This is a genomic window from Pseudomonas sp. S30_BP2TU TE3576, from assembly GCF_050436025.1.
Classification (GTDB): Bacteria; Pseudomonadota; Gammaproteobacteria; order Pseudomonadales; family Pseudomonadaceae; genus Aquipseudomonas.
Genome location: NZ_JBNDLK010000001.1, coordinates 3,170,001 through 3,225,928 on the forward strand (window position 1 = coordinate 3,170,001; position 55,928 = coordinate 3,225,928).

Consider the following 55,928-nt stretch of genomic DNA (forward strand, 5'->3'; position numbering starts at 1 on the left):
GCGAGCGATGTCCAGGGACTTGCCGCAGGAGTTGCGCTTCATCATCGAAGTGATTTCGACTGCCGCAGTGCCTTCATCCTTCATTCGACCCAGACGCAGGCAGCCTTGCAGCGCCATGGTGATTTCAGTCTGCATGTCGGCCAGTTTTTTCTGGATCAACTGAGTGGCGGCCAGTGGGCGACCGAACTGTTGACGATCCAGGGTGTACTGGCGAGCGGTGTGCCAGCAGAACTCAGCAGCACCCAACGCGCCCCAGGAGATGCCGTAACGTGCCGAGTTGAGGCAAGTGAAAGGACCTTTCAGGCCACGGACATCCGGAAAAATGTTCTCTTCCGGAACGAACACGTTGTCCATCACGATTTCACCGGTGATCGATGCCCGCAGGCCAACCTTGCCGTGAATCGCCGGAGCGCTCAGACCTTTCCAGCCTTTCTCCAGAACAAAGCCGCGGATGTCGCCGGCATCGTCCTTGCCCCAGACCACGAACACATCGGCGATCGGACTGTTGGTAATCCACATCTTGCTGCCCGTGAGGCTGTAGCCGCCTTCTACTTTGCGCGCACGAGTGATCATCGACCCCGGGTCGGAACCGTGGTTAGGCTCGGTCAGGCCGAAGCAGCCGATCCACTCGCCCGAGGCCAGTTTCGGCAGGTACTTCTGCTTCTGCGCTTCAGTACCGAATTCATTGATCGGCACCATCACCAGCGAGGACTGAACGCTCATCATCGAGCGATAGCCGGAGTCGATGCGCTCGACTTCACGGGCGATCAGACCATAGCTGACATAGTTCAGGCCGCTGCCGCCGTACTGCTCGGGGATGGTTGCCCCCAACAGGCCGACTTCGCCCATTTCGCGGAAGATCGCCGGGTCGGTCTTCTCATGACGGAAAGCTTCGAGAATGCGCGGCGCAAGGCTTTGCTGAGCGAATTGCGCAGCCGTGTCGCGAATCATGCGTTCTTCTTCAGTGAGCTGTTGATCCAGCAGCAGGGGATCGATCCAGTTGAAGCTAGCTTTACCGCCCATGAGTGTGTCCTCTCGAATCGGGTCAAATAACGTGGAGTGATCCTAGGCCCGGATCAGCCCTGCGGCAAACGAGGATTTCGCATACTGTTGTGCTATTTTCTCACTCCGAAACGTCGCAAAAGAGTCTTTATGCGATGTATTAGTGAGGTTGACGTACATGCGCAGAAAGATACCCAGCACCACCGTCCTGATCAGCTTTGAGGCAGCGGCACGCCACGAGAGCTTTACCAAGGCAGCCCAGGAACTTTCGCTGACCCAAGGGGCAATTTGCCGACAGATCGCCAGCCTGGAGGAGTTCCTCAGTGTGGAACTGTTCCGACGCTCGCGGCGCGGGGTCAAGCTGACGGAAGCCGGTCTCTCCTACAGCCGTCGAGTGGCCACTCAGCTCGACGCGGTTGAGCGCGACACCCTGTCCGTGATGGGCCAACAGGGCGCCAACGTGATCGAGCTGGCCGTCGTTCCGACCTTCGGCACCCAATGGCTGCTGCCGCGACTCAAGGACTTCCAGCAAAAGCACCCGGAAGTGACGGTCAATCTGACCAACCGCACGCGGCCGTTCCTGTTCGCCGACACTGATTTTGATGCCGCCATCTACTTCGGTGACGCGGATTGGTCGGGTACAGAATCCCACAGGCTAATGGGTGAAAATCCGATGCCCGTTTGCAGCCCCAACCTGCTCGGAAAAAAGACCAGTCTGACGCCCGGTGAAATCGCCGACTTACCTCTTCTGCAACAAACCACCCGCCCCTATGCCTGGCGTCAATGGTTCGACTCCCAACACCTGAATGTCCCGAGAGACATGACAGGTCCTCGCTACGAGCTATTCTCCATGCTCGCCCAAGCGGCCATGCACGACATGGGCATTGCCCTGATCCCGCCGTTCCTGATTCAACGAGAACTGAAGGAGAAACGCCTGGTGATTGCCAACCCGCAATCATTGTCCAGTATTAAGGCTTATTACCTGATGATTCCTGAGCGAAAGGTCGAATCCGCGTCTTTAAGGGCATTTCGTGATTGGCTGGTAAATCAGGCGCACAGCTACAGCCTAGAGGGATAAAGGCTTACCGACGTTACTTGACCTCGTAGTCAGCAAAAAATAAGCCCTACAGATATAAGTATTTGTCGCATACCAGCAAACTGTATCGAGAAGTCGTACAATCGTCCCACAAGCGCCTGACCACGCGGCTTTGCGCCACTATTTCGAAGCGATGCCACATCATTCATACGGCCGATGTGTAATTTCTTGAATTTCGGCCAGAATCCTTGAAAAGCACGGTCTGCAAGGGATTGAGCCAGTTGGTTGCGACATTCGGTCACGGGGTGACTTGTAGTTAATTTTCCGTCACCCGTCATAATCCCTTGAAGGGCACAAAGTTCGCCTGCAAAATGCCGCGCCCCGCCCTGATTTGGCGGGATCGTGCTGATCGGCCGCCCCAGCCGCACCATCCGCAGTGCATGGGTTTACTCAATAAGATCACGCAGGAGATTTGACGTGCACATTGGTGTTCCTCTCGAAACCCAGACCGGTGAAACACGGGTTGCTGCAACCCCGGAAACCATCAAGAAGCTGATCAGCCAGGGTCATAAGGTCACTGTACAAAGCGGCGCCGGTATTAATGCCAGCGTTGTCGACAGTGCCTATGCAGCGGCAGGCGCAAGCATTGGCAGCGCCAATGACGCGTTTGGTGCAGAGCTGATTTTGAAGGTGGTCGCCCCCAGCGACAGCGAGCTGACGCTGATTAAAAGCGGCACCGTTGTGGTGGGGATGCTCAACCCGTTCAGCAACGAAACCATCGCCAAGCTGGCCGAATGCGGCATTACCGCCTTTGCCCTGGAGGCAGCGCCTCGCACCTCCCGCGCCCAAAGCCTGGATGTGCTGTCCTCGCAAGCCAACATCGCCGGTTATAAAGCCGTGTTGCTGGCCGCGCACTACTATCCGCGCTTTATGCCGATGTTGATGACCGCTGCGGGCACTGTGAAAGCGGCGCGCGTGCTGATTCTCGGGGCCGGTGTGGCCGGTTTGCAGGCCATCGCCACGGCGAAACGTCTGGGTGCAGTGATCGAAGCGTCTGACGTGCGCCCGGCGGTGAAAGAGCAGATCGAATCCCTCGGCGCCAAGTTCGTCGACGTGCCCTACGAGACCGATGAAGAGCGCGAATGCGCCGTCGGTGTCGGTGGCTACGCCCGGCCAATGCCGGCGAGCTGGATGCAACGTCAGGCCGTGGCCGTGCACGAGCGCGCCAAGCAGGCTGACATCGTCATCACCACCGCGCTGATTCCGGGCCGCAAGGCACCGACGTTGTTGAGCGCGGAAACCGTGGCGCAGATGAAACCCGGTTCGGTGGTCATCGACCTTGCCGCAGCCCAGGGCGGCAACTGCCCGCTGACCGTGGCCGATCAGGTGGTCGTCGAGAATGGCGTGACCATTGTCGGCCCGACCAACCTGGCAGCCGCGGTGAGTGCCGATGCCTCGGCACTGTATGCCCGCAACCTGCTGGACTTCATGAAACTGTTGTTCGATAAAGAAGGACAACTGGTGATCAACCTTGAAGACGATATCGTCGCCGCGTGCCTGATGTGCCGCGACGGCCAGATCGTGCGCAAGAACGGCTGAGGATAAAAACAATGGAAGACATGCTGATCTCTCACGGTATCTACAACCTGATCATCTTCGTGCTGGCGATTTATGTCGGCTACCACGTGGTCTGGAACGTGACACCGGCCCTGCACACCCCCCTGATGGCCGTGACCAACGCCATCTCGGCCATCGTCATCGTCGGCGCCATGCTCGCTGCCGCCCTCACCGTGACCCCGCTGGGCAAGACCATGGGCACCCTGGCCGTGGCCCTGGCCGCGGTCAACGTGTTTGGTGGCTTTCTGGTGACCCGGCGCATGCTGGAAATGTTCAAGAAAAAAGCGGCTCCAGCAAAAGCGCCGGCCGCCAAGGCCGAAGCAGTCAAGGCTGAGGTGCAGCAAGCATGAGCATGAACCTGGTTACTTCCCTGTATTTGATCGCCTCGGTCTGCTTCATCCAGGCGCTCAAGGGCCTCTCGCATCCCACCACGTCGCGCCGCGGCAACCTGTTCGGCATGCTCGGCATGGGCCTGGCGATCCTCACCACGGTCGGCCTGATCTACAAACTCGGTGCCGAGCTGGCGCATGACGGTATCGTCTACGTGATCGTCGGCCTGCTGGTCGGCGGCACCGCCGGTTCGATCATGGCCAAACGCGTTGAAATGACCAAGATGCCCGAGTTGGTCGCCTTCATGCACAGCATGATCGGCCTGGCAGCGGTGTTCATCGCCGTGGCCGCCGTGGTCGAGCCGCAGTCGCTGGGTATTGTCCAGCAACTCGGAGACGCGATTCCGGCCGGTAACCGCCTGGAACTGTTCCTCGGTGCCGCCATCGGTGCGATCACCTTCTCCGGCTCGGTCATTGCGTTCGGCAAACTGGCTGGCAAGTACAAGTTCCGCCTGTTCCAGGGCGCACCGGTACAGTTTGGCGGTCAGCACAAGCTGAACCTGCTGCTGGGCCTGGCCACACTGGCGCTGGGCGTGACCTTCATGCTCACCGGCGACTACACCGCTTTCGGCGTGATGCTGGCGCTGGCCTTCGTGCTCGGCGTGCTGATCATCATCCCGATCGGTGGCGCCGACATGCCAGTGGTGGTGTCGATGCTCAACAGTTATTCCGGCTGGGCGGCAGCGGGTATCGGCTTCTCGCTGAACAACTCGATGCTGATCATCGCCGGTTCCCTGGTGGGTTCGTCCGGTGCGATCCTCTCGTACATCATGTGCAAGGCGATGAACCGCTCCTTCTTTAATGTACTGCTCGGCGGTTTCGGCAACACCGCGGATGCCGCCGGCCCGGCGGGCTCGAAAGAAGCCCGCCCGGTGAAATCCGGCTCGGCTGACGACGCGACCTTCCTGCTGACCAACGCCGACACCGTGATCATCGTTCCGGGCTACGGCCTGGCGGTAGCCCGGGCGCAGCATGCACTGAAGGAGTTGACCGAGAAGCTGACCCATCGCGGCGTGACCGTGAAGTACGCGATCCACCCGGTTGCCGGCCGGATGCCGGGGCACATGAACGTGTTGCTGGCCGAGGCCGAAGTGCCTTACGACCAGGTGTTCGAGATGGACGACATCAACTCCGAGTTCGGTCAGGCCGACGTGGTGCTGGTGCTGGGTGCCAACGACGTGGTCAACCCGGCCGCGAAGAACGATCCGAAATCGCCGATTGCCGGCATGCCGATCCTCGAAGCGTTCAAGGCCAAGACCATCATCGTCAACAAGCGCTCGATGGCCAGCGGCTATGCCGGCCTGGACAACGAACTGTTCTACCTGGACAAAACCATGATGGTGTTCGGCGACGCGAAGAAAGTCATCGAAGACATGGTCAAAGCCGTCGACTAACCCCCTGCGGTACACAGAACGCCCCGACTCGTCGGGGCGTTTTTGTTTGTGTAAATCGTCGGACAAACTATTCTTTTATTACCGATCCGGTAACGGTGTTTTGCTTCAAAGGCCCGGAATAGACGCCTCGATTGCGACCTTGGTAGCGGGACAGAAGCCGATGCAATTCACTAGACTGCACGTCCTGCTACCTGTTGCCCGAGATAACATTCCATGTACCGTGACCGTATTCGCCTGCCTTCGTTGTTGGACAAAGTGATGAGCGCTGCCGACGCTGCCGCTCTGATTGAGGACGGCATGACCGTCGGCATGAGCGGTTTCACTCGCGCTGGCGAAGCCAAGGCTGTCCCTCAGGCGCTGGCCGAGCGCGCCAAGGTCACACCGCTGAAGATCAGCCTGATGACCGGCGCGAGCCTGGGCAACGACCTCGACAAACAGTTGACCGAAGCCGGTGTGTTGTCGCGACGCATGCCATTTCAGGTCGACAGCACCCTGCGCAAGGCGATCAACGCCGGCGAGGTCATGTTCATTGACCAGCACTTGTCGGAAACCGTGGAGCAATTGCGCAACCAGCAATTGAAACTGCCGGACATTGCCGTGATTGAAGCGGTAGCGATCACCGAGCAAGGGCATATCGTGCCAACCACCTCGGTAGGCAACTCGGCCAGCTTCGCAATTTTTGCCAAGCATGTGATCGTTGAGATCAACATGGCGCACAACCCGAACCTCGAAGGTCTGCACGACATCTATATCCCGACCTATCGCCCAACCCGCACCCCGATTCCATTGGTCAAAGTCGACGACCGCATTGGCAGCACCGCCATCCCGATTCCAGCGGAAAAAATCGTCGCCATCGTGATCACCAATCAGGCCGACTCACCCTCCACGGTGCTGGCGCCAGACGCTGAGACCCAAGCCATTGCCGACCACCTGATCGACTTCTTCAAACAGGAAGTGGCCGCCGGACGCATGACCAACAAGCTTGGCCCGCTACAAGCTGGTATTGGCACCATCGCCAACTCGGTGATGTGTGGCCTGATCGACTCGCCGTTCGAAGACCTGACGATGTATTCCGAAGTACTTCAGGACTCGACCTTCGACCTGATCGACGCTGGCAAGCTGAGTTTTGCCTCGGGCAGTTCGATCACCCTGTCGAGCCGGCGCAATGCCGACGTCTTCGGTAATCTGGAGCGCTATAAGGACAAACTGGTCCTGCGCCCGCAGGAGATTTCCAACCACCCCGAAGTCGTGCGTCGCCTTGGCATCATCGGCATCAACACGGCGCTGGAGTTCGACATCTACGGCAACGTCAACTCCACTCACGTCTGCGGCACGCGGATGATGAACGGCATCGGCGGCTCCGGCGACTTTGCGCGCAATGCGCACCTTTCTGTATTCGTGACCAAGTCGATTGCCAAGGGCGGTGCGATCTCCAGCGTGGTGCCGATGGTCAGCCACGTTGACCATACCGAACATGACGTCGACATCCTCGTGACCGAAGTCGGCCTGGCGGACTTGCGAGGCCTCGCGCCCCGGGAGCGTGCCCGGGTCATCATCGACAAGTGCGTGCATCCGGATTACCGCCAGGCGCTGAATGATTACTTCACCACCGCATGCGCCATCGGCGGGCACACCCCGCACATCCTGCGTGACGCCCTCAGCTGGCACATCAACCTGGAAGAAACCGGGCAAATGCTGAAGAAGTAATTGGTACAGATAGCAGCTGACGCAAACACAGTTTCGTCAGCTTGCGCCTGCGTCCTCGCAATATTAAAAAAACTGTACTGCTGTACCGGTCATTTCCTACCGAAAACTCTTACCTTACTGGATCAAAACATCAAAAATGCACCACGACAGTGCGTATAGGTACAGTTGCCTCAATTTAGACCAGTACACCACCTATAAACAGTTAACTGAGCTCTCACAATACAGGTGAACTGTATCTACAGAGACTAGGCAAACAAGAGGATCATGGGCACCAGTTAAACCACTACCTAATCCCGCCATAAGCGGAAGGATGACCACCATGGAACGTACACTCAGTTCCGATCTGTTCTTTGAAGACACCGCTGCAAAAACCCAGGCTTCCCTGCCTCTGCGCGTTATCGCCAACCTGATGCTGTGGCAGCGCCGCATCACCAGCCGCCATCAACTGGCTCGTCTGGATTCGCGTCTGCTGGCTGACGCCGGGATTAGCGAAGCACAACGCTACGAAGAGCTGAGCAAGCCGTTCTGGCGCTAAGTTAGCGTCGCTGGCTCTGACCTTAAGGTCCACCGCCAGCAACCCGAATTGAAAAAACAAAACCCGTCGTGGGAAACCACGACGGGTTTTGTCGTTTTGGCCGATCAAATCTGGTCTTACAGTAGGGAAACCTGAATACAAGTACAGTTTGTAAAAATCATAAACTGAACCAGTACAATATTGCCGCAGTGTGCCTGTAGCGGATATTCGCCCGGTGTCAGCATGGAGCTCTCCACCTATCTGGACAGGGACCGTGCAATGAATAACTTACAAGATGTTTCCGCTCCATCAGTTCAATCGAGACCTTGCCTGCATTGGCTTCGGGAGCTGTTGAAAGGGCTCTTTGCTGGCCTGGAAAGGGCGAGAACACGACGTTTACTGGCTCAGCTCGATGATCGTCAGCTATCGGATTTGGGTATCAGCCATACCGACCGCCACAATGAATTGGATAAACCGTTCTGGCGCTGACTTCCCGCTTGCATAGTCGGGGCTGTTCGAACTGATGCACACAGGCCTAATATCGAACCAGAACGTGGCGAACGCCGAGTGCCTAGCGTCTGACTTTGCAGACACTGCGCCATTTTTCAACTGGTTTACCCAAAGGAGTTACCTATGTCCCGTCTTCGCCTGCTCAGCGCTGCGGCCCTGATTGCCGTGGCTGCAAATGCCCAAGCCAGCAGTTTCATCGTGACCACGGATGCTGTCGTCAATGCGCTCAAAGCTACGTCCGATGCGACCTCTGACGTCACCTCTTCATTTAAAGATGACAAGGTCGTACTCGCGGCCCGTGACGACGCTGCCAGCTTTGTCGCCAGCGAAGGTTCCATCCGCGGCGTAAAACTGGAAAGCGCACTCGATCACATTCGCCACCAGGCGCCACAGTTGAGCGCAACAGACGCACAACTGGCGCAAGCGATCCTGACGATCTAAACGACAGTGCAGACATTGGGACACGCCGAACGTGTCCCAATGTTTTGGCACTGGCTCTAGAACGGGCCTTGCGCTAGCCTTGGGACTCACACTCAACTGTCGAGTCTCATGCGTTTCCCTTCAAATCTCTTGATCGCTCCAGTCTTTCTTGCCCTTGGTTGCTGCGCATCAGCCCACGCTTATGACGCCTTCAACCTGTCCACCCAAGACATTGTCGCCAGCGGTTACGCCACAAGTTTGGTGACCTCCGCCCCCTTCGACCATAAACTGCTGCTCGCTGCCCATGATGACGCCGCGGCATTCATTGCCAGTGACGGCCAACTGAGAGGCGCACGACTGGAGTCGGCCCTGCGGTATCTGCGCCGAACCCAGGCAAAACTTCATGCCAGCGACCTTGAACTGGCACAAGCAATTCTCGTCCAATAGTTATCCCTGTTTTTCTGGAGTCGTTCCATGCGTAACCCGCTGATTGCTGCCACCTTAGGCCTGCTGCTGTTGGCCGATGTGTCCCAGGCACATACTCTGGTTGCCACCAGTAACATGCTGATCCGTGCGACCCAACGCACTCTCGATTTCACCTCCGACACCACCACGTCCATTCGCGATTCGAAAATCGTGCGCGAAGCCCAGGACGATGCCGCCAGTTTCGTTGCCAGCAATGGCGACATCCGTGGCGCTCACCTGGAATCCGCTTTCGACTTACTGCGCACCCGCGTGCCTGAAGCTCGCGACGCCAGCGATCAGGCTCTCGCCGAAGCCATCCTCGCACTGTGATGCGCCCGGGTGCCTGGCTACTGGCCGTAGCTCTGTTGCTGCTTGGCAACACGGCCCACGCAGGTCTTCAACTCAAGCTCAAGACCGAAGGCCTGAGCCCCGTGCAACAGCAAGCCAGCCAGGTTCTGCTCGATGAGGCCATGCAGGCACTGCCGCCACGCTTTATCGAGCAACTCGATCGACGCATCGACGTCGGCTGGACCGATGACATGCCGAGCAACGCCTATGGCCAGGCGTCACGGGTGTCCGAGCTCGATCTGAACCGCAACCTGCTGGCTGGTCTCACCGATGGCAGCGCCGCGACCAGGAAAACCCATCGCCCCCATGGCACTGTGCGCCGGGAAATGCTGGCCACGGTGTTGCACGAACTGACTCACATCTATGATCGCTCACGCCTGTGGCCGGATGCCGAGCGCAAGCTGATTCAGCGCTGTACCCAGCGCAACAACAGCTCTGGGCTGGTTGGCATTCCCGACCAATGCCGGGGCCAGTCCGGTCGGCGCTTTACCCTCAGTGACGACCCGCGCCTGCTCGACCTCGCCGGCTGGCAGCAATACGTTGGCCGTCGCGGCGAACGCGAACAGCACAATCGCCAGATTGCCCGCAGTCCGGACATCTACGAGACCAGCAGTCCAAAGGAATTCGTCGCGGTCAACATGGAGTATTTCCTCCTCGATCCGACCTACGCCTGCCGCCGTCCCGCGCTGTATCGCTACTACGAGGAACATTTCGGCTGGGCACCCGCCGCCAAAGACACCTGCAGCAAGACCGTCGCTTTCCTCAATGCCGGCAACGACTTCGCCAAGACACCTTTGGGCCAGGTCGATCCGGAGCGGGTCTATGCCGTTGACTATCTGCTGGCCGAAGCCAACCAGAACTTGTTCAGCCGTTGGGGGCACAGCATGTTGCGCCTGGTGATCTGCGCGCCGGGTCGACCACGCGGACCGGATTGTCGACTGGACCTGGACCAGCATCTGGTGCTGTCGTACCGCGCCTTCGTTGGCGACGTACAACTGTCGAGCTGGGATGGCCTGGTTGGTAAATACCCGTCGCGGCTGTTCATCCTGCCGCTGTCCCAGGTCATCGACGAATACACCAAGACCGAATTGCGCAGCCTGGCCTCCGTCCCCCTGAACCTGTCGCGCAACGAGATCGAAGATGTAGTGGAACGTGCCGCCGAGATGCACTGGAGCTACGACGGCAACTACTTCTTCCTGTCAAACAACTGCGCGGTGGAAGAACTGAAATTACTGCGCGGCGGCACCAATAACCCGCAACTGGTTGGACTCGACAACATCATGCCCAACGGTTTGCTGGAAGTGCTGAAGGGCCGCGGACTGGCGGACACCAGTGTGCTGGACGATCCGCGAGAAGCCCTGCGTCTGGGTTATCGTTTCGATTCCTTCCGCGATCGCTATCAGGCCATGTTTGAAGTACTGAAAAAGCACTTGCCGATCAAACAGGAAACCGTCGAAGACTGGCTCGACTTGAAAGCCGAGGAGCGTCGGCAATGGTTCGCGCAGGCTGACTTGCGCACCAGCGCCGCGTTGCTTCTGCTGGAGCAGGCGAGTTTCCGTAGGCAATTGTTGTTGGCCCAGGATGAAGTGAAGCAGCGTTATCTGGGCGCCCGGGAACTGAAGAATGGCGGGATGGACAAGGCCAACGCGACACTCAAGGACATTCTTGCCAACAGTGGTTTCCTCAGCCGTCCGGCGGAACTGCTGGGCACCAGCGGTTATGGCTTGCCGCAACCGAGCGAGTGGGAGCATCTGAAATCGGAAAGCAGCCAGCGCCAGAAGCAGCTCCTGGCGCTGTCCGGGGACCTGGACAAGGAAGTGAGAGCGTTGCTTGAACCGGGTCGTGCCGCCGAAATGGCCGCCAATGAAACCAACGTGAAGCAGATTGGTGAGCACCTGCGCAAACTGCACAAGGCATCAGGCGGAATAGAGTTGCCTTGATACCGCAACCTGTGGGAGCGAGCTTGCTCGCGATGAGGGCTGCACATCCAGCATCGATGTCGGCTGAAACACCGCATCGCGAGCAAGCTCGCTCCCACAAGGGTTTCAGGGTTCAGCACAGTCCCGTATAGCCGCCATGGTTATCGCCACCGAGGCTGGCAATCAGGCGTTTTGACATTTTCATCAGGTCTTTCCTCACAACACACGCAGCAAAAAGGGCTTCAGAACGTAGTCCTGAAGCCCTCGGTCTTGCTGTTTAGTCTGTGCCCTGAGGCTCTAATTCCTCTGTATCGGCACTTTACCTTCAGTTGACGCGGGCTTTACGCACGCCGTCCGCCAGCGCCGAGCACAAGCTCAATACGCCGTCGACGGCCTGATCCGCGGTTGCCGCATTGGCGATCTGGTCGATCAACGCCGAGCCCACCACCACGCCGTCAGCCAGACGCGCGATGGACGCCGCCTGTTCCGGAGTCCGGATACCGAAACCGATGCTGATCGGCAGGTCGGTATGGCGGCGCAGACGGGCGACCGCTTCTTCGACGTGTTCCAGCGTGGCGGCACCGGCGCCGGTCACACCGGCCACCGACACGTAGTAGACGAATCCGGAGCTGCCGTTGAGAACGGTCGGCAGGCGTACATCGTCGGTGGTCGGCGTGGTCAGGCGAATGAAGTCCAGGCCCGCGGCCTGCGCCGGGTCGCACAGCTCGCCGTTATGCTCCGGCGGCAGGTCGACCACGATCAGGCCATCAACGCCGGCCTCTTTGGCTTCGGCAATGAAGCGCGGTACACCGTACATGTGGATCGGGTTGAAGTACCCCATCAGCACCAGCGGCGTTTCGTTGTTGTCCTTACGGAACTCGCGAACCATTTGCAGGGTTTTCGCCAGATTCTGTTTGGCACCCAACGCACGGATGTTGGCGAGCTGGATGGCCGGGCCGTCAGCCATCGGGTCGGTGAAGGGCATGCCCAGCTCGATCACGTCGGCGCCAGCCGCCGGCAAGCCCTTGAGGATTGCCAGGGACGTGTCATAGCCCGGATCGCCCGCAGTCACGAAGGTCACCAGGGCGGCGCGGTTCTGTTCCTTGAGTTCGGCAAAACGCGTTTGCAGGCGGCTCATCAGTGTTTCTCCTGCTTGGATGGCTCGTGTTGAGAGTGTTCCATGTGGTGCATCACGGTTTGCATGTCTTTGTCGCCACGGCCGGACAGGTTGACCACCATCAGGTGATCCTTTGGCAGGCTCGGTGCACGCTTGAACACTTCGGCCAGGGCATGGGCGCTTTCCAGGGCCGGGATGATCCCTTCCAGACGGCAGCACTGGTGGAATGCGGCGAGGGCTTCGTCGTCAGTCACCGAGGTGTACTGGACACGGCCAATGTCGTGCAACCAGGCGTGTTCCGGGCCAATGCCCGGGTAATCGAGGCCGGCAGAGATCGAGTGGGCGTCGATAATCTGGCCATCGTCGTCCTGCAGCAGGAAGGTGCGGTTGCCGTGCAGGACGCCAGGCACACCACCATTCAGGCTGGCTGCGTGCTTGCCGGTCTCGATGCCGTAACCGGCGGCTTCAACGCCGATGATCTCGACGCTCTTGTCGTCGAGGAACGGGTGGAACAGGCCCATGGCGTTGGAACCACCGCCAATGCACGCCACCAGGCTGTCCGGCAGGCGACCTTCCTGGGCTTGCAGTTGCTCGCGGGTTTCCTTGCCGATCACGGCCTGGAAGTCGCGGACCATCGCCGGGTAAGGGTGCGGACCGGCCACGGTGCCGATCAGGTAGAACGTGCTGTCGACGTTGGTTACCCAGTCACGCAGGGCTTCGTTCATCGCGTCTTTCAGCGTGCCGGTGCCGGCCACTACCGGGATCACTTCGGCGCCCAGCAGCTTCATGCGGAACACGTTGGCCTGCTGACGCTCAATGTCAGTGGTGCCCATGTAAATCACGCAATCGAGACCGAAACGCGCAGCGACGGTGGCCGTGGCCACACCGTGCATGCCGGCACCGGTCTCGGCGATGATGCGCTTCTTGCCCATGCGCCGCGCCAGCAGGATCTGGCCGATGCAGTTGTTGATTTTGTGCGCGCCGGTGTGGTTCAGCTCTTCGCGCTTGAGGTAGATCTTCGCACCGCCACAGAACTCGGTCAGACGCTCGGCGAAATACAGTGGGCTTGGACGTCCGACGTAGTCGCGCTGGAAGTAGGCCAGTTCTTCCTTGAATGCAGGATCTTCCTTGGCCAACTCATATTCACGGGCCAGGTCGAGGATCAACGGCATCAGGGTTTCGGCAACGTAGCGACCACCGAACGCGCCAAACAGGCCGTTGGCATCAGGGCCGTTGCGCAGATTAGTCTGGGTCATTTGGCGCTCCAGTTGAATGCGTAAAGAGACAGTGGGCTTCACTCTACCCCTGACGTCCCGGCCTGAAAACCGATAAGATCGCCGCAACCTGTCAGGAAAACTCACATATCCCATGAGCCATGACCTTCCTCCGCTGAACGCACTTCGCGCCTTCGAAGCCACCGCCCGCTTGAACAGCGTCAGCCAGGCGGCCGAACAGCTGCACGTGACCCATGGGGCCGTCAGCCGGCAATTGAAGGTCCTGGAAGAGCACTTGGGCGTGAGCCTGTTCATCAAGGACGGTCGCGGCCTGAAACTCACAGATGCCGGGTTGCGTCTGCGCGACGCCAGCAGCGAAGCCTTCGAACGTCTGCGCAGCGTTTGCGCCGAACTCACACAAAGCACAGCCGATGCCCCCTTCGTGCTCGGTTGCTCGGGAAGCCTGCTGGCGCGCTGGATTATCCCGCGCCTGGGGAGGCTCAATGCCGACCTGCCCGATTTGCGCCTGCACCTGTCGGCCGGAGAAGGCGATCTCGATCCGCGAAGACCGGGGCTGGATGCCTTGTTGTTATTTGCCGAGCCACCCTGGCCGGCGGACATGCAGGTTTTTGAACTGGCCAGCGAACGTATCGGCCCGGTCATGAGCCCTCGGTTCGTCGGCTATGAACGGCTCAGGGAAGCACCGGAAACTGCACTGCTGAACGAACCTTTGCTGCACACCACATCACGCCCGCAAGCCTGGCCGAGCTGGGCGCAACCACGCGGCCTCGACGCCAGGGCGTTGAGGTACGGCCAGGGATTTGAACATTTGTATTACTTGCTGGAGGCCGCCGTCGCGGGTCTGGGCGTGGCAATCGCCCCCGAGCCCCTGGTGGCGGAAGACTTGAAGGCCGGCCGCCTGGTTGCGCCATGGGGCTTCAGTGAAACCCCGGCACAACTGGCGTTGTGGCTACCCAAGCGCGCCGCGGACGGGCGCGCCCGGCAACTGGCGCAGTGGCTCAGGAACGAGCTGCGTCGAGCGGATTAATCACGCTTGCACAACAGATAAGCGGCCAGCAGGCCCAATGCGCCCACGGCGACACCGGCTGTTGTCCAGGGGTGTTCCTGTGCATAGTCCCGGGTGGCGATCCCGGTTTCGCGAGTTTTGACCTTGACCTCTTCATAGGCATCGGCAATCAGATGACGCGAGTGCTTCAAGGCATTCTCGGCGTTGCTTTTCAGGGTCTTGAGGGTTTTACGCGACTCGTCCGAGGCGTCGTCCTTCAGGCTTTCCAAAGACTTGAGCAGACTCTCGATCTCGGCTTCCATGCTTTGCAATGAGGCTTTGCGTAACGAGGTGTTGACCATGGTGACTCTCCTGCATTGGTGATGAGTGGCGTGTGTTGGTTGGGACTTCAGGGGTTCGAGAAAGTGCAGAAAATCTGAACTTCACCCACAGAACGGCCAACAGAAGAAATAGGAAAAATCACTGCTAGGCTGTAATTCACACGCCAAGGAGAACGCCATGTCTGACCATCACACCTACAAGAAAGTCGAGCTGGTCGGCTCGTCCACCAGCAGTATCGAAGATGCGATTAACAATGCGCTGGCCGAAGCCAGCAAAAGTATCAAGTACATGGAATGGTTTGAAGTAACCGAGACCCGTGGGCATATCAAGGACGGCAAGGCGGCGCACTTTCAGGTGACCCTGAAAGTCGGGTTCCGGATTGCCAGCAGCTGACTTTGCGCTAGTCTTCTGAACTTGCGCGCCGGCCGAATGCCATAGGGAATGGCAAAGCGCTACATGAGTGCGTCCGGCTGACGGCTGGTTACCCCTATGATCCGACCAGGGAATGCGACCGATGAAGAAGTTTATGTTGGCGGTAGGTTTGTTGAGCCTTGTGGGGACCGCATTGGCGGGTGGCAAGCCATGCGAAGAACTGAAAGCCGAAATCGCAGCGAAACTTGATGCCAAGGGCGTTTCCGGTTACTCGCTGGAAATTGTCGATAAAGGTGCCGCTGCCGGCGGAAAAGTTGTTGGTAAATGCGAGGCGGGCGCCAAAGTGATCGTCTATAAAAAATAGGCCGATTCCCGCCTGAATGAAAAAGCCGACGCGATGGCGTCGGCTTTTTTATGGGCATTGATCAATCGGCGTGCCCATTTTTTCTGCGGCCCTCCCCAAGGTCCCGGGAGGTTTGCGTGATTACGGATTAACGCTGTCTTTCAACGATTTACCTGGCTTGAACGCAACGGTGTTGCTGGCCTTGATTTTGACGGGCTCACCGGTTTGCGGGTTTTTGCCGGTGCGGGCACCGCGATGGCGTTGCAGGAAGGTACCAAAGCCTACCAGCGTCACGCTGTCTTTGCGGTGCAGGGCGCCGGTGATTTCTTCGAGAACGGCATTGAGGACGCGGTTGGCCTGCTCTTTGGTGAGGTCTGCTTTCTCAGCAATAGCTGCGGCGAGTTCTGGTTTACGCATATTAATGAAGCCCCTTTGACGGTTTGTTGTTGTTATGTCCGTGCTGCTCTCTGCGGAGCAGCGCCAAAAGCGCCGCAGATGCTCTACTCTGCGGCAGACGGGAGTGAGGATGGCACGCAGTGAGGCCCCGCGCCAGTATCGGCGCGGCCATTGTTAGGGCAAAAGGGGGGTGAATCCGACAGAACGACCGGTATTTATGCCAACAGAGCCGGAAGCTCTTTGTTCAGGGCCAGTTTTTCCATCACGGCCGCGCCAGTCAGGGCATAACCGAGCAGTTTGCCAGTGGCGTCACGGCATAAAACCTTGATGTCGGCGCCCTGCCCTTCGACCGTCCAAATGCCCTCTGCGCCCCGTGGCGGCGGGGACACCACCAATGGGCAGACCGGGGTTTTGACGGTGATCGGCATCGGGCCATAGGTAACGGCGGTCGGTTTGCCGGCAAGGGTTTGGGCCAGCGCTCGCGCACAGCTCATCAGGGGCATGACGTATAGCAGATTCAAGCCATCGACCTCGGCACAGTCGCCCAGGGCGTAGATGTTGGCGTGGGAGGTTTTCAGGTGCCGGTCGACCATGACGCCACGGTTGACCTGCAACCCGGCCGCTGCCGCGAGGTCGACGCGTGGGCGCAGGCCAATGGCCGATACCACCACGTCGCACGGGATTACCTGGCCATCGGACAGATGCGCTTCCAGACCATCGGCCACGCGTTGCAGGCGGTTGAGCACCGGCCCGAGGTGGAAGCGCGCGCCGAGGCTTTCAAGGCCAGCCTGCACGGCAGCCGCGGCCGCCGGGTGCAACAGGGTCGGCATGACTTGTTCGCACGGCGCAACCAGTTGCACTTCGAAGCCACCCAGGGTCAGGTCGTTGGCGAACTCGCAGCCGATCAGGCCGGCGCCGAGCAGCAGCACGCGGCGCTTGCCGGCCGCCGCCGCACGGAAGCGTGCGTAGTCTTCCAGATCGTTGATGGGGAATACGCAATCCGCCGCGTCGCCTTCAATGGGCACGCGCACGGTTTCGGCGCCCCAGGCCAGGATCAGGTCGCGGTAGATCACCGCCTCTTCACCAATCCACAGGCGCTTGTGGCCCGGGTCGATGCCGCTGATGCGCGTGTGGGTGCGTATTTCGGCCTTGAGTTGTTCGGCCATGGCGCCGGGTTCGGCCATGCTCAGGCCGTCGGCATCCTTGTTTTTACCGAATCCCGTGGAGAGCATCGGCTTGGAGTAGGAGCGCCCGTCATCGGCGGTAATCAGCAGCAACGGGGTTTCGCTGTCGAGTTTGCGAAACTCGCGGGCGACGTTATAGCCAGCAAGCCCGGTACCAACGATGACGACAGGTGCGTTCATTCCTTACTCCTCAGTTGTTCAGGCAGCGATTTCGATCATTTCAAAATCCATCTTGCCCACACCGCAGTCCGGGCACAGCCAGTCTTCCGGCACGTCTTCCCAACGGGTGCCCGGCGCAATGCCGTCGTCAGGCCAGCCGTCGGCTTCGTTGTAGATCAGGCCGCACACGATACATTGCCACTTTTTCATTCAGGTACTTCCTCAGGATTCAGGCGTTTTGCCGACGCGGACGGTCGATGTTTGAAGCGCTGCCGTCCGGCTCAGGGCGTTTTGTACTGATGGGGCCGGGTAGATGCAAGCCTGTTCGGCGCAACGGCAGGCCATTTCACTCAATATCGGTAGCTGACATGTTAAGCTCGCCGCCTCATTTGCTGCCAATAATGACTCATTGTGCAACACACAAAAGCCCCCTCCGCGCCGCCGCTCTGGCTCTCTCAAAGCCAACTGACGCCCCTCCCCGACACGTCTATCCTCGACTGGTTGTTCGATGATGGCTCGCTGACCAGGCGCCTTATTCATCTGACGAATGATGCCTTCAGCGTCACGCCGCTGTTCGAAGGCTGGCAGCCCTTGCGCGCCGACGAATGCGCAGCGCTGGACCTGACCGAAGGCAGTGAAGGTTGGGTACGCGAAGTGTACTTGCGCGGTCACGGTGAAGCCTTGGTGTTTGCCCGCAGTGTCGCCGCGCGCAGTGCGTTGCAGGGTGACGGCTTGCACATGGACGAATTGGGTAGCCGCTCGCTGGGGGAACTGCTGTTTTGCGATCAGGCCTTTGAGCGCCGGGCGATCGAGGTGTGTCATTACCCTCCGGCGTGGCTGCCGAGCGAGGTGCGGGCGCCGGAACTGTGGGGCCGTCGCTCGCGCTTTGATCGTGGTGCGTTGAGCGTACTGGTGGCCGAGATTTTCCTGCCGGCCCTGTGGAACGCTGCCCGCGTACAACCGGAGGACCGTTGATGTACCAAAGCCTGCTCAAGTCCTTGAACCGCTTGAACCCTCGGGCCTGGGATTTCATTCAGCTGACCCGCATGGATAAGCCGATCGGCATTTACCTGCTGCTCTGGCCAACGCTGTGGGCGCTGTGGATTGCCGGCAAGGGTTCGCCATCCTTGGCCAACATTGTGATTTTCGTCCTCGGCGTGGTGCTGACCCGCGCCGGTGGCTGCGTGATCAACGACTGGGCGGACCGCAAGGTTGATGGCCATGTGAAGCGTACCGAACAGCGGCCGCTGGTGAGCGGCAAGATCAGCTCCAAAGAAGCGCTGGTGTTCTTTGCATTGCTGATGGGCGTGAGTTTCCTGCTGGTGCTGTGCACCAACGCTGCGACCATTTGGCTGTCGCTGGGCGGCCTGGCGCTGGCGTTCAGCTACCCGTTCATGAAGCGTTACACCTATTACCCGCAAGTGGTGCTGGGCGCCGCATTTTCGTGGGGGATGCCGATGGCGTTCACCGCAGAAACCGGTGAATTGCCGGCAACCGCGTGGCTGCTGTGGATCGCCAACCTGATGTGGACAGTGGGCTACGACACCTATTACGCGATGACCGACCGCGATGATGACTTGAAGATCGGTGTGAAATCCACAGCGATTCTGTTTGGCGATGCGGACCGGGCGATCATCCTGACCCTGCAGGGACTGGCGTTGGGTTGCCTGCTGCTGGCGGGGTCGAAGTTCGACCTTGGCGGCTGGTTCCACCTCGGATTACTGGCGGCGGCGGGCTGCTTTGCGTGGGAGTTCTGGTACACCCGCAACAAGGACCGCATGCGCTGTTTCAAGGCGTTTTTGCACAATCACTGGGCGGGCTTGGCGATTTTCGTCGGGATTGTGCTGGATTATGCGTTGCGTTGACCGTTGAATAGATCGCAGCCCTGGGTAGCTCCTACCCGAAGGCTGCGATCTTTTTGCGGTGTTACATATGCTCGTGAACGACGTGCCAGACGTCTTTCTTCTTGTCACCCGTCATGTCTCCGGGTTTTTTGTCGTCCTCGTAGTAGTACAGCGGCTTGCCGTCGAAGGCCCATTGCATCTTGCCATCGTCACGTTTGATGACTGTCCATTTACCTTCGGCCTTGGCACCCGCTGGCGCCATCATTGGCGGCCAGTATTTGGCGCAGTCGCCGTTGCACATCGACTTGCCATCCTTGTCCTTGTCGTACGTGTACACAGTCATGCCCTTGTGATCGACCATCATGCCGTCTTTCATCATCGCCGGGTCGGCGGCAAAGGCCAGTGTCGGCAGCGTTAACGCAGCAGTGACCAGCAAAGCCTTCCAGGATTGAGCAATGTAGTTCATGGAAACCTTCCTTTTGTGGTTGTCAGGATTCGGAATTAGAGCTTAGCCCAGGATCCAGCCAATCGCCGGTCAACTAAAATACTGTCACACGACTGCAATAATTCCGTTATCTAATGCGGCGCAAGACAGTTAAATGACAAGAGGATTAAGGGCATGGTTGGCAGGAGCATTCTGATCGTCGACGACGAAGCGCCTATTCGCGAAATGATCGCCGTTGCGTTGGAAATGGCCGGCTATGACTGCCTGGAGGCTGAAAACTCCCAGCAGGCCCACGCCATTATCGTCGACCGCAAACCGGACCTGATCCTGCTCGACTGGATGCTGCCCGGCACGTCCGGCATCGAGTTGGCCCGTCGCCTCAAGCGTGATGAACTGACCGGGGACATCCCGATCATCATGCTCACCGCCAAGGGTGAAGAGGACAACAAGATCCAGGGTCTGGAAGTCGGCGCCGACGACTACATCACCAAGCCGTTTTCCCCACGTGAACTGGTGGCGCGCCTGAAGGCCGTGCTGCGTCGTGCCGGCCCGACCGATGGCGAAGCGCCGATCGAAGTCGGCGGCCTGTTGCTGGACCCGATCAGCCATCGCGTGACCATCGACGGCCGTCCCGCCGAGATGGGCCCGACCGAATACCGCCTGCTGCAATTCTTCATGACCCACCAGGAGCGTGCCTATACGCGTGGTCAGTTGCTGGATCAGGTCTGGGGCGGCAACGTCTATGTCGAAGAGCGTACCGTCGACGTGCACATTCGACGCCTGCGCAAAGCCCTCGGCGATGCTTACGAAAATCTGGTACAAACCGTGCGCGGCACCGGTTACCGCTTTTCTACCAAAGCCTGACCCGGACCTTTACCGCCCGACAAGCTGACAAGGACGCGCGTCAAGTGAACCAAAACTGGCATGGCACCCTGATTCGCCACATGCTGCTGCTGGTCACCGTCTGCCTGGTGATCGGCCTGATTACCGGCTACTACGGCTGGAGCCTTGCTGCAGGCCTGGGTCTTTACCTGGCCTGGACCCTCAAGCAGTTACTGCGCCTGCACGAGTGGCTGCGCCTGCACAAACCCGATGAAGCCCCACCCGACGGCTATGGCCTGTGGGGCGAAGTATTCGACAGCATCTACCACCTGCAACGCCGCGACCAACGGGTACGCGGGCGCCTGCAAGCAGTGATCGACCGGGTTCAGGAATCCACCGCCGCGCTGAAAGACGCGGTGATCATGCTCGACACCGACGGCAACCTGGAATGGTGGAACCGCGCCGCCGAAACCCTGCTGGGCCTCAAGACGCCACAGGACAGCGGCCAACCGGTAACCAACCTGGTGCGCCATCCGCGGTTCAAGGAATACTTCGAGCAAGACAGTTACGCCGAGCCGCTGGAAATTCCCTCGCCGACCAACGACCGTGTACGCATCCAGTTGTACATCACCCGTTACGGCAACAACGAACACTTGATGCTGGTGCGCGATGTGACGCGCATCCATCAGCTGGAGCAAATGCGCAAAGATTTCATTGCCAACGTTTCCCATGAACTGCGCACGCCATTGACGGTGATCTGCGGTTACCTGGAAACCTTGCTCGATAACGTCGACGAGGTGAACCCGCGCTGGAGCCGCGCCTTGCAGCAGATGCAGCAACAAGGCGGACGCATGCAGACCTTGCTCAACGACCTGCTGTTGCTGGCCAAGCTGGAAGCCACCGATTATCCGTCGGACAACCAGCCGGTGCCGATCGATTGCTTGCTGCAATCGATCAAGAGCGATGCCCAGCAACTGTCCGGCCAGAAGAACCAGTGCATTACCCTGGAAGCCGACCCGACGATTCTGCTCAAGGGCAGCGAAGCTGAGTTGCGCAGCGCGTTTTCCAACCTGGTGTTCAACGCGGTGAAATACACCCCGGCCGAAGGCAACATCCGCATTCGCTGGTGGGGTGATGACCAGGGCGCGCATCTGAGCGTGCAGGATTCCGGGATCGGCATCGATGCCAAACACCTGCCGCGCCTGACCGAACGCTTCTACCGCGTCGATTCCAGCCGCAACTCCAACACCGGTGGCACCGGTCTGGGGCTGGCGATCGTCAAACACGTTTTGTTACGACATCGGGCACGAATGGAAATCAGCAGTGTGCCGGGCCACGGCAGTACCTTTACTTGCCACTTTGCGCCGGCTCAAGTCACCAAATCCCGGGTTATCAGCACCACTGACTGATGCCGGTCAGCACATGCCACTAGGCAACCGCCATGTCAGCCGCTACATTGGCTGACTTGCGCCTGCCTTTCAGGTGCGGACTTTTCTTTCCTTTCGAATACACGGAACCCGCAAAACTCCATCATGGACCCTTCCCCTGGCTTGACCCTCGCTACAATTTTCGCCGACTTCGGCATGATTCTTTTTGCTCTGATCCTGGTTTTGCTCAACGGATTTTTCGTTGCGGCGGAATTTGCCATGGTCAAGTTGCGCTCGACCCGGGTCGAGGCCATCGCGGATAAAAACGGCTGGCGCGGGCACATCCTGCGCACCGTGCACAGTCAGCTCGATGCCTACCTGTCGGCCTGCCAATTGGGTATCACCCTCGCCTCCCTGGGCCTGGGTTGGGTCGGAGAACCTGCGTTCGCGCACCTCCTGGCACCCGTGCTGAGTGCCGTGGGCGTCGATTCCGCCGAAGTGGTCAAGGCGATTTCGTTCTTCACCGCCTTCTTCATCATTTCGTACCTGCACATCGTGGTCGGCGAACTGGCCCCAAAATCCTGGGCGATCCGCAAACCCGAATTGCTGTCGCTGTGGACCGCCGTGCCGCTGTACCTGTTCTACTGGGCCATGTACCCGGCCATCTATCTGCTCAACGCCAGCGCCAACCAGATCCTGCGCATCGCCGGCCAGGGCGAACCCGGCCCGCATCACGAGCATCACTACAGCCGTGAAGAACTGAAACTGATCCTGCACTCCAGCCGTGGCCAGGACCCGAGTGACCAAGGCATGCGTGTATTGGCCTCGGCGGTGGAAATGGGTGAACTGGAAGTGGTCGACTGGGCCAACTCCCGCGAAGACCTGGTGACCCTGGAGTTCAACGCACCACTCAAGCAGATCCTGGCGATGTTCCGTCGCCACAAGTTCAGCCGTTATCCGGTGTACGACAGCGAACGCCAGGAGTTCGTCGGCCTGCTGCACATCAAGGATCTGCTGCTGGAACTGGCGGCGCTCGACCACATTCCCGAGTCGTTCAACCTCGCCGAACTGACCCGCCCGCTGGAGCGCGTGTCGCGGCACATGCCGCTGTCGCAGTTGCTGGAACAGTTCCGCAAGGGTGGCTCGCACTTTGCCGTGGTCGAAGAGGCCGACGGCAACATCATCGGCTACCTGACCATGGAAGACGTGCTGGAAGTGCTGGTGGGCGATATCCAGGACGAACACCGCAAGGCCGAACGCGGGATCCTCGCGTATCAGCCGGGCAAGCTGCTGGTGCGGGGCGATACGCCGCTGTTCAAGGTTGAGCGACTGCTGGGCATCGACCTCGATCACGTCGAAGCCGAAACCCTTGCCGGGCTGGTCTACGAGAGCCTCAAGCGCGTTCCCGAAGAGGAAGAAGTGCTGGAAGTCGAAGGCCTGCGGATCATCATCAAGAAGATGAAAGGACCGAAGATTGTGCTGGCCAAGGTGTTGATGCTGGATTGATCTGTGGCTGACGGGCTTTTTGTGGCGAGGGGGCTTGCCCCCGTTGGGCTGCGAAGCGGCCCTGATTCCAGTCACCTCGATTATCCATATACCGCGCAATTGGGTTTACGACTGCTGCGCAGCCGAACGGGGGCAAGCCCCCTCGCCACAATTGATCGCCATCGCCTTCACTGCTTGCCCAACGCAAAGTTGGGCAGCGCGCTGACCGGCTGGTTGAACTGGTATGGAATCGACACCAGCCCCAACCCGGTATTGCGCTGCACCACGAAGTGCAAATGCGGACCGGTGCTGTTGCCGGTGTTGCCAGACAACGCCAATGCGCTGCCGACCTTTACCCGCTGACCCTCCCGAACGCAGACCGAGCCTTTCTTCAGGTGCAGGTAAACGCCCATGGTCCCGTCATCGTGCAGCACCCGCACGAAATTGCCGGATGCATCGGTACCGCGCCCACTCTGTCGGTTCTCGGTTTTCACCACCACCCCGCCCCGCGCTGCAATGATCGGCGTGCCTTCGGGCATCGCAATGTCGATGGCGTAGCGGCTCTTGGGCCCAAAGTGGCTGTAGGGGCCATTGGCGCCCTGACTGATCCGGAACGGCCCGCCACGCCAGGGCAATGGATACCGATAACCCACGACGGCGCCTGTGGGGTCGCCCAGGGAGTACTTGAACTTCGGGACATAGGCGAGCGGCCTTCCCCCTTTAGTCGCCGTGAGCTGTGCCAGACGAACACTGGTGCGTAGCGGTATCACGCGCCGAATCGTCTGCCCCGGCGCCCCGCTGGCGTTCTTCACCCCGGCGAAACTCAATTCGACCTCTACCGGTGCATACAGGTCATTGCGCACGTACACGCTGTGCACGCCGTTCTTCTTCATGATGATGAGGCGCACCTGACGCTCAAGGTGCTCGACCATGCCATCGCGAAAAACGAACACATGGGCGCCTTTACTGGGGCGGTCGCTGTAGGAAACCACGCCATTGGCGTCTTTGGACTTGTAGATGGTCATGGCCATGGCCGAGGTGGCGACCATGAACAGGCCACATAAAAACAGCAGGCGCGTGAACATGGGCAAGGATTCTGTCGAGTAAGGCCTGGGATTGAGCCTAGCAGCTGCAATGGACCCGGGTAGTCGACAGATGTTTCAAAATGGGCCGTTCAGAAGATTTTTGACAAGGCCAATGGCCCCTTCGCGAGCAAGCCCGCTCCCACATTGGAATGCATTTCAAATGTGGGAGCGGGCTTGCTCGCGAAGACGGACTGACAGGCGACGTTGTATCAAGCGCCAGGAATGAAGTGCTTCTGTGCCGTACCACGTGCAATCAGGCGCGAGATGTAATCGAGCTTCTGCGCATCCTGATCGACAAAGCGGAAGGTCAGTTGCAGCCAGTCGCTATCGGGCTTCGGTTCGTGGGCCACGACGGCATGCAGGTAGCCGTTGAGGCGGGCGACTTCGGCGTTGTCGCCCTGCTCCAGGTCAAGCACGGCGCTGTCGAGGATCTGCGGCAGGGTCTCGGTACGCTTGACCACCAACAGGGCCTCTTTGAGGCTCAAGGCCTTGATCACGCATTGCGCGATGCCGTTCGGCAAGCGCAACTGACCCTGGCCACGGCCACTGGCGGGTGCTGAGGAGGCCGCTGGAGCCTTGGCCGGCGGGCTGTTGAGCAGGCCGCGGGACGGAGCGGCAGCCGAAGCAGCGACAGAGGCGACCACGGCAGGCTTGCCGCCGGTCAATGCGCTCAGGGAGTCGTTACCGAATGCCGGACTCGTTTTGGTCGCAGCTACGTTGATCAAGGCGTCGAGTTTGCCAACCTTGTGCAGTGCCTGCTTGACCTTGGTGATCAGCTGCTCGTTGGTGAACGGCTTGCTGACGTATCCGGATACCCCGGCCTGGATCGCCTGGACAACGTTCTCCTTGTCGCCACGGCTGGTCACCATCACGAACGGCATGGCTTTGAGGTTGTCCTGCTCGCGGCACCAGGTCAGCAGTTCCAGGCCGGACATTTCCGGCATTTCCCAATCGCACAGGACCAGGTCGAATGCTTCCTTTACCAGCATGGCCTGGGCCTTTCTGCCATTGATTGCGTCTTCGATCCGCATGCCCGGGAAATAATTGCGCAGGCACTTTTTCACCAGGTCACGAATGAACGACGCGTCGTCCACGACCAACACACTGACCTTACTCATCCACCACCCCTTTAAAAAATCCCGGCCAGCATACCGCCTTGCTGATGGCATTTTGCCAAAAACCTTCAGTCACGCCGGACTTTTCGTTCGCGGGCGCTGCTTTTCGAATTCGTGTGCCGCAAACAAAAACGCCCGGCCAATAGGCCGGGCGCTTTACTTGGGCAACCTTACTTATCGTCAGTTTTGCCCGGAACATTAGCGGTTTCGCCACTGGTTCCCTCAACTTCTTCCTTCATGCGCTTGAGACCCAGGTGCCGCACGTCGGTGCCACGTACCAGGTAGATCACCAGCTCCGAGATATTGCGCGCGTGGTCGCCGATACGCTCCAGCGAACGCAGTACCCAGATAATGCTCAGAACCCGCGAAATAGAACGCGGGTCTTCCATCATGTAGGTGGCCAGCTCACGCAGGGCGGTCTTGTATTCGCGGTCGATGATCTTGTCGTACTGCGCCACCGACAAGGCGAGTTCGGCGTCGAAACGGGCAAAGGCGTCCAGTGCGTCACGGACCATGTTGCGCACCTGGTCGCCGATGTGGCGCACCTCGACATAACCGCGCGGCGCTTCGCCTTCTTCGCACAACTGGATGGCGCGACGGGCGATCTTGGTCGCTTCGTCACCGATGCGCTCCAGGTCGATCACCGATTTGGAAATGCTGATGATCAGGCGCAGGTCGGACGCTGCCGGTTGACGCCGGGCCAGAATGCGCAGGCATTCTTCGTCGATGTTGCGTTCCATCTGGTTGATCTGGTCGTCGATCTCGCGCACCTGCTGGGCCAGGCCGGAGTCGGCCTCGATCAGCGCGGTGACCGCGTCGTTGACCTGCTTCTCGACCAGCCCGCCCATGGCCAGGAGGTGGCTGCGCACTTCCTCCAGTTCGGCGTTGAACTGCTGGGAGATGTGGTGGGTAAGGCCTTCCTTAGAAATCATGTTGTCTGCTCCGCAAAAGCTGTGAGCTGCAAGCTACAAGCTGCAAGCTGATTTGTGTCGTTACTCGGATCGCTTCTACTTGCCGCTTGTAGCTTGACGCTGGCGGCTGTACGGCTAGCCGTACCGTCCCGTGATGTAGTCTTCGGTCTGCTTCTTCGCCGGATTGGTGAACAGCGTATCGGTGTCACCAAACTCGACCAGCTTGCCCATGTACATGAACGCGGTGTAGTCGGACACCCGCGCCGCCTGTTGCATGTTGTGGGTCACGATCACGATGGTGAACTTGGATTTCAGTTCGTAGATCAGCTCTTCGACTTTCAACGTGGAGATCGGGTCGAGTGCCGAGCACGGTTCGTCGAGCAGCAGCACTTCCGGTTCAACGGCGATGGTGCGTGCAATCACCAGACGCTGCTGCTGACCACCGGACAGGCCCAGTGCCGACTCGTGCAGACGGTCCTTGACCTCGTCCCACAATGCCGCGCCTTTCAAGGCCCACTCGACGGCTTCGTCGAGTACGCGTTTCTTGTTGATGCCCTGGATACGCAGGCCGTAAACCACGTTTTCATAAATGGTTTTCGGGAACGGGTTGGGCTTCTGGAACACCATGCCGACGCGACGACGCAGCTCCGCCACGTCTTCGCCCTTGCGGTAGATGTTGTTGCCGTACAGGTTGATCTCGCCTTCGACGCGGCAGCCATCCACCAGGTCGTTCATGCGGTTGAAGGTGCGCAGCAGCGTCGACTTGCCACAGCCGGACGGGCCGATGAAGGCGGTCACGCGCTGTTTCGGGATGTTCATGCTGACATCGTACAGCGCTTGTTTTTCGCCGTAGAACAGGCTCAGGCCCGGCACTTCGATGGCCACGGTTTCCTGCTCGAGGTTCAGGCTCTGTTTGTCGCGACCCAGCGCCGACATGTTGATGCCGTGGGTATGTGTTTCGTGCTGCATGGGAGGCTCCCTGTGCTAACAAATTCGGTTCGGAACGCTGCTTATTGCAGTTCCCATCAATATTCCGGTGGACGCGGTCCAGTGTGGGAGCGGGCTTGCTCGCGAAGAGGTCGGCACATTCAGCATCAATGTTGCCTGACCCACCGCTTTCGCGAGCAAGCCCGCTCCCACATTGGAAATCAGCTGTCCAAAGCTTTGTACTTCTCGCGCAGGTGGTTACGGATGTACACCGCCGACAGGTTCAGCGTCGCAATCACCAGCACCAGCAGCAGCGCCGTGGCATACACCAGCGGTCGTGCGGCTTCGACGTTCGGGCTCTGGAAGCCGACGTCATAGATGTGGAAGCCCAGGTGCATGATCTTCTGGTCCAGGTGCAGGTACGGGTAGTTGCCGTCCACCGGCAGCGACGGCGCCAGTTTCACCACACCCACCAGCATCAGCGGCGCCACTTCACCCGCGGCACGAGCCACGGCGAGGATCATGCCGGTCATCATCGCCGGGCTGGCCATCGGCAATACGATCTTCCACAAGGTTTCAGCCTTGGTCGCGCCGAGGGCTAACGAGCCTTCACGCACGGTGCGAGGAATCCGCGCCAGACCTTCTTCAGTGGCCACGATCACCACCGGCACTGCCAGCAGCGCCAGGGTCAGCGAAGCCCAGAGCAGGCCCGGTGTGCCGAAGGTCGGTGCCGGCAAGGCTTCCGGGAAGAACAGACGGTCGAGCGAACCACCCAGCACGTAGACGAAGAAGCCCAGGCCGAACACGCCGTAAACGATGGCCGGAACACCCGCCAGGTTATTCACCGCGATGCGGATCACCCGGGTCAGTGCGTTCTGTTTGGCGTATTCACGCAGGTACACCGCCGCCAGCACGCCGAACGGGGTCACGATCATCGCCATGATCAGGGTCATCATCACGGTGCCGAAGATGGCCGGGAAGATCCCACCCTCGGTGTTCGCTTCACGCGGGTCGTCGCTGAGGAATTCCCAGACCTTGCTGAAGTAGAAACCGATCTTGGTGGTCGTGCTCATGGCGTTCGGCTGGTAGGCGTGGACCACTTTGCCGATGCCGATTTCGATTTCCTTACCGTTCGCATCGCGGGCAGTCAGGCTGTCGCGGTTGAACTGCGCATGCAGGTCGCTCAGACGTGCTTCGACGTCCTGATAGCGAGCGTTGAGCTCGGCACGCTCGGATTCCATGTCCGCTTGTGCGGTGGCGTCGAGTTTGCCTTCCAGCTCCAGCTTGCGGCCGTGCAAGCGGATGCGCTCGAGACCGGCGTTGATCGCGCCGATGTCGGTTTTTTCCAGGTTCTTGAGCTGTGCAGCCAGCTTGTTCACGCGGTCGACACGGGCCTGCAACTCAGGCCATGCGGCTTCGCCTTCAGCAATGACCTTGCCGTCCTGTTTGACGTTGACCAGGTAACCGTAGAAGTTGCCCCACTCGCGACGCTCGATCGCCATCAACTCCGGCGGTGTCGTCTGGTTGGTCAGCCACTCGCCGACGATCCAGGTGAAGTCGTTGCCGTTCAGGTCACGGTTGCCGACCTTGATCAGCTCGCGGGTCATGAACTCCGGGCCTTGATCCGGCACCGGCAAGCCGGCGCTTTTCAAGCGTGCACGGGGCACTTCTTCCTTCTGTACCACTTCGCCGATGACCAGGTGCTGGCCCTGGCCCGGTACGTCGTAGCTGGCGTGGACCAGATCCGCCGGCCAGAAGTGACCCAGGCCGCGCACGGCAATCACTGCCAGCAGGCCAATGGTCATGATGACCGCGATGGACACCGCGCCACCGCTGATCCAGACGCCGGGGGCGCCGCTCTTGAACCATCCTTTCAGGGAGTTCTGTTTCACAGACTTCTACCTTTCTTAAAGCGACGAGTATTTCTTGCGCAGACGCTGACGAATCAGTTCTGCGAGGGTGTTCATGACGAAGGTGAACAACAGCAGCACCAGCGCCGAGAGGAACAGCACGCGGTAGTGGCTGCCGCCGACTTCCGATTCGGGCATTTCCACCGCAACGTTGGCCGCCAGGGTGCGCAGGCCTTCGAACAGGTTCATTTCCATGACCGGGGTGTTACCGGTGGCCATCAGCACGATCATGGTTTCACCGACCGCACGGCCCATGCCGATCATCAGTGCCGAGAAGATGCCCGGGCTCGCGGTGAGGATTACCACGCGGGTCATGGTCTGCCATGGCGTGGCACCGAGGGCCAGGGAGCCCAGGGTCAGGCCGCGAGGCACGCTGAACACGGCGTCTTCGGCGATGGAGTAGATGTTCGGGATGACCGCGAAGCCCATGGCCAGGCCAACCACCAGGGCGTTGCGCTGGTCGTAGGTGATGCCCAGGTCGTGGGAGATCCACATGCGCATGTCGCCGCCAAAGAACCAGTTCTCCATGAACGGGCTCATGTACAGCGACAGCCAGCCCACAAACAGGATCACCGGGATCAGCAGCGCACTTTCCCAACCATCCGGGACTTTCAGGCGGATCGACTCAGGCAGGCGGCTGAAGGTGAAACCGGCAACCAGGATGCCGATCGGCAGCAACATCAGCAGGCTGAAGATGCCCGGCAAGTGCCCTTCCACATACGGCGCGAGGAACAGGCCGGCGAAGAAACCGAGGATCACCGTCGGCATCGCTTCCATCAGCTCGATCACCGGCTTGACCTTGCGGCGCATGCCGGGAGCCATGAAGTACGCGGTGTAGATCGCCGCGGCAACGGCCAGTGGAGCGGCCAGCAGCATGGCGTAGAACGCGGCTTTCAGGGTACCGAAGGTCAGCGGCGACAGGCTCAGCTTGGGCTCGAAGTCGGTGTTGGCGGCGGTCGATTGCCAGACGTATTTAGGCTCGTCGTAGTTCTCGTACCAGACCTTGCTCCACAGCGCGCTCCACGACACTTCCGGGTGCGGGTTATCGAGCAGCAGCGGGTGCAACTTGCCGCCGGCTTCCACAATCACTCGGTTGGCTCGTGGCGACAGACCGAAAATGCCCTGGCCTTCAGCAACCGGCTCCACCAGCAAGGTGCGGTGGGCGGTGCTGTGGAACACGCCAAGCTTGCCGGAAGCGTCGAGGGCAACGAAGCCCTTGCGGCGTTCTTCGGCGGTGATTTCAACGATAGGCGTGGTGCCCATCTGGAAGGTGCGGATTTGCTTCAGGCGTTGTTCGCCATCGGGGTCGCGAGCCATGAACCACTGGGCCAGGCCACCTTTGGAGTCACCGATGATCAGCGAAATACCGCCTACAAGCTGAGTGCTGGCGGTGACTTGAGCTTCACCGTCTTCAAGCAGTTTGTAGCGACCGTTGAGGCTCTTGTCGCGCAGGCTGAATACGTCGGCCTGGGCACGCCCGTTGATCACGTACAACCACTGCTGACGCGGGTCGACGAAGATGTTCTTCACCGGCTCGTTCATCTGCGGCAGGTCGATGCGCTTCTGCTCGTTGGTGACTTCGCCGGTCATCATGTTCTCTTCGCTGGTCAGCGACAGAACATTGAGTTGCGAACCGGTGGCACCAACCAGCATCAGGGTCGAATCGTTGGCGTTGAGGCTGACGTGCTCCAGCGCACCGCCGGCTTCGTTCACCGCGATTGGCGCTTCGCCATACGGGTACTCGACGGCCGGGGTGATGGTTTTCTTGCCATCCGGGTAGCTGACTTTATAGGTGTGACGGAACACCAGGGCCTGGCCATTGGACAGACCCACCACTACCAATGGGTGACCTGGCTGGTCTTCACCGATGGAAGTCACGGTGGTGCCGGCCGGGATCGGCAAATCGACGCGCCGGAGTTCGGCGCCACTGTCGATGTCGAAGAACAATGCCTGGCCCTTGTCGGAAACCCGCATCGCAACCTGGTTCTGTTCTTCCAGAGAGATCATCAGCGGCTTGCCGGCGTCTTGCATCCAGGCTGGCGTGATGGCGTCCCTGGCGGTCAGGCTGGCACCCTGGAACAGGGGGGCGACGACATAGGCAAGGAAGAAGAAGATCAAGGTGATCGCGCCCAGTACAGCGAGGCCGCCAACGAGGACGTACCAGCGGGTCAGGCGATCTTTGAGCGCGCGAATGCGGCGCTTGCGTTGTAGCTCAGGCGTATTGAAGTCAATTCGCTTGGGGGGATTAGTAGTCATGTTGGAATTGGCCAGATCATTCATGCGCACACCCTAGCGATCCTGTATGACAGAAAGATGACAATGCAGTGACGCAACAAATCCGCCGCTGGCGGTAACCAGCAGTGGATAGAGAATTTGAGGTGTATGGGGGCGGCTCCTGCCGCCCCCATGTGAGTCCGAGGGGGTCACCTCGGACTCAATTTGTTACTTTTTTGCGACTTCAGCGCCGCCTTCCGCCAGACCCAGGTCAGCCAGAGCTTTGGCAGCTACTTTGGCCGGCAGTGGGATGTAACCGTCTTTCACTACAACTTCCTGGCCCTGTTTCGACAGAACCAGTTTCACGAACTCGGCTTCCAGCGGTGCCAGAGGCTTGTTCGGGGCTTTGTTCACGTATACGTACAGGAAGCGGGACAGCGGGTACTTGCCGTTCAGGGCGTTTTCTTCGGTGTCTTCGATGAACTCGGTGCTGCCTTTCTTCGACAGAGCAACAGTTTTCACGCTAGCGGTCTTGTAACCGATACCCGAGTAACCGATGCCGTTCAGCGAGGAGCTGATCGACTGCACGACCGAAGCCGAACCTGGTTGCTCGTTCACGTTAGGCTTGTAGTCGCCTTTGCACAGGGCTTCTTCCTTGAAGTAGCCGTAGGTGCCGGACACCGAGTTACGACCGAACAGTTGAACCGGCTTGTTGGCCAGGTCGCCGGTCACGCCTAGGTCGCCCCAGGTTTTGACTTCGGTTTTAGCGCCGCACAGACGAGTGGACGAGAAGATCGCGTCGACTTGTTCCATGGTCAGGTGCTGGATCGGGTTGTCCTTGTGGACGAATACAGCCAGGGCGTCCACGGCAACCGGGATAGCGGTTGGCTTGTAGCCGTACTTCTGCTCGAAGGCAGCCAGTTCGGTGTCCTTCATCTTGCGGCTCATCGGGCCCAGGTTGGAGGTGCCTTCAGTCAGCGCAGGTGGCGCAGTGGCGGAGCCAGCGGCCTGAATCTGGATGTTTACGTTCGGGTATTCTTTTTTGTAGTTCTCAGCCCAGAGGGTCATGAGGTTGGCCAGGGTGTCGGAACCAACGCTGGACAGGTTGCCCGACACACCAGTGGTCTTGGTGTAGCTCGGGATAGCAGGGTCAACAGCGGCAACCGCATTGGCAGTCGCAACGCCAGCAGCGACAAAAGTCATTGCCGCCATCAAACGCTTCAGTTTCATGCCTTACTCCTAGCAGATAGGGTGTGTTAAGTCGGGGCCAAGTATCAGCAGGCCGTGTGAACACTCTATGGCTGAAATATGACAATTGGATGAATGGCCAGTATTCAGTGTTTCCAGGTAATTCCGCGTTATCGTTCTTCGCGCTCCCACAGGGGACTGCGGTGAACACAGAACCAATGTGGGAGCGGGCTTGCTCGCGAAGGCGTCAGTACAGTCGATACAAAAGGTCGATCAACGCCCTTTTTTCCAGAGGTAGGCGCCCACCACAATTCCGACCCCACACAGCACCGCCACATAATAAGCAGGCCCCATTGGGCTTTCCTTGAGCAACAGGCTGACAATCATGGGTGTCAGGCCGCCGAAGATGGCGTAGGCCACGTTGTAGGAGAACGACAAGCCGCTGAAGCGCACCACAGGCGGGAAGGCCTTGACCATCACGTAGGGCACCGCGCCGATGGTGCCGACCAGCAGACCGGTCACCGCGTACATCGGAAACAGCCAGTCGGGATGATCGGCCAGGCTGTGATAGAAGGTCCAGGAGCTGGCCAGCAACGCGGTGCAGCCAAAGACGAAGACTCGCCCCGCGCCGAAGCGATCCGCCAGCGCGCCAGCGATGATGCAACCAAAGCTCAAGAAGACGATCGCCAGGCTGTTCGCCTGCAAGGACGTTGTTGGCGAGAAGTGGTAGACCGTCTGCAGCACGGTTGGCGTCATCAGGATCAACACCACGATGGCAGCGGACAACAACCAGGTCAGCAGCATCGAAATGGCGATTGCACCCCGGTGGTCACGCAGCACCGCCCGCAGCGGCACCTCTTCGGCCAGCGCCTTGCGTAGTTGCAGCTCGGCGAATACCGGGGTTTCGTGCAGCCAGCGACGCAGGTACACCGCGAACAGGCCAAACACGCCGCCGAGCAGGAACGGGATTCGCCAGGCGTAATCCGCCACTTCCACCGGGGTATAAATGCTGTTGATCGCTGTGGCGACCAGGGAGCCTAAAAGGATGCCCGCCGTCAGGCCGCTGGTCAGGGTGCCGCAGGCGTAGCCGACATGCCGCTGCGGCACGTGTTCGGAAACGAAGACCCACGCCCCCGGCACTTCACCGCCAATGGCCGCCCCCTGGATCACCCGCATCAACAGCAGCAGGATCGGTGCCCACATTCCAATCTGCGCATAGGTCGGCAACAACCCCATGATCAGCGTCGGCACCGCCATCATGAAGATGCTCAGGGTGAACATTTTCTTGCGGCCCAGCAGGTCGCCGAAGTGCGCCATCACGATGCCCCCCAGCGGCCGCGCGAGGTAGCCGGCGGCGAAGATGCCGAAGGTCTGCATCAGGCGTAGCCACTCGGGCATGTCCGCGGGGAAGAACAGCTTGCCCACCACCGTGGCGAAGAACACGAAGATGATGAAGTCGTAGAACTCCAGCGCGCCGCCCAGGGCAGACAGCGATAGCGTCTTGTAGTCGTTGCGGGTCAGCGGACGTGCGGGTTGGTCTGGCTGCGCGATGCTCGAGGGCGCTGTGGTCATGGCAAGGGCTTCTCTTATAGTCGGATCTGCAACCTCGACAACGCTGGCTGAGGTTTGGGCAGGTCCGGCACGATAGCAAATTGTTCGAAAAAGCACATAGAGGTGCGTTTTTGACAGTCAAAATGAGAACCGGACGGTCGTCGCGGAGTCTACCGACCGATATACTCGCAGTCTTGCTCCGGTTTTTGAGGGGTTGCTGTGCGAAAACGCCTCTCAGGTTCATAGGCGATTTCGCAGAGTTTCCCTTTAGGCGCCTTATGGAAAACGTGACGAACGTAGTATGTTCGGTGCTGAATCGTTTTTCCCGAAGACGGCTACCACCAGCAGTACCAACGAAGAGTCACGGGTCAGAGGCACCCCCGGCATGATAGAGCTCGAACAAGAAGATCCAATCCCGCAAGGCGACCTGGCCCTGCAAATCACCGCGCTCCCTCGCGAAACCAACGGCTTTGGCGATATTTTCGGCGGCTGGCTGGTGGCGCAGATGGATTTGGCAGGCACCGCGATGGCCAGCAAGGTCGCTGGCGGACGCGTTGCCACCGTTGCGATCGACCGCATGGCGTTTCTGGTTCCGGTGGCGGTGGGCGCTCAACTCTCCTTTTATACCCAGGCCCTGGAAATCGGCCGCAGCTCGATCAAGATGATGGTCGAGGTCTGGAGCGACGATCCATTGTCCAGCGAGTGGCGTAAAGTAACCGAAGCGGTCTTTGTGTTCGTTGCCATCGACGGCAGCGGCCGCACCCGCTCGGTTCCGCCACGCGCTCGCTGAAAGAACCTCTAAACCTGGTAGCCGTTTTGCGGTCGATAGTCGTCCACGTTACTGATCGAGAGCTGTCCCATGAGCACGCCCAATGTTGAAGCCGTAAAACTGGATGAACTGAATTGCTGGCGCATCCGCCACGGTCAGGCCGAATTACTGGTGGCCCAGCAAGGTGCGCACATCCTCAGTTATCAACTGGCCGGCCAACCGCCGCTGATCTGGCTCAACGACGAGGCCGTGTTCAAGACCGGCAAGAGCATCCGTGCCGGCGTGCCGGTGTGCTGGCCGTGGTTCGGCAACTTCGACCGCAACCCGAAAAGCGTGCAGGCGATGCGTGTCAGCGGTGAAGCACCGTCGGCTCACGGCTTCGTGCGAGCGATGGATTGGGAGCTGGGTGGCATCGAAGCCGAAGGCGAAAGCCTGAAGGTCGAATTCCTTCTGCCCTACCCCGACGGCGGCTTTCCCGGCTGGCCGCACCAGGTGGACTTGACGCTGACCATTCGCCTCGACGAGCAGCTGCACATCCAGCTGACCAGCCACAACCGGGGCACTGATACCGTCAGCATCAGCCAGGCGCTGCACAGTTACTTTGCGGTCAGCGATGTGCGTGACGTGCACGTCGAAGGCGTGGACGGCCTCAACTACATCGAAACCCTGGACAACTGGAAAACCGTGACCCAAAGCGGTGATCTGCGTTTTACCGGCGAGACCGATCGCATCTACCTCGACGCCCCGCCGCAGTTGAGCATCGTCGATCCAGCGTGGGAGCGACGCATTGTACTGAGCAGCAGCGGATCGCGTACGGCGGTGATCTGGAACCCGTGGATCGACCGCGCCGCCGCGTTCAGCGACATGGCCGACGACGGCTGGCAGCGCATGCTGTGCATCGAAACGGCGAACGTGATGGACGATGTGGTGAGCCTGAAACCAGGGGCGAGCCATACCCTGGGTGTCAGTATCGGCAGCAAACCGTTCTAAACAACACCACGAAAACAATGTGGGAGCGGGCTTGCTCGCGAAGGGGCCATAACATTCAACATCATCGTTGCCTGTTACACCGCCTTCGCGAGCAAGCCCGCTCCCACATTTGAATCGCTACAAGTCTGATTCTTTTACTACTCTGACTTTCTCCGCATCCAGCGCATATGCCGCATCAGCCAGGTCATTGCTGACCTTCTCGACTTTCAGCGTGCCAGTGACCCACAGCGGCGTGTAGATGTCGTTCAGCTTCAGGCCCTTTGGATAGCGCACCAGCACCAGCTGATTGGGCGGTGGCGGCGGTACGTGAATGCAGGCGCCCGGGTACGGCACCAGGAAGAACAACGTACTGCGGCCCTTGGCGTCGGACTCCAACGGCACTGGGTAACCGCCAATGCGGATGTTCTTGTCGTTCATCGACGCAACGGTCTTGGTCGAGTACATCACCGCCGGCAAGCCTTTGGCCTGCTTCATCCCACCCTTGTCGGTGAAAGTGCCATTGGCTTCGGGGGAGTTGTGGTCGATTTCGGGCATGGCCTCGAGGGCTTTCTGGTCCGACTTGGGCATCAATTCGAGCCAGTCGGTTTCCGGCAGTTCGCCGGCATGGGCAAGGCCCGAACCCAATAAAACAAGAGTCAATAAAAGACGGCGCATGAAGGTGCTCGGTAAAGGGAGGAACAGGAAACGCCGAGCATTCTAGCCCTCCCGACCGGTTTGGCGCAGAGGGCTTTGTCGCCTGGATCAGTTCTTTTTGAGCAGCCCGTAAATCACCAGCAACACAATGGCGCCCACCAGCGCACCGATGAAGCCTGCGCCCTGGCCGGCCTGATAGATGCCCAGGGCTTGACCGCCGTAAGTGGCCGCCAGCGAACCGCCAATACCGAGCAGGATTGTCATGATCCAGCCCATGCTGTCATCGCCCGGTTTCAAGAACCGCGCCAGCAGGCCGACGATCAAGCCGATAAAGATGGTTCCGATAATTCCCATGGCATTTCCCTCTGATTGATTGGCTATAGCCTAGCCAGACTTTGGCATCCTGCCATGAGAGAACGGCGGTCCCTGAATGGTTCCGCCGCTGCCACATGAAACTATTCGGCGATGAGCGCTTCGACCTTGAGGATCTGCGCAGCCAGCGTTTCGCGGTCTGCACAACGCAGGTTGGCGTGCCCGACCTTGCGGCCGACCTTGAATGCCTTGCCGTAGTGATGCAAATGGCAATCGGCGATGGCCAGGACTTTCTCGGTCTCAGGCACTTTACCGATGAAATTGAGCATCGCGTTTTCGCCGACCTTGGCGGTCGAACCCAGCGGCAGACCGGCAACGGCCCGCAGGTGGTTTTCGAATTGGCTGCACTCGGCGCCTTCGGTGGTCCAGTGCCCGGAGTTGTGCACGCGCGGGGCGATTTCGTTGGCCTTGAGGCCACCGTCGACTTCGAAGAATTCGAACGCCATCACGCCAACATAGTCCAGTTGCTTGAGTACGCGACTGGAGTAGTCTTCGGCCAACGCTTGCAGCGGGTGGTCGGTGCTGGCCACGGACAGCTTGAGGATGCCGCTGTCGTGGGTGTTGTGCACCAGCGGATAGAAGCGGGTTTCACCGTCGCGGGCACGCACGGCAATCAGCGAGACTTCACCGGTGAACGGCACGAAGCCTTCCAGCAGACAAGCCACGCTGCCCAGCTCGGCGAAGGTGCCGGCCACATCTTCAGGGGTGCGCAGGACTTTCTGACCCTTGCCGTCGTAACCCAGAGTACGGGTCTTCAGCACCGCCGGCAGACCGATGGAAGCCACGGCGGCATCCAGATCGGCCTGGGACTGGATGTCAGCGAACGCCGGGGTAGGAATCCCCAGGTCCTTGAACATGCTCTTTTCGAACCAGCGATCGCGGGCGATGCGCAGGGCTTCGGCGCTCGGGTAGACCGGGACGAATTGCGAGAGGAACGCGACGGTTTCCGCTGGAACGCTTTCAAACTCGAAAGTCACCAGATCGACTTCATCGGCCAGCTGACGCAGGTGATCCTGGTCGCCGTAATCGGCGCGCAGATGTTCGCCCAATGCAGCAGCACAAGCGTCCGGAGCCGGGTCCAGGAAAGCGAAGTTCATGCCCAGCGGAGTGCCCGCCAGCGCCAACATGCGACCCAACTGGCCGCCACCGATTACACCGATCTTCATCGTCAACAACCTCAGGCGATGCGTGGGTCTGGATTTTCCAGGACGCTGTCTGTCTGCTCAGCACGGAAGGTTTTCAGCACCGCGTGGAACTGCGGGTGCTTGGCGCCCAGGATACTCGCCGACAACAGCGCGGCGTTGATCGCGCCCGCCTTGCCGATGGCCAGGGTGGCAACCGGAATGCCCGCAGGCATCTGCACAATGGAGAGCAGCGAGTCGACGCCCGAAAGCATCGCGGACTGTACGGGTACGCCCAGCACTGGCAGGTGGGTCTTGGCTGCACACATGCCTGGCAAGTGGGCTGCGCCGCCGGCACCGGCGATGATCACCTCGATGCCTCGTGCCTCGGCCTCTTCGGCGTACTGGAACAGCAGGTCCGGGGTGCGGTGGGCAGAAACCACTTTCACCTCGTAGGGGATGCCGAGCTTTTCCAGCATATCGGCGGTGTGGCTAAGGGTGGACCAATCGGACTTGGAGCCCATGATCACGCCAACCAGTGCACTCATCGTCGTGCCTCTTCTCTCTGGGCGCCCGCAGGCGCATCAAAAAACAACAAGCCACGCAGGATGCGTGGCTTGATTGTACGAATTATGGCCAGTCGTAACCGGCCGAAGGCCGCGCAGTATACCGCAATACAGCGGATAAACAGCCCCTGTTGCGACCATCTGTCATCTGCCGCAAAGCCCCGATTTTATTGACTTGAAGGTCAATGGAATACACCTCGAATTTCCTGTGGGAGCGGGCTTGCTCGCGAAAGCGGTGGATCAATCAACATCGATGTTGAATGTACCGGCCTCTTCGCGAGCAAGCCCGCTCCCACATTGGGCTTTCATCGGTTTCAGGAACCGGTCATACCCTGTGCCGCACCGCCTTCCAGCTTGCGCCACAACAACCGCACGTTGGCCTTGCGTACCAGTGCGCAGCGATACAGGCGGATCTCCAGCGGCACATGCCATTGCGCACCGCCGCATACCACCAGTTCACCGCGTGCCAGCTCGGCGCGCACGCTGAGTTGGGGCACCCAGGCAATGCCCAGGCCTTCCAGGGCCATGCTTTTCAGGCTGTCGGCCATGGCGGTTTCGTAGATCGTGGTAAACCGCAGTTGACGCTGGCGCAACAAACCATTCACCGAGCGCCCGAGAAACGCACCGGCGCTGTACGCCAGCAGCGGTACGCTGCCTTCGCCTTCCAGATCGAACAGCGGTTTGCCGTCGGCGTCCGCCGCGCAGACCGGCAACATTTCGGTGTGGCCAAGGTGCAGTGACGGGAAAATTTCCGGGTCCATCTGCATCGCTGCGTCCGGGTCGTAGAACGCCAGCATCAGATCGCAGCCGCCTTCGCGCAAGGCATGTACCGCGTCGCCAACGTTGGTCGCCACCAGCCGCGTGGCGATGTTCAGGCCTTCATTGCGTAACTGCGCGATCCAGCGCGGAAAGAAACCCAGCGCCAGCGAGTGCGCGGCCGCGACCTGCATCACCTCGCCCTGCCCGCCTTCCAGGTGATGCAAATGGCGCAGCACTTCACCGAGCTGTTCGACCACGGTGCGTGCGGTGACCAGAAACAACTGCCCCGCCGCCGTCAGTTCAACCGGCGTGCGCGAGCGGTTGACCAGCGTCAACCCCAACGCCGCTTCAAGACTGCGGATCCGCCGACTGAAGGCTGGCTGGGTCACGAAGCGTCGTTCCGCCGCTTGGGAGAAGCTACGGGTGGCCGCCAGGGCACTGAAGTCCTCCAGCCATTTGCTTTCCAGATTCATCACGTCCTCCCGGACACGCACCAATTTAGGTCACACGCTTGCCGTCAACACGGCGTCACACGGGAATTATGCCGAATGTGCATAGGCTAGTGTTTAACAGCATTGGCCCAAAATTTTGCACAAGCCTAGCATTCACAGCGTTCCGGCACAGACCGGGTCCATATTGAGATGATTTCTATCATGTCCTCCGCTGCATCATTCCGCACAGAAAACGACCTGCTTGGCGCCCTCGAAGTACCGGCTCAAGCGTATTACGGTATCCAGACCCTGCGAGCGGTGAATAACTTCCGCCTTTCGGGCGTTCCGATTTCGCACTACCCGAAACTGGTTGTCGGTCTGGCCATGGTCAAACAGGCCGCTGCCGACGCCAACCGTGAGTTGGGTCACCTGAGCGAAGCCAAGCACGCTGCCATCAGCGAAGCCTGTGCACGTCTGATCCGCGGCGACTTCCACGAAGAGTTCGTGGTGGACATGATTCAAGGCGGCGCCGGCACTTCGACCAACATGAATGCCAACGAAGTGATCGCCAACATCGCACTGGAGGCCATGGGTCACCAGAAAGGCGAGTACCAGTACCTGCACCCGAACGACGACGTGAACATGGCGCAGTCGACCAACGACGCTTACCCGACGGCGATCCGCCTGGGTCTGCTGCTGGGTCACGACGCCCTGCTCGCCAGCCTCGACAGCCTGATTCAGGCGTTCGCGGCCAAGGGTGAAGAATTCAACCACGTCCTGAAGATGGGTCGTACCCAGCTGCAAGACGCTGTACCGATGACCTTGGGTCAAGAATTCCGTGCTTTCGCCACCACCATGGGCGAAGACCTGGCCCGTCTGAAGACGCTGGCCCCGGAACTGCTGACTGAAGTGAACCTGGGCGGCACCGCGATCGGCACCGGCATCAACGCCGACCCGCGCTATCAGGCCTTGGCTGTACAGCGCCTGGCCCTGATCAGCGGTCAGCCGCTGGTTCCGGCCGCCGACCTGATCGAAGCCACCTCCGACATGGGCGCCTTCGTGCTGTTCTCCGGCATGCTCAAGCGTACCGCGGTCAAGCTGTCGAAGATCTGCAACGACCTGCGCCTGCTCTCCAGCGGCCCACGCACCGGCATCAACGAAATCAACCTGCCGGCACGTCAGCCAGGCAGCTCGATCATGCCAGGCAAGGTCAACCCGGTTATTCCGGAAGCCGTTAACCAGGTGGCCTTCCAGGTCATCGGTAACGATCTGGCGCTGACCATGGCGGCCGAAGGCGGCCAGCTGCAACTGAACGTGATGGAACCGCTGATCGCTTTCAAGATCCTCGATTCGATCCGCCTGCTGCAACGCGCCATGGACATGCTGCGCGAGCACTGCATCGTCGGCATCACCGCCAACGAAGCACGCTGCCGTGAACTGGTCGAGCACTCGATCGGTCTGGTCACCGCACTGAACCCGTACATCGGCTACAAAAACGCCACCCGCATCGCCCGTATCGCCCTCGAAAGCGGCCGCGGCGTGCTGGAACTGGTGCGTGAAGAAGGTTTGCTCGACGAAGCCATGCTCGCCGACATCCTGCGCCCGGAAAACATGATTGCTCCGCGTCTGGTGCCTCTGAAGGCATAACCCGACACGTTACCTGTAGCACCGCTCACCAGGTCGAGGGACTAGACACCTCTCACCTTTTGAGGGCCTGGAGATCACTCTCCAGGCCCTTTTTTTTAACTGTTTGCCAATGAAAACCGTATGTCTGGGGACTGACCAATGTGGGAGCGGGCTTGTCCGCGAAGGCGGTGGCACATTCAACAATGATGTGTCTGATAGACCGCTTTCGCGAGCAAGCCCGCTCCCACCAAGAGCAGCTCCCACATAGCCTGACAGCAAAAATGTCAGGTGTTTCAAAGCCTTCGTTTCACCGCTTGCGCCACAACCGTGCAGACGGACGGCACTGTCATCGGTATAGTGCCGCCCCTCTTCGCGTGAGCGGTCGTCGGTAGCGAGGCCACAACCCATGCGAAACCCGAACTAATAACAAACCCGCGATATGAAACCGGGACGAACTTCGAACCGACCGTTGTGCCGCGCGCGCACCGGTGTAACTCGATGTGTCTATCCGGCCAGCATTTGCCTACACAAAAAACAGCGAGGAATAATCCATGCTCGAAGTCATTAACGACTTCCTCTCAGGGAAAGTACTGATCGTGCTCATTGTCGGGCTCGGTAGCTACTTCACGATCCGCTCGCGTTTCGTTCAATTGCGTCACTTCTTCCACATGTTCGCGGTGTTCCGTGACAGCCTGAAAAGCAGCGCCGGGCAACTCAGTTCGTTCCAGGCCCTGATGCTCAGCCTCGCCGGCCGCGTCGGTGCGGGCAACATTGCCGGTGTCGGCATTGCCGTGACCCTCGGCGGCCCCGGTGCCGTGTTCTGGATGTGGGTGACTGCATTGGTCGGCATGTCCAGCAGCTTCTTCGAATGTTCCCTCGGCCAGCTCTACAAGCGCTGCGATTCCGACGGCACCTACCGTGGCGGCCCGTCCTACTACATCCAGCACGGTTTGCAAAAACGCTGGTTGGGGATGCTCATGGCGTTCCTGTTGCTGGTGACCTTCGGGTTCGCCTTCAACGGCCTGCAAGCCCACGCCGTGACACACTCGCTGAACAACGCGTTCGGCCTCGACACCACTTATACCGGCATCGGTCTGGCCGTGCTGTTGGGCCTGGTGTTCATCGGCGGGATCAAGCGCATCGCCAAGGTAGCCGACCTGTTGGTGCCGGTGAAAACCCTGGTGTACATCGGCGTGACCATCTACGTGATCGTGCTGCAGTTCGACCAGGTGCCGGGCATGCTGATGACTATCGTCAAAAGCGCCTTCGGTCTGGACCAGGCCTTCGGCGGCCTGATTGGCAGCGCCATCGTCATGGGCGTGAAACGTGGCGTGTTCGCCAACGAAGCGGGCCTGGGCAGTGCGCCTAACGTGGCGGCGGTGGCGGCGGTCGAGCACCCGGTGGCGCAAGGCGTGGTTCAAGCGTTCAGCGTGTTCCTCGATACCTTCGTGATCTGCACCTGCACCGCGCTGCTGATCCTGCTCTCGGGCTTCTACACCCCTGGCTTCGAAGGCGACGGCATTGCCCTGACCCAGAACTCCCTGGCCGCCGTGGTCGGTGACTGGGGCCGGATGTTCATCTCCGTGGCCCTGGCGTTGTTCGTGTTCACCTCGATCCTCTACAACTACTACCTGGGCGAGAGCAACCTGCGCTTTTTGATCGGCGAAAACCGCAAGGCGCTGATGGGCTATCGCGCATTGGTACTGGTGCTGATTTTCTGGGGCGCCATCGAAAACCTCGGCACCGTATTTGCCTTCGCCGACATCACCATGACCATGCTCGCGTTCGTCAACCTGATCGCGCTGTTCCTGCTGTTCAAGGTCGGCATGCGCATCCTGCGCGACTATGATGACCAGCGCGCCGCTGGCATCAAGACCCCGGTGTTCGACTCCGCCAGGTTCCCGGACCTGGACCTGGATCGCCAGGCCTGGCCGGCCCATCCGCCAGCCGCTGTCGGCAAGACTGAAGTTGAGCCGCAGGGTGTACCCGCAGCGCAACGCTGATTGGTAAAAAGCGGGCGCACCCCTTGCGCCCGTCAGTTAGAGTGCAAAAACCTGTGGGAGCGGGCTTGCTCGCAAAGAGGGCGTGCCAGACAACATCACTGCTGACTGACCCGACGCTTTCGCGAGCAAGCCCGCTCCCACATGTCATCTCTTGCGGAGACCTCCAGATGATTTCCAATAACTACCCTGCCGCCCAGCACGTCATGGTGCTCTACACCGGTGGCACCATCGGCATGCAGGCCAGCGCCCACGGCCTGGCTCCGGCGTCCGGTTTCGAAGCGCGGATGCGTGACTACCTGCACAGCCAACCCGAACTGGTGGTGCCGCAGTGGCGCTTTCGCGAGATGTCACCGCTTATCGACAGCGCCAACATGACCCCTGCGTATTGGCAGCAGCTGCGTGAAGCGGTAGTCGACGCGGTGGATGTGCAGGGCTGCGACAGCGTGCTGATCCTGCACGGCACTGACACCCTGGCCTACAGCGCCGCCGCCATGAGTTTCCAGTTGCTCGGCCTGCACGCCCGCGTGTGCTTCACCGGCTCGATGCTGCCGGCCGGTGTGACCGACAGCGATGCCTGGGAAAACCTCAGTGGCGCATTGGTCGCCCTGGGCCAAGGCCTGGCGCCGGGCGTACATCTGTACTTCCATGGCGAACTGCTGGACCCGACCCGTTGCGCGAAGGTGCGCAGTTTTGGCCGTCATCCATTCAAGCGCCTGGAGCGTCAGGGTGGTGGTGTGAAAGCCTCTTCGCTGCCAACAGCGTTGAACTACAACCAGGCAAAACAACTGGCGAAGGTTGCCGTGTTGCCGCTGTTCCCAGGCATCGGTGCCGAGATCCTCAATGGCCTGCTCGACAGCGGCATTCAAGGTCTGGTGCTGGAGTGCTACGGCAGCGGCACCGGGCCGAGTGACAACCCTGAATTTCTCGCCAGCCTCGGGCGTGCGCAGGATAACGGCGTGGTAGTGGTCGCGGTGACGCAATGCCACGAAGGCGGGGTTGAACTGGACGTCTATGAGGCAGGCAGTCGCTTGCGCGGTGTCGGTGTGCTGTCCGGTGGCGGCATGACCCGTGAAGCGGCATTCGGCAAGTTGCATGCACTGCTGGGCGCAGGGCTTGAAACGGACGAAGTCCGTCGGCTTGTCGAACTCGACCTTTGCGGCGAACTGAGCTGACAAAACACAAAACCTGTGGGAGCGGGCTTGCTCGCGAAGGTGGCGTGTCAGATGACATCAATATTGACTGACACCCCGCCTTCGCGAGCAAGCCCGCTCCCACATTGGGAATCTCACCCGGCATACAACTTGCTCCGCATTCCAGCATCCCAAGGCTGGAAGTCCTTATGCTCCACTCCCACCTCACCACGCTCAACGCGGTCTCCCTGGTACTCGATGCCTTCAAGGCCGAAGGTCTGTCCAGCGAAGCGCTGCTTGCCGGTAGCGGCATCAGTGCGGCGGATCTGAACCGTGCCGACACGCGCATCACCACCAATCAGGAGATGCAGGTCTGTGCCAACGCCGTTGCCCTCAAGCGTGACATCGGCCTGGAACTGGGCCGGCGGATGCACGTTTCCTGCTATGGCATGCTCGGTTACGCCCTGCTCACCTGTGCCACCTTCGGTGACGCTTTGCGTCTGGCGATACGCTATCCGGCGCTGCTGGGAACACTTTTCGAGTTGAGCCTTGAAGACGATGGCGAGCGCATCTGGTTCGCCGCTGCCGATTACCGCGAGAGCCCGGCCATGGCCGTGTTCAACGCCGAGTTCTGCCTGGTGTCGCTGAAAGTCACCTGTGACGACCTGCTCGGCCACCCCCTGCCCTTGCTCGGCGCACGCTTCGAACATCCCGCGCCCGACTACGAAACGAGCTACGCCGAGCACTTCGATTGCCCGTTGCACTTCGGCGCGCGGAACAATGCCTTTGCCTTCGACAAGCGCTGGCTCGACCAGCCGTTGCCGCTGGCCGATGTCATCACCCATCAAGCCATGGCCGAACGCTGCCGCAAACAGAACATCGAGTTCACCGGGCGCCAGGCCTGGCTGGGACGGATCCGGCAGTTGCTCAGCGCGCAGTTGAATGCAGCGCCGGGACTGGAGGGGCTGGCCGAGCAAATGAACTGTTCGGCGCGGACCTTGCGCCGTCATCTCAAGGACATGGGTTGCAGCTATCAGGAACTGCTCGACGAACTGCGCTTCGAGCAGGCCAAGCAAATGCTTTGCGAGGATCAACTGCCGATCTATCAAATCGCCGAGGCCCTGGGCTTCAGCGAAACCGCGAGTTTTCGCCATGCCTTTGTGCGCTGGAGCGGGGTGGCACCGAGTCAGTTCAGACCTTGAGTCATTCGTTGTCTGAAATACCGCCATCGCGAGCAAGCTCACTCCCACAGGGGATTTGCGTCGTGCATGGATAGTGCATTCACTGAAGATCAATGTGGGAGCGAGCTTGCTCGCGATGGCGGCCGGAACAGCACTCACGCCCTATGCGGAGGTATGCCCACGCTACCAGGGGCGAATTTCGGTCAAATGTTTTGGCCATATCGATCCCCTTTTGGCCTTTCCTGCCGTTCTCCTAAACCGTCTGCACCGCAAGACTGTGTTCAACCGAACCAGCCTGCGGAGAACAAGAAAATGCTGACGATCTACTCGGACGATCACCACCTGCACCACGGCCGTTGCGAACTTATCGACGGGCAACTCAAGCCTTGCTTCGAGATGCCCTCCCGTGCCGACCACGTGCTGCAACGGGTGAAAAACCAGAACCTGGGCCCTGTAGAAGCGCCGAAGGATTTCGGCCTGGAGCCCATCGCACGCATCCATAGCCGTGACTACCTCGATTTCTTCAAGGGTGCCTGGGCACGCTGGACCGAATTCAACACCGACGGTGATCTGCTGCCCTACACCTGGCCGGCCCGTACCTTGCGTCAGGTCAAACCGACCAGCCTGCACGGCCAGCTCGGCTATTACAGTTTCGATGGCGGCGCCCCGATCACCGCGGGCACCTGGCAAGCGGCGTACAGCGCAGCGCAGGTCGCACTCACCGCGCAAGCGGAAATCCAGCGCGGCGCCCGCAGTGCCTTCGCCCTGTGCCGTCCGCCGGGACACCACGCCGCCGGCGACTTGATGGGTGGTTATTGCTACCTCAATAACGCCGCCATTGCTGCCCAGGCGTTCCTCGATCAGGGCCACAAAAAGGTCGCTATCCTCGACGTCGATTACCACCACGGCAACGGCACCCAATCGATTTTCTACCAACGCAGCGACGTGCTGTTCACCTCGATCCACGGCCACCCGGAAGCCGAATTCCCGTTCTTCCTCGGCTATGAAGATGAACGCGGCGAAGGCGCCGGTGAAGGTTTCAACTTCAACTATCCGTTGGCCGCAGGTTCGGGCTGGGACGCCTGGAGTGCCGCACTGGAACAAGCCTGCAAAGAGATCGAAAGCTACGGTGCCGACATCATCGTCGTGTCCCTGGGCGTGGACACCTTCAAGGACGACCCGATCTCGCAATTCAAGCTCGACAGCCCGGACTACCTGGCCATGGGCAAGCGCATCGCCGGCCTCGGCGTTCCGACGCTGTTCGTGATGGAAGGCGGTTATGCGGTGGAAGAAATCGGCATCAACGCCGTGAATGTTCTCGAAGGTTTTGAAAGCGCTTGATGAGGAAGTAGAAGAATGAAAAGTCTCAAGCGTTTTATCCTGCCAGCCCTGTGTGCCACGGTACTCAGCGGCGCAGCACACGCAGAAGAACGTACGCTGCGCGTCTACAACTGGTTCGACTACATCACGCCCAAGGCCCTGGAAGACTTCAAGGCCCAGAACGCCCAGACCAAACTGGTCTACGACATCTTCGACACCAACGAAGCGCTGGAAGCCAAGTTGCTGACCGGTAACTCCGGCTACGACGTGGTGGTGCCGTCCAACGTGTTTCTCGCCAAGCAGATCGAAGCCGGCGTGTTCCAGCCCCTGGACCCCAGCAAGTTGCCGAACTGGAACCACCTCGATCCCAAGCTGATGAAGCTGATCGAGGCCAACGACCCGGGCAACAAGTTCGCCGTGCCTTACATGTACGGCACCATCCTGATCGGCTTCAACCCGGATAAAGTCAAGGCAGCGCTGGGTGCCGACGCGCCGGTGGATAGCTGGGACCTGATCTTCAAGGAAGAGAACATCAGCAAGCTCAAGCAGTGCGGTGTCGCCCTGCTCGACTCGCCGTCGGAGATCCTGCCCTTGGCCCTGCAACACCTTGGCCTGGACCCCAACAGCAAAAAGCCTGCGGACTACGACAAGGCTGAAGCGCTGCTGATGAAGATCCGTCCGTACATCACCTACTTCCACTCGTCCAAGTACATGGCCGACATTGCCAACGGTGACATCTGCGTCGCGGTCGGTTACTCCGGCAGCTTCTCGCAAGCTGCCAACCGCGCCAAGGAAGCCAGGAACGGCGTCGTTGTCGACATGCGCTTGCCGAAAGAAGGCGCGCCGATCTGGTTCGACATGCTCGCCATCCCCAAAGGTGCGAAGAATCCGGAAGACGCCTACACCTTCATCAACTACCTGCTGCAACCTCAGGTGATCGCGCCAGTCAGTGACTTCGTCGGCTACCCGAACCCGAACAAGGACGCTACGGAAATGGTCGACCCGGCGATCCGCAACAACCCGAACCTGTACCCGACCGACACGGCGATGGGCACGCTCTACACCCTGCAACCATTGCCACGCGATGCCGAACGTGCGCGCACCCGGGCCTGGACCAAGATCAAGTCCGGCACCTGATACTCGCCTTGCTCCCGCCGTCACCAGGACCTGCGCTTTGCGCAGGTCTTTTTTATGCCTGCCTTTTGAGCCTCAGCCTCGCATGACTTGCGCGAGCAACTCGTAGGAATGCACGCGATCCGCATGTTCGTACAGGTCACAGGTGAAAATCAGCTCGTCGGCCTGGGTCTGTTCGATCAGGACTTCGAGCTTGGCGCGGATTTTCTGCGGGCTGCCGATCATGGCCAGGCCAAGGAAGTCGTGCACAGCCTCTTTCTCATGGGGCAACCACAGGCCGTCCATGGTTTTTACCGGCGGACGCTGCACCAGGCTTTGCCCACGCATCAGGGCGAGAATCCGCTGGAAAACCGACGTGGCCAGGTAATCGGCCTGCTCGTCAGTATCGGCTGCCACCAATGGCACACCGAGCATCACGTAGGGTTTGTCCAAAACGGCTGACGGTTTGAAGTGATTGCGGTACACCCGAATCGCTTCATGCATGTAGCGCGGTGCGAAATGCGATGCGAAGGCGTAGGGCAAACCGCGCTCACCCGCCAACTGTGCGCTGAACAGGCTCGACCCCAACAACCAGACCGGCACATTGGTCCCGGTTCCCGGCATGGCGATGATGCGTTGGTCCGGTGTGCGTGGACCCAGGTAGCGCATCAGTTCTGCCACATCTTCCGGGAAATCGTCGGCGCTGCCGGAGCGTTCACGGCGCAACGCACGTGCGGTCATCTGGTCGGAGCCCGGGGCACGCCCCAGACCCAGATCGATCCGGCCCGGATACAGACTTTCCAGGGTGCCGAACTGCTCGGCAATCACCAACGGTGCGTGGTTGGGCAACATCACCCCACCCGAACCGACGCGAATGGTCGACGTGCCACCGGCCAGGTAGCCGAGCAGCACCGAAGTCGCGGAACTGGCGATACCGTCCATGTTGTGGTGCTCGGCCACCCAGAAGCGGTTGTAACCGAACTTCTCGACGTGTTGCGCCAGGTCCAGCGAATTGCGCAGCGACTGGGCCGCGCTGCCGTTCTCGCGCACCGGCACCAGATCGAGGGTCGAGAACTTGATATCGGACAGTCGTTTCATAAACCTGCTTCTCCAATTGAGGGCGCAGGTTTGTTCTTGTGAACGGAAACCTGCCGAATCCAAAAGCGTGCTTCATGCAATGTGGGCATATACCCGAGTTTCAATAGCCCGGTAAAAAATCCCGCGAAAAAAGCAGATTGATTGGACGAAGTGAAGTTGATCCTCAAGGCAAAAATCAGCCTGGAGGCAACATGGGTCGGCTGGATTTTCGTTGAAACGAAAGATCGCAGCCTTGGGCAAACACCGGAATAACCCGGCAGGTTGCCCAAGGCTGCGATCTTTTTTGCGTCGTGACAGACTTGCCCGCTAAAACTGTGGTCGAATAAATGACAGCAGCGAAACCCCATGACTGTGCGTGCTGCGTCAAAGGAGCTTCAACCATGAAACGTTTTGCCCTGGCAGTAATCTGTTGCGCGCTGACCACTTCGGCCCTTGCGGCGCCGAAACCCTGTGAAGAACTCAAGGCCGAGATCGAAGCCAAGATCCAGGCCAGTGGCGTCACCTCCTACACGCTTGAAATCGTCACCAACGACGAGGTACACGACCAGAACATGGTCGTTGGCTCGTGCGAAAACGGCACCAGGAAAATCATCTACCAGAAGAACGACCGCTGAACCGTTCACATCAGGCAGTAGGATTCCCGGTCTTCAGCAACGATCTCGCGCTTGGCGTTGTATAGCCTGGCTTCAGGGATGAAGGCAATCGAGCGGCCTTCAAGCACATAACGTTGGCCGGCTTCGAAATGATCGAAGTTGATGGTCAAGTAACATATGCGTTCAGAAGGGCCACCCATATTGTTCAAGCCCGCGCCACTGGGTACTTCGAAGTCGAAGCGGACGATCAGTTCATGGCTGCCGGGCAAAACCTCAAAAAACCGCCCGTCGGCCAAGCGCTGTTTATCCAGACGCTCGGCCATCAGCAATTTATCGTTAGGGAAGGGCGTGGAAAATTCGACCCAGGCCATCTTTGGATTAGCCGCCGGCATCGGGGTCTGACAACCCGCAACAACACTGATGGCGAGTAACAGCATCAACCTGTACATGATGAATGTCCCAAGGGGCTATGCATTCAGCATAACGCCGATCAGGAGTGTTGACAGCCCGCTGGCGTGCCTTGGCCAACCACTTTTCGTTGTTGATCGTAGAGTTTCGCCCAAGGCCGAAAACCGATGTTCCCCGCCCGTAGCTGATAACGCTCGCCCGCGTTGAAGTCGTTGAATTTCACGTTCAACTGGCAATCGCGCCTCAACGGTTCGGCGTCAGGGCCGATGTTGGTGGGCTGGACCGAGAATTGGTAGCGGACCGTCAACTCATGGCTACCGGGCTGGACCTGAAAATAGCGTTTATCGTCGGTGGCCTTGTCATCGACCTCCAGCGCTTGCAGCTTCGTATCTGCTTGCTTCGACGCAAGATCGATCCAGGCTTGCGCAGGATCAGGGCGGGGTAGTCCGAAAAAAGCACAGCCGGCCAGCATCAACAGGCCTCCTGTCAGTATCAACATGCGCATAGCGGAGCTCCAGTCAGGCGGGATAGTCTTGTGGAAAGACTCTCCAAGGAAGAATTATTTTGATCAGGCCGCTTCCTAGCCCTGGATTACTTGATCGCGTTTTTCGCGTTTTGTTTCCGGGTATGTTGTTTTTGTGGCTCAACGGTTGCACCAGCATCAGCTACTACAACCAACTGGCCAGTGGTCAACTGCAATTGCTGCGGGCAAGGGAGCCGGTTTCCAGTGTGATTGCCGACCCGGCGCGCGATCAAAAACTGCGCGCACACCTGGAGCAATCGCAAAAGGCCCGAACGTTTGCCAGCCAGCAATTGCACCTGCCGGATAACCAGAGTTACCGCCTGTACGCTGACATTGGCCGCCCCTTTGTCGTCTGGAATGTCTTCGCCACACCGGAATTTTCCCTCAAGCCCGTAAGCCACTGTTTCCCCGTCGCCGGCTGCGTGGCCTATCGCGGTTACTACAGCCAGAGTGCAGCCCGCGGCGAAGCGGCTTTGCAACGCTTGCAGGGTATGGACGTATCGATTGGCGGCGTCGAGGCCTATTCGACACTCGGCTGGTTCAACGACCCAATCATCAGTTCGATGACGGGCTGGGGCGATGAGCGACTGGCCACGCTGATCTTTCACGAGCTGGCCCATCAGCGTTTCTATGTGAAGAACGACACGGAGTTCAACGAATCCTTTGCCACCTTCGTCGAGCAGGAAGGTACCCGCCAGTGGCGCGCCTACCGACATCTGCCACCGGATAACGATGCGCAGGCACGTCAGCGCGAACAGTTCACTGAGTTGGTGCTGATGACCCGCACCCGGCTGGAAAAGCTCTACACCTTGCCATTGCCGACCGAACAAATGCGCCAGCGCAAGGCTGCCGAGTTCGAGCGCTTGCGCAGCGAATACCGGCAATTGCGCGACCGTCAGTGGGCCGCAGACAAACGCTACGACGCCTGGGTCAATGCCCCCATGAACAATGCCCGGCTATTGCCGTTTGGTTTGTACGACCAATGGGTACCGGCATTTGCCGCGCTGTTCCATCAGGTGGATGGCGATTGGCTGAAGTTTTATGCCGCCGTGGAGCAGCTCGGTGCCTTGCCGACGGGCGAGCGCAAGACAGCGTTGAAGGCGTTGGCGGGTGGAGCCGATCAACCAAAGAACCAGTAGCAAACCCCAATCGCACCCAACACCCCGGCAAGCTCCGCCAGCAATGCACAACCGACTGCATGTCGTGCGCGCTGGATGCCCACGGCACCGAAGTACACCGCCAGGACATAGAACGTCGTCTCGGTACTGCCCTGGACTGTCGCCGCCACCAGCGCCGGGAAGCTGTCCACGCCCGAGGTCTTCATGGTTTCAATCAGCATTGCCCGGGCGGCACTACCCGAGAAGGGTTTGACCATCGCCGTCGGCAGCGCGTCGACGAAACGCGTATCCCAACCAGCCCACGCCACCAGATGCCGAATCCCGTCCAGAGCGAAATCCAGCGCCCCGGATGCCCGCAGAACACCCACCGCGCAGAGCATTGCCACGAGGTAGGGCAGCAAGTTCTTGGCGACATCAAAACCCTCTTTGGCACCTTCGACGAAGGCCTCGTAGACCTTCACTTTGCGCAGCGCGCCGATCAGTAAAAACAGCATGATCAGGCCAAACAGCGTCAGGTTGCCGAGAATCGACGACAGGCTGGCCAGCGCGGTCGCCGAAAGGGTCGCCAGCAACGCCATGAAACCGCTGAGGGCGAGAGCGCCGGGGATCAGGTAGGCCAGCACCACAGGGTCCCAAATGCGCAGGCGCTGCATGAACACCACCGACAGGAAACCGACAATGGTCGAGCAACTGGTCGCCAGCAGGATCGGCAGGAACACCAGCGTCGGGTCAGGCGCGCCTTGCTGGGCGCGATACATGAAGATCGTCACCGGCAGCAGGGTCAGCGAGGAGGCGTTGAGCACCAGGAACAGGATCTGTGCGTTACTGGCGACGGTAGCGCTGGGATTGAGCTCCTGCAGCGCTTTCATGGCCTTGAGGCCGATAGGCGTGGCGGCGTTGTCCAGGCCCAGGCCGTTGGCGGCGAAGTTCAGGGTAATCAGGCCGATGGCCGGATGACCAGGCGGGACTTCAGGCATCAGGCGCAAAAACAGTGGCCCCAGGGCCTTGGCCAGCCATTCGACGATCCCGGCTTTCTCGGCAATGCGCAAAAAGCCCAGCCAGAGAGTGAGGGTGCCAAACAGCAACACCATGACCTCGACCGACAGCTTGGCCATGGCAAAAATACTTTCCACCATCGCCGCGAATATCCCGGCATTGCCGCCAATCAGCCACTGAGCCAGCGCCGATACGGCTGCCACGATGAAGAAGCCAAGCCACAGGCCATTGAGCATCAGTCAAATCCCCCAAAAGATGCGCGAATGATAGCGGGGTGGCCAGAAACGACAAACCCCGGATTTATCCGGGGTTTGTCTGGTGCGGCTTTCGTAGATCACTGTGGGAGCGAGCTTGCTCGCGATAGCGGTGTATCAGTCGACATCAATGTCGGCTTTAGTCGGTCATCGCGAGCAAGCTCGCTCCCACAGGTTTTGTATCAGTTGCTAGAAATTTCACCCGCCGGCAGTTTTTCCTTGCTGCGCCAGTGCGGCAGGGAATTCCAGTAGCGCTGGCCTTTGGCGTCGTCGTACATGCCTTCCCAACGAGCGATAACCAGAACAGCCAGTGCGTTACCGATCACGTTCAGTGCGGTACGGGCCATGTCCATGACACGATCGACACCGGCGATGAACGCCAGGCCTTCCAGAGGAATACCGACGCTGCCCAAGGTGGCCAGCAGCACCACGAAGGACACGCCCGGTACGCCGGCGATGCCTTTGGAGGTGACCATCAGGGTCAGTACCAGCAACAGTTGTTGGCTGATCGACAGGTCGATGCCATACAACTGGGCAATGAAGATCGCCGCAATGCTTTGGTACAAGGTCGAACCGTCGAGGTTGAACGAGTAACCGGTTGGCACCACGAAGCTGCAAATGGCTTTCGGCGCGCCGTAGGCTTCCATTTTCTCGATCACGCGTGGCAGCACGGTTTCGGAGCTGGCGGTGGAGTAGGCCAGTACCAGCTCATCCTTGAAGATGCGCATCAGCTTGATCACCGAGAACCCGAACAGGCGAGCGATCAGGCCCAGGACCACGAAAGCGAAAAAGGCGATGGCGACGTAAACCAGGATCACCAGTTTGGCCAGCGGTATCAGCGAGGCGAAGCCGAAGTTGGCAACGGTCACCGCGATCAGTGCGAACACGCCGATCGGGGCGTAGTTCATGATCATGTGAGTGACCTTGAACATGCTTTCCGATACGCCCTGGAACATCTTCACCAGCGGTTCGCGCAGGTCCGCCTGCAGGCTCGACAAACCGAGACCGAACAATACAGAGAAGAAGATGATTGGCAGCATTTCGCCGCGAACCATGGCCGCAAAGATGTTCGACGGGATCAGGTTGAGGATGGTTTGGATGAACGCGTGTTCATGCTGAACCTCGGCCGCCGTGGCCTGGTACTTGGAAATGTCCACAGTGCCCAGGGTGCTCATGTCGATACCGGCACCCGGATGGAACAGGTTGGCCAGCAGCAGACCGACCACAATGGCGATGGTGGTGACGATCTCGAAGTAGATGATGGTCTTGAAGCCGATGCGCCCCAGCTTCTTGGCGTCACCGACGCCTGCAATACCGACGATCAGGGAGGAAATGACGATCGGAATCACGATCATCTTGATCAGACGGATAAAGATATCGCCTGCCGGTTGCAGGACGTTGCTGATCCACCAGGCTTTTTCGGCACTGAAATGGTTGAGCAGCGCACCGATTGCAATCCCCAATACCAGACCGATGAGGATCTGCCAGGCGAGGCTAAGCTTTGCCTTCTTCATATCTTTACCCTTACTTTTTGTTTGATTCAGGGAGATGCGTGAACTGGAACGCTTATGGCGAAAAAGTCAGTGCATCCGCCCCCCGTATAAGGTGCCCAGGAACGCGTGTTTACGGCTCTCTGGCAGGCGAAAAAGGCGCAACTATTCCGATGCAAGGAAGCGCCGTCTAATGCCGTAAACGCCTACCCCATGCCGAATCGGCATGATTTTTTTTACTGAATGCGACGTCGCAAAGGGTTTGAATGCGACATTTCAGCGGGCATAAGTGCCGTGAACCGGCCATCGCAGAGCAGATCGGATGTTTTTTGAGCAATGGCCGAGCGTTGATTTTTCAGCAAAATCCCGCAGGACGAAGCGAAAAATCGCGGCCAAAGAAAGGTAATTTTTCTCGATATACGGTCGCTGGTGAAACACCGGGAAAAGTGTTTTCCGACGTTACAAGGACCAGCAAGCGATAACGCTGATGAAACCGAGACGATCGCTCTATTTCAATATGTTGCGCGATCAAGCCCTGCGCAAGCCCGTCGAACCATGGCGGTCCGGCGAACTTGCGCAACAGCTTTTCCTGACCCGGTCCTTGCGCAGGCACTCCCTGCACCCGTAGGTCACTCCGCCCCCGAAACGGGCAGAACGTCCCGACCCCTTGGTCATGCGCCGGCCCTCCTCAGGTGGCGCAGATGGAAAGAGGCATTCCTCTTTCTTCACGACGTCTTGCCAGGTTTCACGCAATGCGAGTCTGTGTTCAACAATTCATTGACCCGCGCCTGGCCGTCATTGGCTGCTTTCGCCATGGCACTACCGCCCAACAACAGGACAGCTGCCAGTGTCTTGAACACGCCTCCCATGTCAGCCTCGACCGCGACGACCAAAGAAGAAGGAGGCAATAAACATCACCAGGAACACGACAAACAGAATCTTGGCGATACCCGTGGCGGTGCCCGCGATACCACCGAAGCCCAGTACGGCGGCGACGATGGCGATGATCAGGAAAGTGATTGCCCAGCTCAACATGGTGATTCTCCTTACGCTTCTGTTTAGAGGTGCTGCGTTTCCCGGCGCATCGGGTGCGGCGCAGGTTTTGCCTAGAACACC

Annotated in this window: 58 protein-coding genes and 1 pseudogene (2 of these 59 cut by a window edge); 29 read left to right on the plus strand and 30 right to left on the minus strand. The window is 59.6% G+C overall.

The genetic code is table 11. The features are described from left to right. A protein-coding gene (locus ABIA48_RS14280; RefSeq protein WP_007992884.1) for an acyl-CoA dehydrogenase crosses the window boundary here: on the minus strand, window positions 1–1,023 show its 5' portion. 159 nt of this gene lie to the left of the window's left edge; only the first 1,023 of its 1,182 coding nucleotides appear in the window; its start codon is at window positions 1,021–1,023; its stop codon lies beyond the left edge, outside the window. 157 nt (window positions 1,024–1,180) lie between these two features. Here ABIA48_RS14280 and ABIA48_RS14285 point away from each other — a divergent pair, with 157 nt between their 5' ends. The 11 genes from ABIA48_RS14285 (at window position 1,181) to ABIA48_RS14335 (ending at window position 11,342) form a co-directional block, all read left to right on the plus strand. After that, the gene (locus ABIA48_RS14285; protein ID WP_429489444.1) at window positions 1,181–2,080 is read left to right on the plus strand and encodes a LysR family transcriptional regulator; all 900 of its coding nucleotides are present in this window, start codon (window positions 1,181–1,183) and stop codon (window positions 2,078–2,080) included. A gap of 435 nt (window positions 2,081–2,515) precedes the next feature. Continuing rightward, entirely contained in the window at window positions 2,516–3,637 is a 1,122-nt protein-coding gene (locus ABIA48_RS14290; RefSeq protein WP_429489446.1) for a Re/Si-specific NAD(P)(+) transhydrogenase subunit alpha, read from the plus strand. An 11-nt stretch (window positions 3,638–3,648) separates the two neighbouring features. Continuing rightward, on the plus strand, window positions 3,649–4,005 hold the full coding sequence (locus tag ABIA48_RS14295) for an NAD(P) transhydrogenase subunit alpha (RefSeq protein WP_007992881.1): 357 nt from the start codon (window positions 3,649–3,651) through the stop codon (window positions 4,003–4,005). Next, the gene (locus ABIA48_RS14300) at window positions 4,002–5,438 is read left to right on the plus strand and encodes an NAD(P)(+) transhydrogenase (Re/Si-specific) subunit beta (protein WP_007992880.1); all 1,437 of its coding nucleotides are present in this window, start codon (window positions 4,002–4,004) and stop codon (window positions 5,436–5,438) included. Before ABIA48_RS14295 ends, ABIA48_RS14300 begins: the two co-directional genes overlap by 4 nt. 213 nt (window positions 5,439–5,651) lie before the next feature. Further along, window positions 5,652–7,145, plus strand: a complete 1,494-nt coding sequence (locus ABIA48_RS14305) for an acetyl-CoA hydrolase/transferase family protein (RefSeq protein ID WP_429489449.1) — start codon at window positions 5,652–5,654, stop codon at window positions 7,143–7,145. Window positions 7,146–7,464: 319 nt separating this feature from the next. Beyond that, on the plus strand, window positions 7,465–7,680 hold the full coding sequence (locus ABIA48_RS14310) for a DUF1127 domain-containing protein (protein WP_007969750.1): 216 nt from the start codon (window positions 7,465–7,467) through the stop codon (window positions 7,678–7,680). Between the two features lie 258 nt (window positions 7,681–7,938). Further along, window positions 7,939–8,148, plus strand: coding sequence for a DUF1127 domain-containing protein (locus tag ABIA48_RS14315; RefSeq protein ID WP_429489451.1), 210 nt, complete (start codon window positions 7,939–7,941; stop codon window positions 8,146–8,148). Between the two features lie 144 nt (window positions 8,149–8,292). Further along, window positions 8,293–8,610 carry a DUF2388 domain-containing protein gene (locus ABIA48_RS14320; protein ID WP_429489453.1) on the plus strand — a complete coding sequence of 106 codons (318 nt, stop codon included), beginning with the start codon at window positions 8,293–8,295 and terminating at the stop codon, window positions 8,608–8,610. Between the two features lie 108 nt (window positions 8,611–8,718). Then, window positions 8,719–9,036: a DUF2388 domain-containing protein gene (locus ABIA48_RS14325; protein WP_429489455.1), complete on the plus strand. Its 318-nt coding sequence runs from the start codon at window positions 8,719–8,721 to the stop codon at window positions 9,034–9,036. Window positions 9,037–9,063: 27 nt separating this feature from the next. Next, window positions 9,064–9,384 (plus strand): DUF2388 domain-containing protein, encoded by a 321-nt coding sequence (locus ABIA48_RS14330; RefSeq protein ID WP_007992876.1) that lies wholly within the window; start codon window positions 9,064–9,066, stop codon window positions 9,382–9,384. Continuing rightward, a complete protein-coding gene (locus tag ABIA48_RS14335) occupies window positions 9,384–11,342 on the plus strand; it encodes a DUF4105 domain-containing protein (RefSeq protein ID WP_429489458.1) in 1,959 nt (652 codons plus the stop codon). The genes ABIA48_RS14330 and ABIA48_RS14335 overlap by 1 nt, the downstream gene beginning before the upstream one ends. Before the next feature lie 304 nt (window positions 11,343–11,646). Here the strand turns inward: ABIA48_RS14335 and trpA are convergent, their stop codons facing one another. Together trpA and trpB are read right to left on the minus strand one after the other, a co-directional pair. After that, the gene (gene trpA, locus ABIA48_RS14340) at window positions 11,647–12,459 is read right to left on the minus strand and encodes a tryptophan synthase subunit alpha (protein WP_429489460.1); all 813 of its coding nucleotides are present in this window, start codon (window positions 12,457–12,459) and stop codon (window positions 11,647–11,649) included. After that, complete coding sequence (gene trpB, locus ABIA48_RS14345; protein WP_108231771.1) at window positions 12,459–13,694, minus strand: tryptophan synthase subunit beta; 1,236 nt, start codon at window positions 13,692–13,694, stop codon at window positions 12,459–12,461. The genes trpA and trpB overlap by 1 nt, the downstream gene beginning before the upstream one ends. Before the next feature lie 112 nt (window positions 13,695–13,806). On the opposite strand from trpB, the gene ABIA48_RS14350 reads away from it, so the two are divergent. Next, the gene (locus ABIA48_RS14350) at window positions 13,807–14,700 is read left to right on the plus strand and encodes a LysR family transcriptional regulator (RefSeq protein ID WP_429489462.1); all 894 of its coding nucleotides are present in this window, start codon (window positions 13,807–13,809) and stop codon (window positions 14,698–14,700) included. Here ABIA48_RS14350 and ABIA48_RS14355 read toward each other — a convergent pair. Further along, complete coding sequence (locus ABIA48_RS14355) at window positions 14,697–15,020, minus strand: DUF883 family protein (RefSeq protein ID WP_429489464.1); 324 nt, start codon at window positions 15,018–15,020, stop codon at window positions 14,697–14,699. The genes ABIA48_RS14350 and ABIA48_RS14355 overlap by 4 nt on opposite strands. Before the next feature lie 157 nt (window positions 15,021–15,177). On the opposite strand from ABIA48_RS14355, the gene ABIA48_RS14360 reads away from it, so the two are divergent. Further along, a complete protein-coding gene (locus ABIA48_RS14360) occupies window positions 15,178–15,393 on the plus strand; it encodes a dodecin (protein ID WP_007992867.1) in 216 nt (71 codons plus the stop codon). A 121-nt stretch (window positions 15,394–15,514) separates the two neighbouring features. After that, window positions 15,515–15,736, plus strand: coding sequence for a DUF1161 domain-containing protein (locus ABIA48_RS14365; RefSeq protein WP_204934776.1), 222 nt, complete (start codon window positions 15,515–15,517; stop codon window positions 15,734–15,736). 120 nt (window positions 15,737–15,856) lie between these two features. On the opposite strand, the gene ABIA48_RS14370 is transcribed toward ABIA48_RS14365, so the two are convergent. The 3 genes from ABIA48_RS14370 to ABIA48_RS14380 form a co-directional block, all read right to left on the minus strand. Next, the gene (locus tag ABIA48_RS14370; RefSeq protein WP_003213368.1) at window positions 15,857–16,132 is read right to left on the minus strand and encodes an HU family DNA-binding protein; all 276 of its coding nucleotides are present in this window, start codon (window positions 16,130–16,132) and stop codon (window positions 15,857–15,859) included. Window positions 16,133–16,326: 194 nt separating this feature from the next. Then, complete coding sequence (locus ABIA48_RS14375) at window positions 16,327–17,475, minus strand: NAD(P)/FAD-dependent oxidoreductase (RefSeq protein ID WP_310055096.1); 1,149 nt, start codon at window positions 17,473–17,475, stop codon at window positions 16,327–16,329. 18 nt (window positions 17,476–17,493) lie between these two features. After that, window positions 17,494–17,664, minus strand: a complete 171-nt coding sequence (locus tag ABIA48_RS14380) for a rubredoxin (RefSeq protein ID WP_007975200.1) — start codon at window positions 17,662–17,664, stop codon at window positions 17,494–17,496. Window positions 17,665–17,865: 201 nt separating this feature from the next. On the opposite strand from ABIA48_RS14380, the gene ABIA48_RS14385 reads away from it, so the two are divergent. Further along, entirely contained in the window at window positions 17,866–18,429 is a 564-nt protein-coding gene (locus ABIA48_RS14385; protein ID WP_429489467.1) for a chorismate--pyruvate lyase family protein, read from the plus strand. After that, window positions 18,429–19,319: a 4-hydroxybenzoate octaprenyltransferase gene (gene ubiA / locus ABIA48_RS14390; protein ID WP_429489469.1), complete on the plus strand. Its 891-nt coding sequence runs from the start codon at window positions 18,429–18,431 to the stop codon at window positions 19,317–19,319. Before ABIA48_RS14385 ends, ubiA begins: the two co-directional genes overlap by 1 nt. A gap of 61 nt (window positions 19,320–19,380) precedes the next feature. Here ubiA and ABIA48_RS14395 read toward each other — a convergent pair whose 3' ends face one another. Then, entirely contained in the window at window positions 19,381–19,764 is a 384-nt protein-coding gene (locus ABIA48_RS14395) for a COG4315 family predicted lipoprotein (RefSeq protein ID WP_429489471.1), read from the minus strand. 153 nt (window positions 19,765–19,917) lie between these two features. Here ABIA48_RS14395 and phoB point away from each other — a divergent pair, with 153 nt between their 5' ends. From phoB to ABIA48_RS14410, 3 genes are all read left to right on the plus strand, one after another. Further along, complete coding sequence (phoB, locus tag ABIA48_RS14400; protein ID WP_003229608.1) at window positions 19,918–20,607, plus strand: phosphate regulon transcriptional regulator PhoB; 690 nt, start codon at window positions 19,918–19,920, stop codon at window positions 20,605–20,607. 80 nt (window positions 20,608–20,687) lie between these two features. Beyond that, entirely contained in the window at window positions 20,688–21,974 is a 1,287-nt protein-coding gene (gene phoR / locus ABIA48_RS14405) for a phosphate regulon sensor histidine kinase PhoR (RefSeq protein ID WP_429492867.1), read from the plus strand. Window positions 21,975–22,097: 123 nt separating this feature from the next. Continuing rightward, a complete protein-coding gene (locus tag ABIA48_RS14410; protein WP_007992853.1) occupies window positions 22,098–23,438 on the plus strand; it encodes a hemolysin family protein in 1,341 nt (446 codons plus the stop codon). Window positions 23,439–23,605: 167 nt separating this feature from the next. Here ABIA48_RS14410 and ABIA48_RS14415 read toward each other — a convergent pair whose 3' ends face one another. The 8 genes from ABIA48_RS14415 to ABIA48_RS14450 all read right to left on the minus strand — a co-directional run bounded on the left by ABIA48_RS14415 (window position 23,606) and on the right by ABIA48_RS14450 (window position 34,339). Continuing rightward, window positions 23,606–24,502, minus strand: coding sequence for a peptidoglycan DD-metalloendopeptidase family protein (locus tag ABIA48_RS14415; protein WP_429489474.1), 897 nt, complete (start codon window positions 24,500–24,502; stop codon window positions 23,606–23,608). Between the two features lie 209 nt (window positions 24,503–24,711). Further along, entirely contained in the window at window positions 24,712–25,620 is a 909-nt protein-coding gene (locus ABIA48_RS14420) for a response regulator (protein WP_429489476.1), read from the minus strand. 167 nt (window positions 25,621–25,787) lie between these two features. After that, the gene (gene phoU / locus ABIA48_RS14425) at window positions 25,788–26,549 is read right to left on the minus strand and encodes a phosphate signaling complex protein PhoU (protein WP_007992846.1); all 762 of its coding nucleotides are present in this window, start codon (window positions 26,547–26,549) and stop codon (window positions 25,788–25,790) included. 114 nt (window positions 26,550–26,663) lie between these two features. Beyond that, window positions 26,664–27,497 (minus strand): phosphate ABC transporter ATP-binding protein PstB, encoded by an 834-nt coding sequence (gene pstB, locus ABIA48_RS14430; protein WP_160388642.1) that lies wholly within the window; start codon window positions 27,495–27,497, stop codon window positions 26,664–26,666. Between the two features lie 179 nt (window positions 27,498–27,676). Continuing rightward, on the minus strand, window positions 27,677–29,347 hold the full coding sequence (pstA, locus tag ABIA48_RS14435; RefSeq protein ID WP_429489479.1) for a phosphate ABC transporter permease PstA: 1,671 nt from the start codon (window positions 29,345–29,347) through the stop codon (window positions 27,677–27,679). Window positions 29,348–29,362: 15 nt separating this feature from the next. Further along, window positions 29,363–31,645, minus strand: a complete 2,283-nt coding sequence (locus ABIA48_RS14440) for an ABC transporter permease subunit (protein ID WP_429489481.1) — start codon at window positions 31,643–31,645, stop codon at window positions 29,363–29,365. 162 nt (window positions 31,646–31,807) lie between these two features. Then, a complete protein-coding gene (locus ABIA48_RS14445) occupies window positions 31,808–32,809 on the minus strand; it encodes a phosphate ABC transporter substrate-binding protein PstS (RefSeq protein ID WP_007992839.1) in 1,002 nt (333 codons plus the stop codon). A gap of 231 nt (window positions 32,810–33,040) precedes the next feature. After that, a complete protein-coding gene (locus tag ABIA48_RS14450) occupies window positions 33,041–34,339 on the minus strand; it encodes an MFS transporter (protein WP_429489483.1) in 1,299 nt (432 codons plus the stop codon). 364 nt (window positions 34,340–34,703) lie between these two features. Between ABIA48_RS14450 and ABIA48_RS14455 the strand changes: the two genes are divergently transcribed. Beyond that, the gene (locus ABIA48_RS14455; RefSeq protein WP_007942704.1) at window positions 34,704–35,108 is read left to right on the plus strand and encodes an acyl-CoA thioesterase; all 405 of its coding nucleotides are present in this window, start codon (window positions 34,704–34,706) and stop codon (window positions 35,106–35,108) included. Between the two features lie 69 nt (window positions 35,109–35,177). Beyond that, complete coding sequence (locus tag ABIA48_RS14460) at window positions 35,178–36,077, plus strand: D-hexose-6-phosphate mutarotase (protein WP_429489485.1); 900 nt, start codon at window positions 35,178–35,180, stop codon at window positions 36,075–36,077. 117 nt (window positions 36,078–36,194) lie between these two features. Here the strand turns inward: ABIA48_RS14460 and ABIA48_RS14465 are convergent, their stop codons facing one another. The 5 genes from ABIA48_RS14465 to ABIA48_RS14485 form a co-directional block, all read right to left on the minus strand. Continuing rightward, window positions 36,195–36,731, minus strand: a complete 537-nt coding sequence (locus tag ABIA48_RS14465) for a DUF3299 domain-containing protein (protein ID WP_007992832.1) — start codon at window positions 36,729–36,731, stop codon at window positions 36,195–36,197. A gap of 87 nt (window positions 36,732–36,818) precedes the next feature. Further along, complete coding sequence (locus tag ABIA48_RS14470; RefSeq protein ID WP_007992830.1) at window positions 36,819–37,064, minus strand: GlsB/YeaQ/YmgE family stress response membrane protein; 246 nt, start codon at window positions 37,062–37,064, stop codon at window positions 36,819–36,821. Window positions 37,065–37,165: 101 nt separating this feature from the next. Further along, the gene (locus ABIA48_RS14475; RefSeq protein WP_429489487.1) at window positions 37,166–38,248 is read right to left on the minus strand and encodes a 5-(carboxyamino)imidazole ribonucleotide synthase; all 1,083 of its coding nucleotides are present in this window, start codon (window positions 38,246–38,248) and stop codon (window positions 37,166–37,168) included. An 11-nt stretch (window positions 38,249–38,259) separates the two neighbouring features. Beyond that, a complete protein-coding gene (purE, locus tag ABIA48_RS14480) occupies window positions 38,260–38,751 on the minus strand; it encodes a 5-(carboxyamino)imidazole ribonucleotide mutase (RefSeq protein WP_007971731.1) in 492 nt (163 codons plus the stop codon). A gap of 332 nt (window positions 38,752–39,083) precedes the next feature. Beyond that, window positions 39,084–40,001: a LysR substrate-binding domain-containing protein gene (locus ABIA48_RS14485; protein WP_429489489.1), complete on the minus strand. Its 918-nt coding sequence runs from the start codon at window positions 39,999–40,001 to the stop codon at window positions 39,084–39,086. Window positions 40,002–40,181: 180 nt separating this feature from the next. Between ABIA48_RS14485 and aspA the strand changes: the two genes are divergently transcribed. The 6 genes from aspA (at window position 40,182) to ABIA48_RS14515 (ending at window position 48,356) form a co-directional block, all read left to right on the plus strand. Next, complete coding sequence (gene aspA, locus ABIA48_RS14490) at window positions 40,182–41,606, plus strand: aspartate ammonia-lyase (RefSeq protein ID WP_003229645.1); 1,425 nt, start codon at window positions 40,182–40,184, stop codon at window positions 41,604–41,606. Window positions 41,607–42,136: 530 nt separating this feature from the next. Next, complete coding sequence (locus ABIA48_RS14495) at window positions 42,137–43,588, plus strand: alanine/glycine:cation symporter family protein (RefSeq protein ID WP_429489492.1); 1,452 nt, start codon at window positions 42,137–42,139, stop codon at window positions 43,586–43,588. 167 nt (window positions 43,589–43,755) lie between these two features. Further along, window positions 43,756–44,760, plus strand: coding sequence for an asparaginase (locus ABIA48_RS14500; protein WP_429489494.1), 1,005 nt, complete (start codon window positions 43,756–43,758; stop codon window positions 44,758–44,760). A 167-nt stretch (window positions 44,761–44,927) separates the two neighbouring features. Beyond that, a complete protein-coding gene (locus tag ABIA48_RS14505) occupies window positions 44,928–45,920 on the plus strand; it encodes an AraC family transcriptional regulator (RefSeq protein WP_429489496.1) in 993 nt (330 codons plus the stop codon). Window positions 45,921–46,211: 291 nt separating this feature from the next. Then, the gene (locus tag ABIA48_RS14510; RefSeq protein ID WP_429489498.1) at window positions 46,212–47,240 is read left to right on the plus strand and encodes a histone deacetylase family protein; all 1,029 of its coding nucleotides are present in this window, start codon (window positions 46,212–46,214) and stop codon (window positions 47,238–47,240) included. Between the two features lie 15 nt (window positions 47,241–47,255). Then, window positions 47,256–48,356 carry a polyamine ABC transporter substrate-binding protein gene (locus ABIA48_RS14515; RefSeq protein WP_429489500.1) on the plus strand — a complete coding sequence of 367 codons (1,101 nt, stop codon included), beginning with the start codon at window positions 47,256–47,258 and terminating at the stop codon, window positions 48,354–48,356. Between the two features lie 72 nt (window positions 48,357–48,428). On the opposite strand, the gene ABIA48_RS14520 is transcribed toward ABIA48_RS14515, so the two are convergent. Then, on the minus strand, window positions 48,429–49,430 hold the full coding sequence (locus ABIA48_RS14520; protein ID WP_204932772.1) for an LLM class flavin-dependent oxidoreductase: 1,002 nt from the start codon (window positions 49,428–49,430) through the stop codon (window positions 48,429–48,431). 380 nt (window positions 49,431–49,810) lie between these two features. Between ABIA48_RS14520 and ABIA48_RS14525 the strand changes: the two genes are divergently transcribed. After that, entirely contained in the window at window positions 49,811–50,044 is a 234-nt protein-coding gene (locus ABIA48_RS14525; RefSeq protein WP_007989462.1) for a DUF1161 domain-containing protein, read from the plus strand. A 5-nt stretch (window positions 50,045–50,049) separates the two neighbouring features. On the opposite strand, the gene ABIA48_RS14530 is transcribed toward ABIA48_RS14525, so the two are convergent. Further along, window positions 50,050–50,472, minus strand: coding sequence for a hypothetical protein (locus tag ABIA48_RS14530; protein ID WP_429489502.1), 423 nt, complete (start codon window positions 50,470–50,472; stop codon window positions 50,050–50,052). Between the two features lie 41 nt (window positions 50,473–50,513). Continuing rightward, window positions 50,514–50,936, minus strand: a complete 423-nt coding sequence (locus ABIA48_RS14535) for a hypothetical protein (RefSeq protein WP_429489504.1) — start codon at window positions 50,934–50,936, stop codon at window positions 50,514–50,516. Between the two features lie 59 nt (window positions 50,937–50,995). On the opposite strand from ABIA48_RS14535, the gene ABIA48_RS14540 reads away from it, so the two are divergent. After that, window positions 50,996–52,093, plus strand: a complete 1,098-nt coding sequence (locus ABIA48_RS14540; protein WP_429489506.1) for an aminopeptidase — start codon at window positions 50,996–50,998, stop codon at window positions 52,091–52,093. Here the strand turns inward: ABIA48_RS14540 and ABIA48_RS14545 are convergent. From ABIA48_RS14545 to ABIA48_RS14570, 6 genes and pseudogenes are all read right to left on the minus strand, one after another. Next, window positions 52,075–53,304, minus strand: coding sequence for a spore maturation protein (locus ABIA48_RS14545; protein WP_204932760.1), 1,230 nt, complete (start codon window positions 53,302–53,304; stop codon window positions 52,075–52,077). The two genes, ABIA48_RS14540 and ABIA48_RS14545, sit on opposite strands and share 19 nt — an antisense overlap. Before the next feature lie 200 nt (window positions 53,305–53,504). Beyond that, window positions 53,505–54,836: a glutamate/aspartate:proton symporter GltP gene (gene gltP / locus ABIA48_RS14550; protein ID WP_414875770.1), complete on the minus strand. Its 1,332-nt coding sequence runs from the start codon at window positions 54,834–54,836 to the stop codon at window positions 53,505–53,507. 331 nt (window positions 54,837–55,167) lie between these two features. Then, window positions 55,168–55,392: a hypothetical protein gene (locus ABIA48_RS14555; protein ID WP_429492981.1), complete on the minus strand. Its 225-nt coding sequence runs from the start codon at window positions 55,390–55,392 to the stop codon at window positions 55,168–55,170. Between the two features lie 128 nt (window positions 55,393–55,520). Beyond that, window positions 55,521–55,681 (minus strand): annotated as a pseudogene (locus tag ABIA48_RS14560) (inhibitor of vertebrate lysozyme family protein); the annotation flags it as partial. A gap of 1 nt (window position 55,682) precedes the next feature. Then, the gene (locus ABIA48_RS14565) at window positions 55,683–55,847 is read right to left on the minus strand and encodes a DUF1328 domain-containing protein (RefSeq protein WP_003170804.1); all 165 of its coding nucleotides are present in this window, start codon (window positions 55,845–55,847) and stop codon (window positions 55,683–55,685) included. 71 nt (window positions 55,848–55,918) lie between these two features. Continuing rightward, window positions 55,919–55,928 carry the final stretch of a hypothetical protein gene (locus tag ABIA48_RS14570; RefSeq protein ID WP_429489509.1) on the minus strand. It continues 278 nt past the right edge of the window, so the window shows 10 of its 288 coding nt (coding positions 279–288); its start codon lies beyond the right edge, outside the window; the stop codon is at window positions 55,919–55,921.

Bases quoted from the DNA above. Each gene is read 5' to 3' on its own strand.
- ABIA48_RS14310 (WP_007969750.1), top strand. From the start codon at position 7,465: ATGGAACGTACACTCAGTTCCGATCTGTTCTTTGAAGACACCGCTGCA.
- ABIA48_RS14320 (WP_429489453.1), top strand. From the start codon at position 8,293: ATGTCCCGTCTTCGCCTGCTCAGCGCTGCGGCCCTGATTGCCGTGGCT.
- ABIA48_RS14285 (WP_429489444.1), top strand. From the start codon at position 1,181: ATGCGCAGAAAGATACCCAGCACCACCGTCCTGATCAGCTTTGAGGCA.
- ABIA48_RS14510 (WP_429489498.1), top strand. From the start codon at position 46,212: ATGCTGACGATCTACTCGGACGATCACCACCTGCACCACGGCCGTTGC.
- ABIA48_RS14375 (WP_310055096.1), bottom strand. From the start codon at position 17,475: ATGAACGCACCTGTCGTCATCGTTGGTACCGGGCTTGCTGGCTATAAC.
- ABIA48_RS14295 (WP_007992881.1), top strand. From the start codon at position 3,649: ATGGAAGACATGCTGATCTCTCACGGTATCTACAACCTGATCATCTTC.
- phoR (WP_429492867.1), top strand. From the start codon at position 20,688: ATGCTGCTGCTGGTCACCGTCTGCCTGGTGATCGGCCTGATTACCGGC.
- ABIA48_RS14395 (WP_429489471.1), bottom strand. From the start codon at position 19,764: ATGAACTACATTGCTCAATCCTGGAAGGCTTTGCTGGTCACTGCTGCG.
- ABIA48_RS14365 (WP_204934776.1), top strand. From the start codon at position 15,515: ATGAAGAAGTTTATGTTGGCGGTAGGTTTGTTGAGCCTTGTGGGGACC.
- ABIA48_RS14455 (WP_007942704.1), top strand. From the start codon at position 34,704: ATGATAGAGCTCGAACAAGAAGATCCAATCCCGCAAGGCGACCTGGCC.
- trpA (WP_429489460.1), bottom strand. From the start codon at position 12,459: ATGAGCCGCCTGCAAACGCGTTTTGCCGAACTCAAGGAACAGAACCGC.
- ABIA48_RS14360 (WP_007992867.1), top strand. From the start codon at position 15,178: ATGTCTGACCATCACACCTACAAGAAAGTCGAGCTGGTCGGCTCGTCC.
- ABIA48_RS14515 (WP_429489500.1), top strand. From the start codon at position 47,256: ATGAAAAGTCTCAAGCGTTTTATCCTGCCAGCCCTGTGTGCCACGGTA.
- ABIA48_RS14485 (WP_429489489.1), bottom strand. From the start codon at position 40,001: ATGAATCTGGAAAGCAAATGGCTGGAGGACTTCAGTGCCCTGGCGGCC.
- ABIA48_RS14465 (WP_007992832.1), bottom strand. From the start codon at position 36,731: ATGCGCCGTCTTTTATTGACTCTTGTTTTATTGGGTTCGGGCCTTGCC.
- ABIA48_RS14505 (WP_429489496.1), top strand. From the start codon at position 44,928: ATGCTCCACTCCCACCTCACCACGCTCAACGCGGTCTCCCTGGTACTC.
- ABIA48_RS14445 (WP_007992839.1), bottom strand. From the start codon at position 32,809: ATGAAACTGAAGCGTTTGATGGCGGCAATGACTTTTGTCGCTGCTGGC.
- pstB (WP_160388642.1), bottom strand. From the start codon at position 27,497: ATGCAGCACGAAACACATACCCACGGCATCAACATGTCGGCGCTGGGT.
- phoB (WP_003229608.1), top strand. From the start codon at position 19,918: ATGGTTGGCAGGAGCATTCTGATCGTCGACGACGAAGCGCCTATTCGC.
- ABIA48_RS14315 (WP_429489451.1), top strand. From the start codon at position 7,939: ATGAATAACTTACAAGATGTTTCCGCTCCATCAGTTCAATCGAGACCT.
- ABIA48_RS14420 (WP_429489476.1), bottom strand. From the start codon at position 25,620: ATGAGTAAGGTCAGTGTGTTGGTCGTGGACGACGCGTCGTTCATTCGT.
- ABIA48_RS14370 (WP_003213368.1), bottom strand. From the start codon at position 16,132: ATGCGTAAACCAGAACTCGCCGCAGCTATTGCTGAGAAAGCAGACCTC.
- ABIA48_RS14460 (WP_429489485.1), top strand. From the start codon at position 35,178: ATGAGCACGCCCAATGTTGAAGCCGTAAAACTGGATGAACTGAATTGC.
- ABIA48_RS14330 (WP_007992876.1), top strand. From the start codon at position 9,064: ATGCGTAACCCGCTGATTGCTGCCACCTTAGGCCTGCTGCTGTTGGCC.
- aspA (WP_003229645.1), top strand. From the start codon at position 40,182: ATGTCCTCCGCTGCATCATTCCGCACAGAAAACGACCTGCTTGGCGCC.
- ABIA48_RS14500 (WP_429489494.1), top strand. From the start codon at position 43,756: ATGATTTCCAATAACTACCCTGCCGCCCAGCACGTCATGGTGCTCTAC.
- ABIA48_RS14470 (WP_007992830.1), bottom strand. From the start codon at position 37,064: ATGGGAATTATCGGAACCATCTTTATCGGCTTGATCGTCGGCCTGCTG.
- trpB (WP_108231771.1), bottom strand. From the start codon at position 13,694: ATGACCCAGACTAATCTGCGCAACGGCCCTGATGCCAACGGCCTGTTT.
- ABIA48_RS14335 (WP_429489458.1), top strand. From the start codon at position 9,384: ATGCGCCCGGGTGCCTGGCTACTGGCCGTAGCTCTGTTGCTGCTTGGC.
- ABIA48_RS14495 (WP_429489492.1), top strand. From the start codon at position 42,137: ATGCTCGAAGTCATTAACGACTTCCTCTCAGGGAAAGTACTGATCGTG.
- ABIA48_RS14545 (WP_204932760.1), bottom strand. From the start codon at position 53,304: ATGCTCAATGGCCTGTGGCTTGGCTTCTTCATCGTGGCAGCCGTATCG.
- purE (WP_007971731.1), bottom strand. From the start codon at position 38,751: ATGAGTGCACTGGTTGGCGTGATCATGGGCTCCAAGTCCGATTGGTCC.
- gltP (WP_414875770.1), bottom strand. From the start codon at position 54,836: ATGAAGAAGGCAAAGCTTAGCCTCGCCTGGCAGATCCTCATCGGTCTG.
- ABIA48_RS14535 (WP_429489504.1), bottom strand. From the start codon at position 50,936: ATGCGCATGTTGATACTGACAGGAGGCCTGTTGATGCTGGCCGGCTGT.
- ABIA48_RS14305 (WP_429489449.1), top strand. From the start codon at position 5,652: ATGTACCGTGACCGTATTCGCCTGCCTTCGTTGTTGGACAAAGTGATG.
- ABIA48_RS14415 (WP_429489474.1), bottom strand. From the start codon at position 24,502: ATGTTCACGCGCCTGCTGTTTTTATGTGGCCTGTTCATGGTCGCCACC.
- ABIA48_RS14325 (WP_429489455.1), top strand. From the start codon at position 8,719: ATGCGTTTCCCTTCAAATCTCTTGATCGCTCCAGTCTTTCTTGCCCTT.
- ABIA48_RS14530 (WP_429489502.1), bottom strand. From the start codon at position 50,472: ATGTACAGGTTGATGCTGTTACTCGCCATCAGTGTTGTTGCGGGTTGT.
- ABIA48_RS14355 (WP_429489464.1), bottom strand. From the start codon at position 15,020: ATGGTCAACACCTCGTTACGCAAAGCCTCATTGCAAAGCATGGAAGCC.
- ABIA48_RS14350 (WP_429489462.1), top strand. From the start codon at position 13,807: ATGAGCCATGACCTTCCTCCGCTGAACGCACTTCGCGCCTTCGAAGCC.
- ABIA48_RS14450 (WP_429489483.1), bottom strand. From the start codon at position 34,339: ATGACCACAGCGCCCTCGAGCATCGCGCAGCCAGACCAACCCGCACGT.
- ABIA48_RS14410 (WP_007992853.1), top strand. From the start codon at position 22,098: ATGGACCCTTCCCCTGGCTTGACCCTCGCTACAATTTTCGCCGACTTC.
- ABIA48_RS14525 (WP_007989462.1), top strand. From the start codon at position 49,811: ATGAAACGTTTTGCCCTGGCAGTAATCTGTTGCGCGCTGACCACTTCG.
- ABIA48_RS14520 (WP_204932772.1), bottom strand. From the start codon at position 49,430: ATGAAACGACTGTCCGATATCAAGTTCTCGACCCTCGATCTGGTGCCG.
- ABIA48_RS14475 (WP_429489487.1), bottom strand. From the start codon at position 38,248: ATGAAGATCGGTGTAATCGGTGGCGGCCAGTTGGGTCGCATGTTGGCG.
- ubiA (WP_429489469.1), top strand. From the start codon at position 18,429: ATGTACCAAAGCCTGCTCAAGTCCTTGAACCGCTTGAACCCTCGGGCC.
- ABIA48_RS14380 (WP_007975200.1), bottom strand. From the start codon at position 17,664: ATGAAAAAGTGGCAATGTATCGTGTGCGGCCTGATCTACAACGAAGCC.
- ABIA48_RS14440 (WP_429489481.1), bottom strand. From the start codon at position 31,645: ATGAATGATCTGGCCAATTCCAACATGACTACTAATCCCCCCAAGCGA.
- phoU (WP_007992846.1), bottom strand. From the start codon at position 26,549: ATGATTTCTAAGGAAGGCCTTACCCACCACATCTCCCAGCAGTTCAAC.
- ABIA48_RS14565 (WP_003170804.1), bottom strand. From the start codon at position 55,847: ATGTTGAGCTGGGCAATCACTTTCCTGATCATCGCCATCGTCGCCGCC.
- ABIA48_RS14300 (WP_007992880.1), top strand. From the start codon at position 4,002: ATGAGCATGAACCTGGTTACTTCCCTGTATTTGATCGCCTCGGTCTGC.